At 37.6% G+C, this 57,671-nt stretch carries 45 protein-coding genes (1 of these 45 running past the window's edge); 22 read left to right on the top strand and 23 right to left on the bottom strand.

The window, feature by feature from the left end:
* Positions 1–80 carry the end of a site-specific tyrosine recombinase XerD gene (xerD, locus tag ABDJ41_RS22465; RefSeq protein ID WP_349788401.1) on the top strand. It extends 820 nt beyond the left edge of the window, so the window shows 80 of its 900 coding nt (coding positions 821–900); the start codon falls outside the window, past its left edge; the stop codon is at positions 78–80.
* Here xerD and prmC read toward each other — a convergent pair.
* Positions 77–940 (bottom strand): peptide chain release factor N(5)-glutamine methyltransferase, encoded by an 864-nt coding sequence (gene prmC / locus ABDJ41_RS22460; protein ID WP_349788400.1) that lies wholly within the window; start codon positions 938–940, stop codon positions 77–79. The genes xerD and prmC overlap by 4 nt on opposite strands.
* A gap of 90 nt (positions 941–1,030) precedes the next feature.
* On the opposite strand from prmC, the gene ribD reads away from it, so the two are divergent.
* From ribD to mnmA, 6 genes are all read left to right on the top strand, one after another.
* Positions 1,031–2,086 carry a bifunctional diaminohydroxyphosphoribosylaminopyrimidine deaminase/5-amino-6-(5-phosphoribosylamino)uracil reductase RibD gene (ribD, locus tag ABDJ41_RS22455; RefSeq protein WP_349788399.1) on the top strand — a complete coding sequence of 352 codons (1,056 nt, stop codon included), beginning with the start codon at positions 1,031–1,033 and terminating at the stop codon, positions 2,084–2,086.
* Positions 2,083–2,940, top strand: coding sequence for a DMT family transporter (locus ABDJ41_RS22450; RefSeq protein WP_349788398.1), 858 nt, complete (start codon positions 2,083–2,085; stop codon positions 2,938–2,940). The genes ribD and ABDJ41_RS22450 overlap by 4 nt, the downstream gene beginning before the upstream one ends.
* Complete coding sequence (locus ABDJ41_RS22445; protein WP_349788397.1) at positions 2,940–3,554, top strand: IMPACT family protein; 615 nt, start codon at positions 2,940–2,942, stop codon at positions 3,552–3,554. Before ABDJ41_RS22450 ends, ABDJ41_RS22445 begins: the two co-directional genes overlap by 1 nt.
* 35 nt (positions 3,555–3,589) lie before the next feature.
* The gene (locus tag ABDJ41_RS22440) at positions 3,590–4,456 is read left to right on the top strand and encodes a nucleoside phosphorylase (RefSeq protein ID WP_349788396.1); all 867 of its coding nucleotides are present in this window, start codon (positions 3,590–3,592) and stop codon (positions 4,454–4,456) included.
* Between the two features lie 50 nt (positions 4,457–4,506).
* Entirely contained in the window at positions 4,507–4,848 is a 342-nt protein-coding gene (locus ABDJ41_RS22435; protein ID WP_349788395.1) for a hypothetical protein, read from the top strand.
* A 112-nt stretch (positions 4,849–4,960) separates the two neighbouring features.
* On the top strand, positions 4,961–6,052 hold the full coding sequence (mnmA, locus tag ABDJ41_RS22430) for a tRNA 2-thiouridine(34) synthase MnmA (RefSeq protein ID WP_349788394.1): 1,092 nt from the start codon (positions 4,961–4,963) through the stop codon (positions 6,050–6,052).
* 5 nt (positions 6,053–6,057) lie between these two features.
* On the opposite strand, the gene ABDJ41_RS22425 is transcribed toward mnmA, so the two are convergent.
* From ABDJ41_RS22425 to ABDJ41_RS22405, 5 genes are all read right to left on the bottom strand, one after another.
* On the bottom strand, positions 6,058–7,005 hold the full coding sequence (locus ABDJ41_RS22425) for a metallophosphoesterase (RefSeq protein WP_349788393.1): 948 nt from the start codon (positions 7,003–7,005) through the stop codon (positions 6,058–6,060).
* Positions 6,983–7,747 (bottom strand): 5'-nucleotidase C-terminal domain-containing protein, encoded by a 765-nt coding sequence (locus ABDJ41_RS22420; protein ID WP_349788392.1) that lies wholly within the window; start codon positions 7,745–7,747, stop codon positions 6,983–6,985. Before ABDJ41_RS22420 ends, ABDJ41_RS22425 begins: the two co-directional genes overlap by 23 nt.
* Positions 7,748–7,829: 82 nt before the next feature.
* Positions 7,830–8,516: a hypothetical protein gene (locus ABDJ41_RS22415; RefSeq protein WP_349788391.1), complete on the bottom strand. Its 687-nt coding sequence runs from the start codon at positions 8,514–8,516 to the stop codon at positions 7,830–7,832.
* 67 nt (positions 8,517–8,583) lie between these two features.
* Entirely contained in the window at positions 8,584–9,096 is a 513-nt protein-coding gene (locus ABDJ41_RS22410) for a glutathione peroxidase (RefSeq protein ID WP_349788390.1), read from the bottom strand.
* A gap of 86 nt (positions 9,097–9,182) precedes the next feature.
* Positions 9,183–10,613 (bottom strand): Gfo/Idh/MocA family protein, encoded by a 1,431-nt coding sequence (locus ABDJ41_RS22405; RefSeq protein ID WP_349788389.1) that lies wholly within the window; start codon positions 10,611–10,613, stop codon positions 9,183–9,185.
* A 547-nt stretch (positions 10,614–11,160) separates the two neighbouring features.
* On the opposite strand from ABDJ41_RS22405, the gene topA reads away from it, so the two are divergent.
* The 4 genes from topA (at position 11,161) to pbpC (ending at position 22,232) form a co-directional block, all read left to right on the top strand.
* Positions 11,161–13,743, top strand: coding sequence for a type I DNA topoisomerase (topA, locus tag ABDJ41_RS22400; protein WP_349788388.1), 2,583 nt, complete (start codon positions 11,161–11,163; stop codon positions 13,741–13,743).
* A 5-nt stretch (positions 13,744–13,748) separates the two neighbouring features.
* Positions 13,749–14,153 carry a hypothetical protein gene (locus ABDJ41_RS22395; RefSeq protein WP_349788387.1) on the top strand — a complete coding sequence of 135 codons (405 nt, stop codon included), beginning with the start codon at positions 13,749–13,751 and terminating at the stop codon, positions 14,151–14,153.
* Between the two features lie 87 nt (positions 14,154–14,240).
* Positions 14,241–19,829 (top strand): alpha-2-macroglobulin family protein, encoded by a 5,589-nt coding sequence (locus ABDJ41_RS22390; protein WP_349788386.1) that lies wholly within the window; start codon positions 14,241–14,243, stop codon positions 19,827–19,829.
* 3 nt (positions 19,830–19,832) lie between these two features.
* A complete protein-coding gene (gene pbpC, locus ABDJ41_RS22385) occupies positions 19,833–22,232 on the top strand; it encodes a penicillin-binding protein 1C (protein WP_349788385.1) in 2,400 nt (799 codons plus the stop codon).
* A 17-nt stretch (positions 22,233–22,249) separates the two neighbouring features.
* On the opposite strand, the gene ABDJ41_RS22380 is transcribed toward pbpC, so the two are convergent.
* The 3 genes from ABDJ41_RS22380 to ABDJ41_RS22370 form a co-directional block, all read right to left on the bottom strand.
* Positions 22,250–22,939 carry a lysoplasmalogenase gene (locus ABDJ41_RS22380; RefSeq protein WP_349788384.1) on the bottom strand — a complete coding sequence of 230 codons (690 nt, stop codon included), beginning with the start codon at positions 22,937–22,939 and terminating at the stop codon, positions 22,250–22,252.
* Positions 22,940–23,043: 104 nt separating this feature from the next.
* Positions 23,044–23,346, bottom strand: a complete 303-nt coding sequence (locus tag ABDJ41_RS22375) for an RNA recognition motif domain-containing protein (protein WP_349788383.1) — start codon at positions 23,344–23,346, stop codon at positions 23,044–23,046.
* Between the two features lie 153 nt (positions 23,347–23,499).
* Positions 23,500–24,351 (bottom strand): dienelactone hydrolase family protein, encoded by an 852-nt coding sequence (locus tag ABDJ41_RS22370; protein ID WP_349788382.1) that lies wholly within the window; start codon positions 24,349–24,351, stop codon positions 23,500–23,502.
* Positions 24,352–24,771: 420 nt separating this feature from the next.
* On the opposite strand from ABDJ41_RS22370, the gene spt reads away from it, so the two are divergent.
* The 3 genes from spt to ABDJ41_RS22355 all read left to right on the top strand — a co-directional run bounded on the left by spt (position 24,772) and on the right by ABDJ41_RS22355 (position 28,166).
* Positions 24,772–25,977: a serine palmitoyltransferase gene (gene spt, locus ABDJ41_RS22365; RefSeq protein WP_349788381.1), complete on the top strand. Its 1,206-nt coding sequence runs from the start codon at positions 24,772–24,774 to the stop codon at positions 25,975–25,977.
* 73 nt (positions 25,978–26,050) lie between these two features.
* The gene (locus ABDJ41_RS22360) at positions 26,051–27,169 is read left to right on the top strand and encodes a GNAT family N-acetyltransferase (protein ID WP_349788380.1); all 1,119 of its coding nucleotides are present in this window, start codon (positions 26,051–26,053) and stop codon (positions 27,167–27,169) included.
* 4 nt (positions 27,170–27,173) lie between these two features.
* Entirely contained in the window at positions 27,174–28,166 is a 993-nt protein-coding gene (locus ABDJ41_RS22355) for an NAD-dependent epimerase/dehydratase family protein (protein WP_349788379.1), read from the top strand.
* Here the strand turns inward: ABDJ41_RS22355 and xseB are convergent, their stop codons facing one another.
* The 3 genes from xseB to ABDJ41_RS22340 are packed head-to-tail and all read right to left on the bottom strand — an operon-like array spanning position 28,167 to position 30,739.
* Positions 28,167–28,370 (bottom strand): exodeoxyribonuclease VII small subunit, encoded by a 204-nt coding sequence (xseB, locus tag ABDJ41_RS22350; protein WP_349788378.1) that lies wholly within the window; start codon positions 28,368–28,370, stop codon positions 28,167–28,169. It lies immediately after the preceding gene.
* Positions 28,351–29,745: an exodeoxyribonuclease VII large subunit gene (gene xseA, locus ABDJ41_RS22345; protein WP_349788377.1), complete on the bottom strand. Its 1,395-nt coding sequence runs from the start codon at positions 29,743–29,745 to the stop codon at positions 28,351–28,353. The genes xseB and xseA overlap by 20 nt, the downstream gene beginning before the upstream one ends.
* Positions 29,720–30,739: a S66 peptidase family protein gene (locus ABDJ41_RS22340; protein WP_349788376.1), complete on the bottom strand. Its 1,020-nt coding sequence runs from the start codon at positions 30,737–30,739 to the stop codon at positions 29,720–29,722. The genes xseA and ABDJ41_RS22340 overlap by 26 nt, the downstream gene beginning before the upstream one ends.
* Positions 30,740–30,918: 179 nt before the next feature.
* Between ABDJ41_RS22340 and ABDJ41_RS22335 the strand changes: the two genes are divergently transcribed.
* Genes ABDJ41_RS22335 through ABDJ41_RS22325 form a run of 3 tightly spaced genes read left to right on the top strand, consistent with a single transcriptional unit; the run spans position 30,919 to position 34,720 of the window.
* Positions 30,919–31,950 (top strand): DUF6807 domain-containing protein, encoded by a 1,032-nt coding sequence (locus ABDJ41_RS22335; RefSeq protein WP_349788375.1) that lies wholly within the window; start codon positions 30,919–30,921, stop codon positions 31,948–31,950.
* A 36-nt stretch (positions 31,951–31,986) separates the two neighbouring features.
* On the top strand, positions 31,987–33,348 hold the full coding sequence (locus ABDJ41_RS22330) for a 3-keto-disaccharide hydrolase (protein ID WP_349788374.1): 1,362 nt from the start codon (positions 31,987–31,989) through the stop codon (positions 33,346–33,348).
* 13 nt (positions 33,349–33,361) lie between these two features.
* Complete coding sequence (locus ABDJ41_RS22325) at positions 33,362–34,720, top strand: Gfo/Idh/MocA family protein (RefSeq protein WP_349788373.1); 1,359 nt, start codon at positions 33,362–33,364, stop codon at positions 34,718–34,720.
* Between the two features lie 48 nt (positions 34,721–34,768).
* Here ABDJ41_RS22325 and ABDJ41_RS22320 read toward each other — a convergent pair whose 3' ends face one another.
* Both ABDJ41_RS22320 and ABDJ41_RS22315 read right to left on the bottom strand, forming a co-directional pair.
* Positions 34,769–35,950, bottom strand: a complete 1,182-nt coding sequence (locus ABDJ41_RS22320) for an MFS transporter (protein ID WP_349788372.1) — start codon at positions 35,948–35,950, stop codon at positions 34,769–34,771.
* A 45-nt stretch (positions 35,951–35,995) separates the two neighbouring features.
* Positions 35,996–36,748, bottom strand: a complete 753-nt coding sequence (locus ABDJ41_RS22315; protein WP_349788371.1) for a hypothetical protein — start codon at positions 36,746–36,748, stop codon at positions 35,996–35,998.
* Positions 36,749–36,958: 210 nt separating this feature from the next.
* Between ABDJ41_RS22315 and ABDJ41_RS22310 the strand changes: the two genes are divergently transcribed.
* Positions 36,959–39,139, top strand: a complete 2,181-nt coding sequence (locus ABDJ41_RS22310; RefSeq protein WP_349788370.1) for a bifunctional alpha,alpha-trehalose-phosphate synthase (UDP-forming)/trehalose-phosphatase — start codon at positions 36,959–36,961, stop codon at positions 39,137–39,139.
* Positions 39,140–39,145: 6 nt separating this feature from the next.
* Here ABDJ41_RS22310 and ABDJ41_RS22305 read toward each other — a convergent pair whose 3' ends face one another.
* The 5 genes from ABDJ41_RS22305 to ABDJ41_RS22285 all read right to left on the bottom strand — a co-directional run bounded on the left by ABDJ41_RS22305 (position 39,146) and on the right by ABDJ41_RS22285 (position 47,061).
* A complete protein-coding gene (locus ABDJ41_RS22305; RefSeq protein WP_349788369.1) occupies positions 39,146–40,930 on the bottom strand; it encodes a glycoside hydrolase family 15 protein in 1,785 nt (594 codons plus the stop codon).
* A 73-nt stretch (positions 40,931–41,003) separates the two neighbouring features.
* Complete coding sequence (locus ABDJ41_RS22300) at positions 41,004–42,128, bottom strand: serine hydrolase domain-containing protein (protein ID WP_349788368.1); 1,125 nt, start codon at positions 42,126–42,128, stop codon at positions 41,004–41,006.
* A 415-nt stretch (positions 42,129–42,543) separates the two neighbouring features.
* On the bottom strand, positions 42,544–44,304 hold the full coding sequence (locus tag ABDJ41_RS22295; RefSeq protein WP_349788367.1) for an ABC transporter ATP-binding protein: 1,761 nt from the start codon (positions 44,302–44,304) through the stop codon (positions 42,544–42,546).
* Entirely contained in the window at positions 44,288–46,027 is a 1,740-nt protein-coding gene (locus ABDJ41_RS22290) for an ABC transporter ATP-binding protein (protein WP_349788366.1), read from the bottom strand. Before ABDJ41_RS22290 ends, ABDJ41_RS22295 begins: the two co-directional genes overlap by 17 nt.
* Positions 46,024–47,061 carry a Gfo/Idh/MocA family protein gene (locus tag ABDJ41_RS22285; protein ID WP_349788365.1) on the bottom strand — a complete coding sequence of 346 codons (1,038 nt, stop codon included), beginning with the start codon at positions 47,059–47,061 and terminating at the stop codon, positions 46,024–46,026. The genes ABDJ41_RS22290 and ABDJ41_RS22285 overlap by 4 nt, the downstream gene beginning before the upstream one ends.
* A 212-nt stretch (positions 47,062–47,273) precedes the next feature.
* Between ABDJ41_RS22285 and ABDJ41_RS22280 the strand changes: the two genes are divergently transcribed.
* A complete protein-coding gene (locus ABDJ41_RS22280) occupies positions 47,274–47,852 on the top strand; it encodes a hypothetical protein (protein WP_349788364.1) in 579 nt (192 codons plus the stop codon).
* A 102-nt stretch (positions 47,853–47,954) separates the two neighbouring features.
* On the opposite strand, the gene ABDJ41_RS22275 is transcribed toward ABDJ41_RS22280, so the two are convergent.
* Complete coding sequence (locus tag ABDJ41_RS22275) at positions 47,955–48,587, bottom strand: gluconate 2-dehydrogenase subunit 3 family protein (protein ID WP_349788363.1); 633 nt, start codon at positions 48,585–48,587, stop codon at positions 47,955–47,957.
* 4 nt (positions 48,588–48,591) lie between these two features.
* Positions 48,592–50,328 carry a GMC family oxidoreductase gene (locus ABDJ41_RS22270; RefSeq protein WP_349788362.1) on the bottom strand — a complete coding sequence of 579 codons (1,737 nt, stop codon included), beginning with the start codon at positions 50,326–50,328 and terminating at the stop codon, positions 48,592–48,594.
* Between the two features lie 196 nt (positions 50,329–50,524).
* On the opposite strand from ABDJ41_RS22270, the gene ABDJ41_RS22265 reads away from it, so the two are divergent.
* The 3 genes from ABDJ41_RS22265 to ABDJ41_RS22255 all read left to right on the top strand — a co-directional run bounded on the left by ABDJ41_RS22265 (position 50,525) and on the right by ABDJ41_RS22255 (position 53,533).
* Positions 50,525–51,145 carry a phosphatase PAP2-related protein gene (locus ABDJ41_RS22265; RefSeq protein ID WP_349788361.1) on the top strand — a complete coding sequence of 207 codons (621 nt, stop codon included), beginning with the start codon at positions 50,525–50,527 and terminating at the stop codon, positions 51,143–51,145.
* A 394-nt stretch (positions 51,146–51,539) separates the two neighbouring features.
* Complete coding sequence (locus ABDJ41_RS22260; RefSeq protein ID WP_349788360.1) at positions 51,540–52,292, top strand: LytR/AlgR family response regulator transcription factor; 753 nt, start codon at positions 51,540–51,542, stop codon at positions 52,290–52,292.
* 122 nt (positions 52,293–52,414) lie between these two features.
* Positions 52,415–53,533, top strand: a complete 1,119-nt coding sequence (locus ABDJ41_RS22255) for a sensor histidine kinase (RefSeq protein WP_349788359.1) — start codon at positions 52,415–52,417, stop codon at positions 53,531–53,533.
* Between the two features lie 71 nt (positions 53,534–53,604).
* Here the strand turns inward: ABDJ41_RS22255 and ABDJ41_RS22250 are convergent, their stop codons facing one another.
* Positions 53,605–56,163: a zinc-dependent metalloprotease gene (locus ABDJ41_RS22250; RefSeq protein ID WP_349788358.1), complete on the bottom strand. Its 2,559-nt coding sequence runs from the start codon at positions 56,161–56,163 to the stop codon at positions 53,605–53,607.
* Between the two features lie 104 nt (positions 56,164–56,267).
* Positions 56,268–57,671: protein-disulfide reductase DsbD family protein (locus ABDJ41_RS22245; RefSeq protein ID WP_349788357.1), on the bottom strand; the 1,404-nt coding region annotated here is incomplete at its 5' end.

The raw sequence follows: 57,671 nt of genomic DNA, 5'->3' as shown, positions 1-57,671 counted from the left end.
TTACTACGACCGAGATTTATACACATCTTGACAGAGGTTATTTAAAAGGTGTTGTGACTGATTTTCATTCCAGAAGTTAAACGTTCGCTTTTTCACATTTAATCATCCTGTCTTTCCCTTGCATATCTTTTCTTAATTCTATGTTTATAAATGATTTAGAAGATAGCATATCAACAGTTTCCTGACCTAAATGTTCATTGATTTCGAAGAACAATAAGCCCATATCACTTAAACTTAGCCAGGCGAAATCAGCTATAGCCTCATAAAATTCTAATGGTTTTTCATCTCCAACGAATAAAGCCAAATGAGGCTCATGCCCCAACACATTGTCGTGCATTTCCTCTTTTTCACGTTGTGTAATGTAAGGCGGATTACTCACTATTAAATCAAACTTTTTTTCGGTTGCAAAAGTCCTGATGTCTGCATGTATGAACTTTATATCTACCTCATTTAATGATGCATTAATTGAAGCAGTCTCAATTGCCTCTTTAGATATATCCAGTGCAGATACTTTACAGTTTGGCAGACTTTTCTGTAAAGAAACAGCAATGCAACCACTACCTGTTCCAACATCCAGAATGCGCAAACCAGTTCCAGTAACATCAGCGAGTTCAGCACTTTCAATTATCCATTCTACCAGTTCCTCAGTTTCAGGTCTAGGTATCAGTACAGCAGCATTTACCTTAAATGGAAAACCATAAAATACAGTTTCACCAAGTATGTATTGCAAAGGTTTGCCTGTTTTCAGTTCAGATAGGATGTTTTGCAATTTAGTCAGGTGTTCAGCAGAAAGGGACTCCTCTTTTTTAAGTAGGTAATCAGCTCTTTTGTACTGTAAGACAGACTGAATGGCGATTAAAAATATAGATTCCGTTTCATCATGTCCATAAATATCATATAGCCCATCTTTAAACTCCCTTGCTAAATCCTGTAATTTCATACTACAAAAATAATGATAATACCTAAGGTATTGTTACACTGTTATTAGAAGTTCATCATCCATAAATCGTAATTTAACCTTACTTTTGCTATGATGACAGACGAATTATACATGCAGCGATGCCTGGAATTAGCAAACCTTGGTATGGGAAATGTGAGCCCAAACCCGCTGGTTGGTTGTGTTATTGTAAGTGACCAGAAAATTATTGGTGAAGGCTATCATGCTAAGTACGGTGAGGCACATGCAGAAGTAAATGCAATTCATTCAGTTATTGAAAAATACGCTGACCAAGCGGCTGGCTTACTGGCAAGGGCGACTGTTTATGTGAGTTTGGAGCCATGTGCACATTTTGGTAAAACTCCACCCTGTGCGGATCTGCTTGTCAGACATCGTGTTAAGAAAGTTGTAATTGGCAATAGAGACCCTTTTGCAGATGTAGATGGAAAAGGGATTGAGAAACTTAAAAATGCTGGTATAGCAGTTGTTACAGGAGTATTGGAACAGGAATGTTCTCAGCTTAACCGTCGTTTTTTTACCAGGATCCGTAAACAAAGACCTTATATCATCTTAAAATGGGCAAGTACTGCTGATGGATATTTTGCGCCTAAGGATGTTGCTCAGCGTTGGATAACCGGTACTATGGCAAAACAACTGGTTCATAAATGGCGAACTGAAGAAGATGCAGTTCTTGTTGGAAAGCTTACTGCTTTGGCAGACAACCCACAATTAAATGTCAGGGAGTGGCAAGGTAAAAACCCTATTCGTATTGTTATAGACCGCAATCTGGAGATTCCACTGAGCAACAATCTTTTTAATGATGTAGCTAAAACAGTTGTATTTAATGAACAGAAGACGGAAGTCCAGAATAATATCCATTATATCCAAATGGAGGATATGCAATATTACCTGCCTCAGAAAATAGCATTCCAATTGTATCTAATGGATATACAATCCGTTATTATAGAAGGTGGAGCAAATATTCTACATCAGTTTATCAAAGGGAACCTCTGGGATGAAGCCAGGGTGTTTAACTCTAATAAAATCTGGAAAGAAGGTATTCCTTCTCCGCAAATAAACGGAGTAATTACAGATCAATTTAATATAGAAACCGATACACTTACCATATATCAAAATAACCATTCATGATATTCCTACTTATCAGTATTTGCTGTAGTGTTACAGTCGCCATCCTCCTCAAACTTGCTAAAAGATATAAAATAAACGTTACCCAGGCAGTTACCTGGAACTATTTGTTCGCTATTGTTCTTGCATTCATTTTTTACAAACCCAGTTTCAGTAGTTTCTTTTCAGCTTCAATTGATCCGGTTTATATTGCTTTAGGTATATTGTTGCCCCTTGTTTTCTGGTTTTTGGCAGGATCTGTACGTCATATTGGAATTGTTAAAACTGATATTGCACAGCGTTTATCCTTGTTTATCCCTTTGCTGGCCTCTTATTTCCTTTTCAAAGAAAGCTTCAGTACGCTTAAAATCGTGGGCTTATCAGTTGGTTTTATCGCTATATTTTTTACACTTCATAAAAAGACAGTACAGAAAAATGAGGGCTTAAACTGGTTGTATCCAATGTTTGTTTTTGTTGGTTTTGGAGTTATTGATACCCTTTTTAAAAAAGTGGCCCAAATTAAGGATATCCCCTATACCAGTTCATTAATCATTATCTTTTTTCTGGCTTTCATAGTGTCACTCCTCTCCATTTTCTATCTTTCCATAGTTAAAAAACAGAAAGTTGAATTGGTAAATTTCCTTTGTGGATGTATTTTAGGCTTTTTCAATTTCTTCAATATCCTGTTCTATCTGAAAGCACATCGTGCAATGGCAGATAACCCTTCTGTTGTATTCGCAGCAATGAACATGGGGGTTATTATTCTGGGTAGTTTAGTAGGTATACTTATATTCAAAGAGAAGTTAAATAAATTGAATTACTGGGGGTTAGCACTTTCACTTGTAGCCATACTTCTTATTACCAATCCATTCTTTTAATGCTGTTCGACGATACTTATAAAACTATATCAGCTCCTTCAGAAGGTATATTCAGAGACCGTGGGAGTAAGTTTATTGGTTATGCCTACCCCATTTTATCCGAAGATGCTGTAAAAGATATTTTAGCAGTATTGAGGGCAGAACATCCTAAAGCCAGGCACTTTTGCTGGGCATTTCGTTTAAGTCCGGACAGGAGTATATTTCGTGTTCAGGATGATGGTGAGCCCTCTGGTACAGCAGGCAGGCCAATACTAAACTCAATGCTTTCTGCCGATATTACCAATGTACTAATTGTAGTAGTTCGTTATTTTGGTGGCACATTGCTAGGGGTGCCGGGACTTATAAATGCGTATAAAACAGCTGCTGTAGAGGCAATTCAAGCTGCTGAGGTAATTGAGAAAACAGTAAACGATATATATGAGTTACAGTTCGATTACCTGTTGATGAATGATGTGATGAAGCTGATTAAAGAGGAAAGGTTAAATATTCTGTCGCAGGAATTCGATAACTCCTGCAGTATTAAGATTGAAATCAGAAAATCCAGCCTCAACAGTATCTTGGGAAAGATTGAAAAAATAGAAGGAGTTCAATTAAAATACCTTTTTACTGCCTGATAATTTATAGCTTTATCCTATACTTAAGCTTAATTATGGGACACGCTTTATCTCCATCAGACCTGATTATTAATCCAGACGGAAGCATTTACCACTTAAATCTCCTTCCAGAAGACCTGGCTGAAACTGTTATTACCGTTGGCGATCCGGATCGGGTAACAGAGGTTTCTAAGCATTTCGATAAAATAGAACTCAAAAAAGGGAAGCGTGAGTTTATTACCCATACAGGATTTCTTGGCAAGAGACGTATAACTGTACTTTCTACTGGTATTGGCACAGATAATATTGATATAGTATTCAATGAGTTAGATGCTTTGGTGAATGTTGATTTTCAGAGCAGGATGGTTAAAGAAAAATTAACATCCTTAAATATCATTCGGATCGGTACTTCAGGAGCCATTCAGCCAGATGTACCGATGGGTACTATATTAGCTTCTTCATTTGGTTTAGGGCTGGATGCTTTAATGAATTATTATATCCATGAGTTATCCGGCGATGAACATAGTTTTTTAGATGCATTTAAGACGTATTTTGCACATTTTAGGGGGATTGTACCTTACGTTACCGCTGCTGATGCCGGACTTTTACAGTCGATAGGTAGTCAGATGGAACAAGGTGTAACTGTTACCGCCCCAGGATTTTATGCACCTCAAGGTCGACAGGTCAGAGCTAAGAATGCCGTCCCCGATCTCATTACACAACTCAATACCTTTCGTCATCAGCAAGTAAGAATTACAAATTTAGAAATGGAAACGGCTGGAATTTATGCGCTTGCTAAGGTATTGGGACATAAAGCATTGTCTGTAAATGCCATATTAGCCAGCAGGGTGAACTTTGAATTCAGTAAGAATCCTCAACAGGTGGTCGACAAAGCAATAGGCATGGTTTTAGATAAGCTTTAAAACAAAAAAGCCCATTAAACGTTAATTAAGTACTATTTAACTGAAATACTATGTTACAAAATATAAAAGAGAAATTTACTATAACCATATTAAGTTCATTATTAGATAAATATGATAACGCTATTTCCAGGTATGCGACAGAGGAATTAGAAGCAGGCAAGCGATTGATATCTGTAATTGCCGGGGTTTATTTTTTTCAAAAAGGAGTTCGAAATATCCAGAAACACCCTATTCTAGCTGTTGAAGAGGTGGCTCTTGGTGGTTTTTTATTGTATACTGCTGCCGCAGGTTTAGGTAAAAAGATCATCAAAAAGCCAGTTGATCTGGAAGATATACGTAGGAACCAAATCCAAGGTAATGATCCCAATAGCATTGTACCTGCCTTTGTTTAAATCTTATTAGAGTCCTGCTATAGATCATCAATTTGTAAATAGGCTAAAAAGCCTTACTTTTGCCTTTTATTATTTATTTACCGGGCCTTGAACCCGAGTCAGTATCAGAATTATGAGCAAACGCGGTAGAATATTAGTCGCCATGAGTGGTGGCGTTGACAGTTCAGTAGCAGCAGTGATGTTGCACGAACAAGGATATGAAGTTATTGGTCTGACCATGAAAACATGGGATTATGCCACTTCAGGCAGCAGCAGTAAAGAAACTGGCTGTTGTAGTTTAGATAGCATCAATGATGCCCGCACACTTGCTGTAAACTACGGATTTCCACATTATATCCTTGATATTAGAGACGAATTTGGTGATTTTGTAATCGACAACTTTGTTGATGAATACCTGGCAGGGCGTACCCCTAACCCATGTGTTTTATGCAATACGCATATCAAATGGGAAGCTTTATTAAAACGTGCCAACAAGCTGGATTGTGAATTTATTGCAACCGGTCACTATGCAAACATCCGTAAATTAGATACGGGCAGACATGTGATTTCTAAAGGTAAAGATGAAAATAAAGATCAATCTTACGTGTTATGGGGAGTTTCACAAGAAAATCTTGCACGTACACAGTTTCCTTTAGGTTCTTTTGCTAAAGCTGACATCCGACAAATGGCCCTTGATATGGGACAGGAAGAACTGGCTAAGAAAAGTGAAAGTTATGAAATCTGTTTCGTACCGGATAATGACTACCGTTCCTTCTTAAGGCATAAAGTAGAAGATCTGGAACAACGTGTTGCAGGTGGAAACTTTATCACCAGTAACGGTATGGTAGTTGGACAGCATAAAGGATATCCTTTCTATACCATCGGACAAAGAAAAGGTCTGGGCATAGCCTTTGGTGAGCCTATGTTTGTTACTCAGATTCTTCCGGAAAGCAATACTGTAGTGTTAGGCAGAGCTGAAGAACTGGAACGCAGAGAAGCGCTGGTTAGAAACGTGAACATGGTGAAATATGAAAGTATTTTAGAGCCAATGGATAACGTGGTGACCAAAATAAGATATAAAGACGCAGGTATGCTCAGTACTATTGTACAGGAGAAAGATAAAATGCGTGTGGTGTTTGACCACAATGTATCTGCAATAGCACCAGGTCAGTCCGCTGTATTTTACGAGGGGAATGACCTTTTAGGTGGTGGTTTCCTTTGCTAAAAGGATTAACTATCTAATTCATTAGTTATTAAATAAGGTGAGGCGGTTTTAATCCGCTTCCCTTTATAACGTTCAAAATAATAATCAATCCGACCGAGGTTTATTCCTGCAAAACCAACCTGGTTTATGGTTGTTATCTTACCGCTTAAATTGGTTACATCTTCTGGTTCCTTCATAAAAGTATGAGTATGTCCGCCTATAATCAGGTCTATATTCTTGTTGTTTTTTGCCAGTACCTGATCTGAAACCTTATTGTTCTTGTATTTATAACCTAAATGAGATAAGCATATTACAAGATCACACTTTAACTCTAGCTTTAACAGATCGGCAATTTCATTTGCCTTTACAACGGGATCAATGAAAACGGTATCTCCATAATTTTTTTCCTCTACTAAGCCTTTCAGTTCAATCCCAATACCAAAAACGCCAATCTTTAAACCTTGTTTTTTAAATATCTTATAAGGTTGAGTGTCCCCTTTGAGCAAGGTATTCGAAAAGTTATAATTACTGCAAAGTATAGGAAAGCTGGCATGCGGCAGTTGCTTTTTAAAGCCCTCCAGTCCATTATCAAAATCGTGGTTCCCCATTGTTGCCGCGTCATAGCCCATTGCCGTCATGAGCTTAATTTCGAGCTCTCCTCCGAATTTATTAAAGTATGGTGTACCCTGAAATATATCACCTGCATCCAAAAGCAATACATTCTGGTTTTTTGCTCTGATGTTGTTGATCAGTGCAGCACGTCTGGCTGTACCTCCTAAGCCCTGGTTTCTTGATCCGTCCATCGGGAAAGGCTCAATACGACTATGCACATCATTGGTATGCAGAATGGTTAGTTTTATCACATCTCCTGCTGCCATAGAACCAAAGGAATTTAAACTCAAAGCTGTTGCAGCAGCTGTTATCCCCCCTGTTCTTATAAAGTCTCTGCGGTTAATCATTAACAATTCTTCCATCTAATTTAGGGTTAAGGGTTTTACCAGCAGCCTGGTTGGCTTTAACATAATTGATTATAGCTTGTCGTACTTTTAATCCAAGCACCTTTTTTTCAATAGGATTTTTAAATCCAAGGGCATTATCGCCACCTCCAGCAATATAATCTGAGGTGAGTACTCTGTATGTTTTTTGTGGATCAAAGGGTTTACCTTTAATAAATACATCTACAGGCTTTTTGTTTTTTATTTTGAGTCTGATTCCTGCAACAGGCTGACCGTTGGTTGCTGCAATAAAATTAATCAGCTCTTGTACATCTGTTCCTTTTAGCGTAAAAGCAATCAACTCATTTTCAAATGGCATCAGTTCAAAAATGTTAGATAGTTTTATTGCTCCTTTAGGTACATCTACCCTGATCCCTCCTTTTGTTGATGGCATAGAGAAATCAATCGTTGGATCCGTTTTTAAAGCCTCAGCTAAAACAGCGTCGGAAAAGAAATTGCCAAGTACAGTTTCTGGTAAATCATTGCTTTTAACCATTTCAACCTCCGAATAACCCAGAATCTGGTTCATTTCTGCATCCAGTTGTGTTTTATAAGGTAGGTAAGATTTTATGATCGAACTATCAACAGTTAGATTCTTATTGATATTGTATTCTGCCCTATTGGCCTTGACCAATTGGTATCCTGTAGAGCAGGATAATAAAAATGAAGCAGCCGAGAGGGCTAAACTTCCTTTGAAAAGATACTTCAGATTCTTTACCATATGCGTTTTTTCATTCTGAACGCAGCAAAGTTACTAGAAACAGAGAAAAGTTGAATTGAACTTCATGTTAAATTTACCGTTGCTATTTAATTTTACTTAAAATGGAATAAATGTTAGAGAGGTATCTGTATTCAGGTATATCCTGAGCAGCATCTCCAAAGGATCCAGAAAATTTCATATTTCTAAAATTATTACCTACTTTAATTTGTATGTATAATGCGGATTCACCTATGATTTCAATATTGCTATGAGCTGTTTTAACTTTTTTTTGAATTTCAGTTTGGGGAACCAGATCAAAAAAATAATTATCTATTAATTTACTAAAGAAATCTTGCCAGGTGTAGTCTTCAAGTTTTAATTGATTCTCATAAAAAACCAATACATCCATACCTGGATTTTCTGGTAAAGGTCCCAGGTTTTTAGAATTTTTATATATTCTTGTTCGATCTAAAGTTGGTTGGAAGCCTAATCCATAATGATTTATTTCAATCTTATTCCCATTACACTTTATAACTATGGTTTTCCCAGGGCTAAAGTATGGGTAGCTATATAATCTTATCTCAAAGTTCGATTTAGACTGTTGAATGGGAATTAAGACCTTTTTTCTAATTAATATCTGTTCGCTGTCAGAAAAAACTGAATCTTTTTTGAAAGTAGGAATGGTTAAATTAATACCACAGGAATTTAAAGGTATTTGAGAAAAAGACCTGGGTAAAGAAAAAATAATCAACAAACTAACAAGAATTGTTTTTAAAGCGTTAACTCTCATGTCTATAATTGATTAATGTTGTTACAGGATAATACCTGTGATAAACCTGTAACAACAATCTCTGTTCTTACAGGTTTTTTGTGATAGCTTCATCCAAAGGTTTTACTTTAGACCGGAAACGGTGTACCAGTTGTCCTTTTTCATTGATCAGAAATTTCTCGAAGTTCCAGTTGATGTCGCCAGTAAAATCAGGGTTTTCTGCTGTAGTAAGATATTTGAACAAAGGATTGATGTCGGGTCCTTTAACACTGCTTTTTTCAGCTAACAGAAAAGTAACATTAAATTTTCCAGTACAAAATTCTTTGATTTCACTATTGGTTGCCAATTCTTGTCCGCCAAAATTTCCTGCCGGGAAGCCGATCAACACCAATTTATTACCATACTGTTTATGTAATTTTTCCAGATCGTCATATTGCGGTGTATAGCCACATTTTGAAGCTGTATTTACAATCAGAATTTTTTTACCTTTAAATTTAGACAGCTTCACTTCTTTACCATCAATAGTTTTAAAAGAAAAGTCATAAACGCTTTTTGTTGGAGGATTAAAAAGCAAGGTCATTAATATTAATAATGTATTCATCGTTTTAAGGTTTTAAAGGATATATACGAATCTAAGGACAAATAGTTTAGAAAACTATAATGGAATAGTAAAAATACCCTACTTTTTTAAAATGCCCTATATTCGCCGGTCAAATAAGTATTAGCTTTTTCCTCTTTAAACTTGGCGGTTTTAGCATCCCAATGCAAGGTTTCTCCGGGGAAACGCCCTGCTATGGTCCCCAAAAGAATCGTCTCTGTTAATCTTGAGGCATAATCAAAAGGTGCCGAACATTTCGCTTTTCCCAAACAGGCATCTACAAATTGGTGGTAGTGCTTAGCACCTTCGGTTTCGTAATCGCGGATGGGCTCGCCTAGGTTGTGCTCTTTGGTAAGTTTGGCAATTTCTTCTGAAATATCAACATACTTTCCATTGACAATTTTCTTGGGCAATTGCATAAAGTGAGGTAACAACAAACGTCCCTTTTTACCCACAAACATCGCTCCTTGTTCTGGTAACTCATGCTCGCCTGCTATCATGGGATCAAGGGACACTTTTCCTGCACTATCCGCAGCCTTACTCTGTTGCTTTCTATCTGCTTGGGTATCCATACCCGGTAACATAAGATCTTCGTTCATTGCCGGGGCACCTTGTCCGTCATACCATATCCATTTTAAGGCCTTGGTGGTGTATTCGGTCCCTGGAAACTCATAGGTTACCTTATTCTGTTCTGGAAAGCCGAAGCCGTTGGCTGCTCGGCACTCATTGATGATGGTCCGCGGAACATCCAATTGCAAGGCATTGTAGGGTGTATCAAAAATATGCACGCCCATATCACCTAAGGTACCGCAGCCATAGTCCATCAATTTCCTCCAGACTCCAGGGTGATACACCCCTTCTTTATAGGGTCTCTTACGTGAAGTTCCTGCCCACAGATTCCAGTCCAAATATGCTGGAACCGGATCCTCGCCTTGAGGGGGAAGGCCGTCGTAACCATGGTTTTTCGGCGACCAAGCATGTACGGTATGAACCTTCCCGATAATACCGGATTGGATTAAAAGTGAGGCCAGCTTATAATCATAAAAAGAGTGCACCTGAATGCCCATCTGAGTAACCAATGCTTTTTCGCTCGCAAGTTTTTTCATCGCCCGAGATTCAGATACATAGTGGGTGAGCGGCTTCTGGCAATAGACGGATTTGTTCATCTGCATGGCCAGCATAGAAGCTGGGGCGTGGGTATGATCCGGTGTGGATACGATGACCGCGTCAATTTCATGGCCGAGTTCCTTCAACATAATGCGATAATCAGAAAATACACGAGCCTTAGGGTGGAGTTTGTGTGCGGCGGATAAATTCCGGGAATCTACATCGCAAAGAGCCACCACATCAACATTTGCATGGGATGAGACGGCCTTCAGATCAGCCTCTCCCATGCCCCCGACACCGATATGGGCGGTTCGCAAACGCTCCCCCTTTAAGGAAGCTTTCAACAGAGACGGGGCTAGCATGATCCCCAAGGCACCTATAGCACTTTTTTTTAAGAATTCGCGTTTGTTCATGATTGATTTAATTATTGATCGATTATAGTTTTTAATCTTAATGTTAAGGGACGAAAGATACAATTAGTTTCGCATTCAGCCAGAGTTCCACTCTTTCTGGGGTAAAAGCAATTTTGGGACTGTTTCATTCCCCTGCAGGATATAAGGTCTTGTTGAGATCGCGAGAATGCATAGCATAATTGGTATAAAGTAAATATGCATATTACAGCTATTTAAAGCAAATAGATTAGAAAAAGAAAAATAGACGATTTTTGCAGTAGCCCTGCACAATCTCTGCATCAACCTTATGGTCACCTTAATGACAACTACTAACCTCATACTACTCTCATACTGTTCTGATACTAACATCGTACTACCCTACCAGAATGAGATTAGTAATATACCAATATAAAATCAGTTGATTGTATTAAGGTAGAATAAAGTTGAATTAATAAATACTGCATATAAGAGATTAAATCAGCGGTTTATGGATAAATTTATTATAAAATGTCTGTCGAATTTTGAAATTAGCCTTATTTATAGCTTTATTTGCAGAAAAACGGTCTGAATGGCGAAGAATTTATTAATAGTTGAGTCACCTGCGAAAGCAAAAACGATAGAAGGATATTTAGGTAAGGATTTTCTTGTTAAATCAAGTTACGGGCACATCCGTGATTTGGTTAAGGGAGATATGGGGATAGATATATCCAATAACTTTGCGCAAACTTATGAAGTTCCATCTGATAAGAAGCAGGTGGTGGCAGAACTAAAGAAACTAGCTAAGGACGCAGAAATGGTATGGCTTGCATCCGATGAGGACCGCGAGGGAGAAGCCATCTCATGGCATTTATATGAAACGCTAGGACTAAAATCGGATAAAACAAAGCGTATTGTTTTCCATGAGATTACTAAACCAGCTATATTAAAAGCGATTGAAACACCGAGATCTATTGATTACAACCTGGTAAATGCTCAGCAAGCCAGACGTGTATTAGATAGATTAGTAGGTTTTGAGCTTTCTCCTGTATTATGGAAAAAAATTAAACCTTCATTATCTGCAGGACGTGTACAATCTGTTGCTGTTCGTTTAATTGTAGATAGAGAACGTGAAGTCAATAAATTTAATGCTGCTGCAGCTTATAAAATAACTGCCGAGTTTAGCACTGGCAATGCCAGAGAACTGGTTAAAGCAGAGTTGCCACAACGTTTTGAAAAAGAAGCTGATGCTGAGAAATTTCTGAACGACTGTGTTGGCGCAGGCTTTTCAGTAGATAGCCTGGAAACTAAACCTGCAAAACGCAATCCTGCCGCCCCTTTTACAACTTCTACTTTACAACAGGAAGCATCACGTAAATTGGGTTATTCGGTAAGTAGAACAATGCAAATTGCACAAAGGTTATATGAAAGCGGACGTATCACTTATATGAGAACGGATTCTGTAAACCTTTCTGAAACTGCTTTACAGGCAGCTGCGGCAGAAATCAAATCTGCTTATGGCGATAAATATCATCAACCAAGAACTTATAAAACGAAATCAGCAGGTGCACAAGAAGCTCACGAAGCCATCCGCCCTACTTATTTCAATCATCATACTGTAACGGGTGATAGCTCAGAGCAACGTTTATATGAACTGATATGGAAACGTGCAATTGCTTCGCAGATGAGTGAAGCATTGTTTGAAAAAACAACTGCTCAAATTGCAGCAAGCACACGTAAAGAACAATTAATCGCTGAAGGCGAAGTATTGAAGTTCGACGGATTTTTAAAGGTTTACCTGGAATCTTCTGATGAAGACGATAGTGATGATTCAGAAAATCATGGCATGCTGCCTCCGTTGTCACGCGGACAAGAGCTTACTTTAAAAGTAATGAATGCTACTGAGCGTTTTTCAAGACCTCCGGCTCGTTATACTGAGGCTTCGCTGGTTAAGAAATTGGAAGAACTGGGTATTGGTAGGCCTTCTACTTATGCACCGACTATCTCTACCATTCAAAATCGTGGTTACGTTATTAAAGAAGATCGTGATGGACGCCAACGTAGTTTTGGTGCTATTGAATTAATCAATGGAGCGGTAACTAAAAGAACTAAATCTGAAATTACAGGAGCTGAAAAGGGTAAACTCTTTCCTACTGATATTGGTGAGGTTGTAAATGATTTTCTGGTAGAACACTTTAAAGGAATAGTTGATTTTAACTTTACAGCGAATGTAGAGAAGGAATTTGATGAGATTGCTCAGGGCTTACAGGAATGGACTAAAATGCTTCACTCCTTCTACACTCCCTTCCATATAGAAGTAGAAACAACATTAGAGACCGCTGACCGTGCAAATGGTGAGCGCTTATTAGGTATAGATCCTGCTTCTGGTAAAAACGTATACACTAAAGTTGGTCGTTTTGGACCACTGGTACAGATTGGTGAAAATGACGACGAGGAAAAACCACGTTACGCTAGCCTGGCTAAATCGCAGTCTGTAGGTACGGTGACTTTAGAAGAAGCATTGGAACAGTTTAAACTGCCTTTCCAATTGGAAGACTATCAGGATAAGGAAGTTTCTGTAGGTGTTGGTCGTTTTGGCCCTTATGTGAAATGGGGTGAAACTTATATTTCAATTCCAAAAAACGAAGATCCATTGTCTGTAGATCAGGCGCGTGCTATAGAAATTATAGACGAAAAGATTACGGCGGATGCACCAATTGCTCATTTCCAGGGTATGCCAGTTACTAAAGGTACCGGTCGTTTTGGGCCATTTATCAAGTGGAATGATCTGTTTATCAATGTGCCTAAAGCATATCATTTTGAGAAATTATCACAAAATGATATTGATGAGCTTATCAATAAGAAAATTGAAAAAGAGGCCAACAGATTTATTCAACAATGGACAGCGGAAAAAATTGCTATTGAGAACGGTCGCTGGGGACCATTTATTCGTTTCGGCAAAGAAATGCTGAAACTACGTAAAAACCCAGCTACAAATGATAAATATACAGCCGAAGAATTGGCTTCAATTTCATTAGATGAAGTTAAAAAACTAATTGTTGAACAAGTACCTAACGCTTTTGAACCTAAAAAAACTGGTGCAAAAAAAGCAGCCGGAACTAAGACTGCGGCTAAAAAGAAAGCCCCTGCAAAGAAAACTGTAGCGAAGAAGTAATATTTATGAAGAAAGATCTTCCTGAAAATATAGTTGAAGATATTGCAATGGCGGTGGTGCTTATAGGTGAAACTCCTGAAGTAAAAAACTGGACGGTTTATATTATAAACTTGAAAGATACTCCAATTGAAAATGTTTTGATTAGCTCTAAAGGCTATGGAGAGAAAGACGGTAAAATGGTCAAAACTTCAGTTTTACGCCATTTTATCGGAGATATTAAAGCCAGGTCCTTTTCTGGTGTAGAAGCAATAGATCCTGAAGTTTTTGGCTTGACAAACGAATATTGGTTGAGCTATTATATTGATGGTGTTATTTATGATAAGAAATTCATTTTTCTACCAGAGAGTATTGTAGATGAACACCTCATTCACATACCTTTAGTGAATAAGCCTGGGGTAATGATCAGGTAGGAATTGTTATTGTTGATAAAAAAGACTTTCGTTTCCAATCATTTTTAATAATATTCGTACACATCTTATATCCACAATTAGATTTGTATGAAAAACAACTCTCCCTCATTTGTTCAGCGGAACAAAGCTGCTCTAATTGCTATCATTACGTTTGCAGTGTTTGCTATAGGTGCTTTCTTTTACTTTAAAAAAGATAGGCCAAAAGATTATAATCAGCAATATTCCAAATACATAGAAGCCTATACCTCTGGTACAATTTCTAAGAAAAGTTTTATACGTGTACATCTTGCTAATCAGGTTAAAACAATGACTGACGTTGGTGTACCTGATAGCAGGGATTTGTTCAGCTTCTCTCCTTCTATAAAAGGAAAATCCTATTGGATAGATGCACAAACCGTAGAATTCAGACCAGAGGAAAATCTAAAACCAGGAGAAATTTACGAAGCTACCTTTAACTTAGATAAGGTTACGGAAACTGAAAAAGGATTGGAATCATTTGAATTTGATTTCAAAATCATCAGGCCTGGTATTCATTTAACACAAAACGGACTCGTTTCTCAAAATAATACTTCATTAGATTACATGAAGTTAAGTGGCGAGGTCTTGACATCAGATCAAGAAGATACAAAATTGATAGAGAAGGTATTAACGCTTGATTTTGGACAATCACTTAAGGTGAAATGGCAACACAATCCAGCGGCAAACACTTCATCATTTACCATCGACAGCATTAAAAAGACAGGACAGGAAGTTCCTTTAAAATTGATCTGGTCTGGTAAACCTATTGATGCAGACGGAGATCAGAGTAAGGGCGTAGAAACTGTTTTAGTACCGGCAAATGGTGTATTCAAAGTTTTAAATATTCGTGCAGTACAGGATTTAGAAGATTTTGCATTGGTGCAACTTTCAGAACCAATAAATGTGGGACAAGATTTAAACGGGTTAATCTCTTTAGCAGGACTCAGCGATCTACGCTTTACGATTGATGCCAGTCAGGTTAAAATATACTCTCCAAATACATTAGAAGGTAATTATGTGCTGACTGTAAATGAAGGCATAGAAAATATTAATGGTAAGAAGTTACAGGCAGGTAAAACAGCCAATATTGTGTTCGAGAACAAGTTGCCATCTGTTACAATTGCTGGTACAGGAGCTATAATTCCTATTTCTGGAAAATTGGTGTTGCCTTTTGAAGCGGTTAACCTTAAAGCAGTTGATGTAACGATTGTTAAAATCTACGAGAATAATATTCCTCAATTCTTCCAGACTAACAATTATAAAGATGGAAATGAATTACGACGTGTAGGTAAGCCTATTATACAAAAAACGATCAGATTGGATGAGGATAAAGCTTTGGATTTGCATAAAAAACACCGCTTTACATTGGATCTTGATAAAATTATCAGAACTGAACCTGGTGCCATGTATCGCGTTACAATAGGATTTAAACGGGAGTATAATGTATTCAAATGTGCACAGACTGAAGCTTCTGATGAAGAAGGTTATGAAGATTATGACCGTTATGGTGAGAAAATAGATGAAGATGATGAATTCTGGGAACGCTATAATAGTTATTATCCGAATAATTATAGATGGGAAGACAGAGATAACCCATGTACTCCATCCTATTATACTAATGAAAGATGGGCCAGCAGGAACTTAATTGCATCCAATATAGGCCTGATTGCAAAAAGAGGAAATGATAACAGTATGTTGGTTATTGCAACAGATCTGATTACAGCTAAAACATTAAGTGGGGTTAGCATTGAATTGCTTGATTATCAGCGTCAGGTTATCCATACTGTAAAAACAGATGGTGATGGTATGGCTTCATTCGAATTGAAAAGAAAACCCTTCCTCCTGGTTGCTAAAAATGGAGATGAACGTGGTTATTTGAAGCTTGATGATGGTAATTCCCTTCCGTTGAGTCGTTTTGATGTAGGTGGTGATGTAGTGCAGAATGGATTGAAAGGTTTTATTTATGGAGAACGCGGTGTGTGGCGCCCGGGAGATTCCGTGTTTCTATCTTTTGTGCTGGAAGATAAGCTGAAAAAATTACCTGGTGGATATCCTGTTACTTTTGAATTATATAATCCACAAGGGCAATTGGTTAAAAGGACTATCAATGGTAAACCTTTAAATGGTTTTTATGCATTCAGGACTGCAACAGAAAGTACCGCTCCTACAGGAAACTGGATGGCTAAGGTTAAAGCTGGAGGTGCTGTATTTACCAAGACTATCAAAATAGAAACCATTATGCCTAACAGGCTGAAAATAAACTTTGATATCGGTAACCGTGGCTATTTGGGTTCTGGAGCTGCTTCTACAGCTAACCTTTCGGCCGCCTGGTTGTTTGGTTCGCCTGGTAAGCATCTTAAGGCAAAGGTTGATGTAAACCTTAATACCATGAGAACCACCTTTAAAGGGTTTGAGAATTATAACTTTGATAATCCTACAGTATCATTCCAGTCGCAGGTAAAAACCATATTCGAAGGTACTTTAAATGAGAATGGAACAACTGTGGTAAATACCAATTTAAATGAGAATAACAGTGCTCCTGGTATGCTTAAGGCTAATTTCAGCACAAGGGTATTTGAGGCTGGTGGTAATTTCAGTATAGACAATTTCAGTATCCCTTATCATGTTTACCAGAATTATTATGGTATTAAAACACCAGAGGGTGATAAGATGAGCGGAATGTTGCTTACCGGACAGGACCATAAAGTTGATGTGGTAAATGTTGACCGTAATGGAAAACTTGCTGGAGGAAGTAAAACTGTAAGTGTAGAGCTGTATAAAGTACAATGGCGTTGGTGGTGGGAACAGGATAATGAGAACTCCTTTGCCAATTTCACACAGAACTCTTACAATAAGCTGATTAAACATGAGAATATGACGCTTTCGGGTGGTAAAGGCAGCTGGAAATTCAGAATTGATGAACCAGAATGGGGCCGTTATTTAATCCTGATCAGAGATTTAAACGGCGGACATGTTACTGGACAATCTGTATACATTGATTGGCCAGGCTGGGCACAACGTGAACAAGGCAGTAATCCTACTGAAGCGTCGATGCTTTCATTTACCGCCAATAAAACCAAATTTCAGGTTGGTGAGGAAGTGGTGCTGACTATACCTTCAGGTGAAGGTGGCAGGGCGCTGATCTCAATTGAGAATGGTAGTAAAGTACTTAAAACATTCTGGACTGATACTAAAAAGGGACAAACACAATTTAAGTTCAAAGCAGAAAAGGAAATGGCGCCAAATGTTTTTGCCAACGTGACTTTATTACAGCCTCATGCGCAAACGGTAAATGATTTACCTATCCGTATGTATGGTGCTATCCCTCTATTGGTTGAAGATCCGCAGACTATATTAAAGCCTGTGATTAAAATGGCTGAAAAACTTAGGCCGGAAACCGAAAGCACTATCACTGTATCAGAACAAAATGGTAAGGCGATGACTTATACCATTGCTATTGTGGATGAAGGTTTATTGGATCTTACACGTTATTTAACCCCTAATCCCCATGCTGTATTTTATGCCCGTGAAGGTTTAGGTGTTAAAACCTGGGATCTTTTTGATCAGGTATTAGGTGCCTGGGGCGGAAATCTGGAGCGTATCCTGAGTATTGGTGGTGATGGTAGTGTGAACAAGAACCTGAACCCGGCAAAAGCAAATCGTTTTGTTCCTGTAGTCAAATACTTAGGTCCTTTTGCTTTAAGTAAAGGAGGCTCACAAACTCATAAATTTAAACTGCCTCAATACATTGGCTCTGTAAGAGCAATGGTTGTTGCTGGTCAGGGCGGTGCATATGGCTCTGCTGAAAAAACTGTACAGGTTAAAAAGCCGCTGATGTTACTGGCTACTGTTCCAAGAGTAATTGGGCCGGGAGAAAGTTTTACCTTACCGGCTACAGTATTTGCGACTGAAAATCACCTTAAAAATGTTACTGTTCAGTTACAGCTGCAGAACTTGCAGGTAACAGGTAATAGAACCACTCAGTTAAGCTTTAAGCAACCGGGCGAGCAGATGGCTTATTTTGAAGTGAAAGCTCCGGAAATGGCAGGTATTGCTAAAATTAAGCTTATTGCTCAAAGTGGTGTAGAAAAAACAAGTTATGATGTAGAGCTGGATATACGTAATCCGAATCCTTTTGTAACCAATGTAGTTTCCTCTATTGTGGAGCCTGGTAAAAATATGGGTACCAATTATCTTCCTATTGGCATGGCGGGTACCAATACTGGAAGTGTAGAAGTTTCCTCTATTCCTGCTATCAACCTTAAAAGACGCTTAAATTATCTGGTTCAATATCCCCATGGTTGTGTGGAGCAGATTACTTCTGGTGTTTTTCCTCAGTTATACCTTAATAAATTAACGCCATTAACTGAGAAACAAAAGGCAGAAACAGAACGTAATTTAAAAGCTGGAATCAACAGATTGCGTGGTTATCAGACTACAGAGGGCGGTTTAGGTTACTGGCCTGGTGCACCAACTGCAGATGAATGGGGCAGTAATTACGCTGGCCACTTCCTTGTTGAAGCCCAGAATGCAGGATATACTCTGCCTGTGGGTATGGTTGATGAGTTATTGCGCTATTTAAAAGTAAAAGCTGCTAACTGGTCGCCGAATAGTACTAATTTTTATGGAGGCGATTTATCACAATCCTATCGTTTATATGTATTGGCATTGGCTAAAAGAGCAGATATGGCTGCTATGAACAGGTTAAGAGCCTTCCAGTATTTGTCTGTTAGTGCTAAATGGCGTTTGGCAGCTGCTTATATGCTTGCCGGACAACGTGATGCTGCAAGCAATATGATTAAAGGTTTAGCAACGGAAGTGCAGCCTTATAATCAGCTGGGCGGAACGTATGGCTCAAATCTGAGAGATGAAGCGATGATTCTTGAAACCATGACTTTAATGGGGCGCAAAGCAGATGCAGCAAAATTAATACAGTCGATCGCTGTAAAACTAGGTCAGGACAGCTGGTATAGCACCCAGACCACCGCATATAGCTTATTAGCTATAGCTAAATTCTGTGGAGCTAATTCTGCTTCTAACAATCTGCAGTTTAGTTATACTATAGATGGTAAAAATGGAAAAATCAATTCTAATCAGTTTATGAACAGTATCCCACTGAGTTTTAAAGGCGGTAATAATGTTGCCATCAGCAATACAGGTAACAGGGTATTATTTGTACGTGTGATTCTGGAAGGGCAACCTGCTGCGGGTCAGAACGATTTCTTGCCTAATAATCCTGATGTGCTGGATATGAATGTCAGTTATAAAATGATGAATGGTAAGTCATTAGATGTAACTACCTTAAAACAGGGTACGGATTTCTATGCAGAGGTTGTGTTGAGGAATCCTGGGAAAATGGGTTATTATGAGCAGATGGCTTTAACACAAATCTTTCCGTCAGGATGGGAAATCATAAATACCCGGATAAATGATAATGAAAGTATGATTGCTTCGTCGCCATTTACTTACCAGGACATCAGAGATGATCGTGTGTTTACCTATTTCAATCTGAGAGAAAACGAAACGGTGACCTATAAAATTTTGCTAAATGCTTCATATATCGGCAGGTATTACCTATCTGCAGTGCAATGTGAGGCAATGTATAACAATAACATAAGTGCAACAGAAGCAGGGAAATGGGTGCAGGTGATTAAATAAAACATGTTGAAAAACCAGAAAGCGATTTTTATTTCTGATGGTGTTTGCCTGCTCCTGCTATTGTGGTTTTGTTTTGCTTTGCCACAGAAGTTGTTTACCAGTCCTACTTCCTATGTGGTAGAGGCATCTAATGGTGAACTCCTCAGTGCAGCAATTGCGAAAGACGGACAATGGCGTTTTCCGGTAGCAGACACCATTCCAGAGAAGTTTGTACAGTGTATTGTAGCTTTTGAGGATAAGCGTTTTTTTGAGCATACTGGTGTAGATATTCTGGCCATGAGCCGGGCTATGCGACAAAACTGGAGGGCTAAAAGTGTAATTAGTGGTGGCAGTACATTAAGTATGCAGGTCATCCGTTTATCCCGTAAAGAAAGTCGTACGGTATCGCAGAAAACCATAGAAGTGCTGTTGGCTTTAAGGCTTGAACTGACTCATTCCAAATCAGAGATATTGCAATTGTATGCCGAAAATGCTCCATTTGGAAGTAATGTTGTTGGTCTGGAAGCAGCCTCCTGGCGTTACTTTGGCCGTAGTCCGGAAACCCTTTCATGGGGCGAAATGGCTACCCTTGCAGTATTGCCAAACAGCCCGTCGCTGGTACATCCGGGAAAAAATACAGTAAGATTAATTAAGAAGCGTAATGATCTGCTGGATAAGTTAGTTACTTTAAAGAAACTGGATCAGGCTACCGCTGATTTATCAAAGCTGGAGCAAATCCCTGGTAAGCCCCGGACTTTACCTCAGAATGCCCCCCATCTGCTGAACCGCTTTAAAAGTGAATTTAATACTTTAAGTAAAACTAAGGTTATAAAGAACAATGGTACAAGGATCGTATCTACAATTAATTATGATTTACAGTTAAATCTTAATGCACTGCTTAAGCGTTATAACAATCGTTACCGTGCAAATGACATCAATAATATATCTGCACTAGTACTTGATGTAAAGCAAGGTATAGTAATTAGTTATGTGGGGAATATCTATCAACCGGAAAACAAAGAATTGGAAAGTCATGTCGATATGATTAAAGCTTTACGTAGTCCGGGAAGTACCTTGAAACCTCTGCTATATGCCAGTATGCTAAATGATGGATTTATACTTCCAAGGACACTGATACCGGATGTTCCAACGCAGATTGGTGGCTACTCACCTCAAAATTATGATTTAGGTTATGATGGTGCAATTCCTGCTGATAAGGCACTGAGCCGTTCCTTAAATATTCCTGCAGTTAAAATGTTGCAAAATTATAAGTATCAGCGGTTTTATGATCAGTTGAAAAAACTAGGCTTTAGTAGTCTTAACAAGCCGGCAGATCATTATGGATTGTCCCTTATTTTGGGTGGTAGTGAGGTTACAATGTGGGATCTTGCCAAAACTTATATGGGGATGGCACGTACTTTAAATCATTTTAATGATTATAAAGGGAAATATAACCCGCATGATTACGATGCTCCGGCTTATATCAAGAGAAAGCGAGATACGCGCTATGATGAATATGAAACGCAGGTATCTTCTGTATTGAGTCATGGCGCAATATGGAATACTTTTAATGCCATGGAGGAATTAATGCGTCCTGGCGAAGAAGGTTTGTGGGAACAGTTCTCCTCTTCTCAAAGACTGGCCTGGAAAACAGGCACCAGCTTTGGCTTCCGCGATGCATGGGCCATTGGATTAAATCCTGATTATGTGGTTTGTGTATGGGTTGGCAATGCAGATGGTGAAGGCAGACCAGGTTTGACAGGTGTTGATGTTGCGGCTCCTGTTCTGTTTGATATTTTCAAACAATTGCCCGATGGGAAATGGTTTCAGACTCCACGGCATAAATTAAAGAAAATGAAGGTTTGTCGACAAAGTGGTTATAAAGCCGGAGATTACTGCAAGGATATTGTGGAGGAATTGGTGGCACCATCGGGTGAGAAAACAGCATTATGCCCCTATCATAAATTAATTCATTTAGATAGAACAGGTACATATCGGGTTACTGACGTTTGCGAGAACCCGACGGACATGGTACATCAATCATGGTTTATATTGCCGCCGGCAATGGAATATTACTATAAAATAAAACATAGTGATTATAAGCTGCTTCCTCCTTTTAAATCAGGTTGTGGTAATGAAGACGGACAGTTTGTTATGGAAATGATTTACCCTAAAAACAATGCAAGTATTTATGTGCCTGTAGAGTTTGATGGCCGACGAGGTAAGGTGGTTTTAAATGCTACGCACCGTAATACGGATGCTAAGATTTACTGGCATATTGATGGCGAATATGTCGCAACCACTCAAAACTACCATCAACTGGCCATCAGTCCTGCGTCCGGAAAGCATGCGCTGACCTTAGTAGATGATAAAGGTGAAAGGTTAGTTCAGATATTTACGATTCTGGATAAAGAGAAGCCTTAGGCAGGTTAAGAAAGATCTTAGTTATTATGCAATAATTTACGTTCAATAGCTCCAATAGTAATCAGGTATTGCGCGAGCATATAGGTTGCCATAATCCATAAACCGGCTTGGTTTATTGGTTGTACAAATTTATTGTAGGCAAGAATGGAGTCTGAAAGCATAAACAACATGGCACCAAATAAAATCAAGTTAAAGCTAATAGTATTTACACGTTGATTGCGGAAGCTGGCCATCATCATCATCATACTGATCACAAGGATGTAGATCATAACAGGAAGTTTCATAATGCCTAGATGTGATCTGATGAATAAATAATAGCCTATGGCAAGTATAGCACAAAGTAGAATGGCAATCCTTGCTCCTTTTTTATCAAGTTCAGGAGCAGATTTGAAATCCAGGTAAAATGCGCTGATGTAAAATACATGGCATAATAAAAATGCGATGAGCCCATACATAAAATAAGCCGGATCCTGAGCAGCATAAATCAACAGGACATCCCCTGCCAAAGCGAAAATCAACCCAATAAATATGCGTTTATGGAAGCGTCCTTTTAATTTAGTGGTTAAAAAGAACACGATGAGAAGCGAAAGGACTATGGATGGTTTTATCAGGTATTCAATATGCCCTATTCCATTATTTCCCAGCGTAAGCTGCAGGATAAAGATTAGCGCAAATACAGCACTAAACCATTTGTGTCTTTTCATCATAATATAAAGTCTATAATCAAAACAACAGTTATGATATAAGTCATAACTGTTGCCCTATATAGATTGAAACTATGAAATAGATTCTGTAAAAAAGAGAAAAAAGCTTAGTAGCTTTTTTCTGTACGGTTATTGCGTCTAAAGCCGCCAGCACCACCACCAGTATTTGGTTTTTCCTGTGCTTCAGCAACCTTAATACGGTTACCATTATAATCACCACCGTTCATACGTTTGATTGCTTCTTTTGCCTCTTCTTCAACAGGCATTTCAACGAAACCAAAACCACGACTTTGTCCAGTCTCACGATCTTTGATTATTCTAAGTGATTTTACTTGACCGAAATCACCAAATACGGCTGTTAGTTCATCTTCCCCTACTTCTAACGGAAGGCCTGTAATAAATATCTTCATTAATGTTTAAAAATTTCTACAAAAGTAAGCATTTTTTTGCTTAAAATCAAGGGTTAGTGTCAGTTATACGTATAATTGTCTGACAATCATATAAACACCAGGTCTTAATTTTTGTTTTAACGAAATCAAATTAAAATGAAGTTTTTCTAATTGTCAGCTTAGTTTATCTTTAAACAATGTAATAGAGCGTTTCCATGCTAAATCAGCAGCCAATTTATTATATCTTGTTGGAGCAGTGTCATTATTGAAAGCATGATTAACATCTTTGTATATAAATAGCTGATAATCAATTTTATTTTCTTTTAATGCAGATTCAAAAGCAGGTATTCCGGCATTGATACGTTCATCCAGTCCCGCATAATGCAGCATAATGCTTGCTTTTATTTTATAGACACCTGCTGAGTTCGGTTGTGCGCCATAATATGCAACTCCTGCCTGTAATTCCGGATCAGCAACAGCTAGTTTACCAACCATTCCTCCACCCCAACAGAAACCTATACAACCTGTTTTGCCGTTTCCATCTTTGCGATTTCGTAAATATGCTAATCCCAGCAGATAGTTGTTAAGATTTTTTTCAGGATCAAGTTTGCCAATCAGTTCTCTTCCCTTGTCTTCATCGCTCGGAGTTCCGCCAAAAGGAGAAAGAGCATCTACCCCAAGGGCAAGAAATCCTTCGTTTGCGACTCTCTTAGTTACCTCAATAATGTGCGGGTTTAATCCTCTATTCTCATGAATAACCAGCACACATCCTAAATGTTCCTTGTTTTTAGGTTTTGCCAGGAAGGCCTTTATGTCCCCATCTACACCCTTGTAACTAATGTTTTCCGTTTTCAGGTTATCAAAATTGACAGTCGTTGCTGCAGCATAATTATTTTCCAGCAATGGTAAAACTGATATTGCAAGTGCAGTACTGCCTGTTAAGATTGCAAGCTTTTTCATAAAGTCTTTTCTACTCATGCCACTATGGGTATAAGTATCGTACAGGTTGATTATTTTCTGGTCCATATACCATTGATTTTATTAAAATAACGAAATAAAAGAAGATACAATATACAGCTTAGTACGTTGATATTGAATAACTAATCTAATAACAATAAAATTATGATAGTTCTTTTGGACGATATATTGGAAAGAGTTCTTATTTTTAAGCGTTTATTGTTGATGAGATTTGAATTAATTATAAGAAAATTGTAAATTTTGTTTTAAAAAGTAATATATTCAAACTTGGTTGACTTCAAGTTTTGTTTTCTGTGTTTATGATCTTAGCTTTGGGGACTTTTACGAATTGACAAAAATGTCAATTTAGTCAGTAAATAAATAGTAACAATAATGAGACTTTGTTAAAGGCAGAACAAACAAATTCTCATATAAAAAATATATCAACTAAAAAAAAAGTTCTGTGATCTAAACATATCAAGTACCAGCATGCGCAAAAAATTATACGATAGGATAGCGGCTTTCAAAGACGCTAACGCAATTAAGGAAAAAGGTTTGTACCCTTACTTCCGTGCAATTGAATCAGGCCAGGACACAGAAGTTGTGATAGACGGGAAGAAGGTGCTGATGTTTGGCTCTAACTCCTATCTGGGCTTGACTAATCACCCTAAGATTAAAGAGGCTTCAAAGCAGGCGATTGACAAGTACGGAACCGGATGTGCAGGTTCAAGATTCCTTAATGGTACATTAGACATACATATTGAGCTGGAAAGAAGACTTGCTGCTTATGTAGGTAAAGAAGCTTCAGTGCTATTTAGTACAGGTTTCCAGGTTAATCTGGGTGTAATTTCATGTTTGTTAGACAGGAATGATTATTTGATTCTTGATGAATATGACCATGCTTCTATCATAGATGGAAGTCGTCTATCTTTTTCAAGATCGATCAAATATGCTCATAATGACATGGATGATTTACGTAAAAAACTGAGCAGATTACCTGAAGATGCAGCGAAACTTATTGTTGCAGATGGTATCTTCAGTATGGAAGGTGATTTAGTTAACCTCCCTGAAATCGTAAAAATTGCCAATGAATTTGGTGCTAACATCATGATGGATGATGCACACAGTCTGGGCGTAATCGGCTTAAATGGAGCTGGTACTGCTTCTCACTTTGGTTTAACTGATGAAGTTGACCTGATTATGGGAACTTTCAGTAAGTCTTTAGCCTCTTTAGGTGGATTTATTGCTGGTACAGAAGAAACTATTGAATTTGTAAAACACCGTGCACGTTCATTAATGTTCAGTGCGAGTATGCCTCCTGCTGCTGTTGCCAGCGTTATTGCTGCTTTGGATATCATTGAATCTGAGCCAGAGCGTATTGACAAACTTTGGGCAAATACTAATTATGCCAAGAAATTATTGGTTGAAGCTGGTTTTGATATTGGCCATACCGATAGCCCTATTATTCCTGTTTATATCAGAGATAATGATAAAACCTTTATGGTTACAAATATCTTAAGTAACAATGGAATTTTTGTAAACCCTGTGGTATCCCCTGCTGTACCTTCTGATTCATCATTAATCAGATTCTCGCTAATGGCTACACATACTTTCGAGCAAATTGAAGAAGCAGTAGAGAAGCTTTCTTTGGCTGCAAAAGAAGTGCAGGTAAAATCCTTCCAGGAAACAATATAGTACCTTACAAAAGGCTTAATGATTATCATTAAGCCTTTCTCTTTTTTCATCCTACATACCAAAGCATAAACTAATGAAGAGTATTGTTGCCGTTAGCTCCAAAAAACAGTTAGCAACATTTATTGACTTTCCGCACGAGCTTTACAAATCAGATCCGAACTATGTTCCTGAACTGTTCATCGCTCAAAAAGATCTTTTAACAACACATCCCTTTCATAAACACTCTTCATTGCAGTGTTTTTTGCTTTATGATGATAAACAAGTGATCGGCAGAATTGCGGCTATTTTAAATAACAGCCACAATGAAATGAATAAAGTCAATGATGGTTTTTTCGGTTTTTTTGATTGTATTAATGATCAAAGTGCTGCCAATCTTTTATTTGATACTGCTGACCAATGGTTAAAAGATAAAGGTGTAACTGGTAAAATTATAGGTCCTACAAACTTTTCGACAAACGAATCCTGTGGTTTGTTGGTCAAGGGGTTTAATATGCCACCAGTAGTGATGATGCCTTATAACGCGAGTTATTATCCTGAATTACTTGAAGGTTGGGGATTGAGAAAGCAGGTTGACTTGATTGCCTGGAGCTTTACTGGTGAAAACTATGATGATCGTTCTGTAAAGCTGATGGATCGGTTAGAAGAGCGTTTACAACGCAATGATATCACCATCCGTAAAGTTAACATGAAGAATTTTAAGCAGGAAGCAGAGAGCCTGCGTGAAGTTTACAATAAAGCATGGGATAAGAATCTGGGCTTCGTTCCTTTAAATGACGAGGAATTTGATTACCAGGCTAAAGATTTAAAACTAGTATTAGATCCCGACTTCTGCCTTGTTGCAGAAAAGGATGGTAAGCTAATTGGTTTCGGTGCTGCTATTCCGGATATGAACCAGATCCAGATCAAAATTAAAAAAGGTCGCTTATTCCCTACCGGTATTTTTAAATTGTTATTCGGTAAGAAAAAAGTTAAAGGAATCAGAATTCTATTGTTGGGGGTTGTTGATGGATATCGTAAAATGGGGATTGAAGCCTGTATCTATGGTAAAATCATCAAAGCATATCGTGCCAAAGGAATGGAATATGCTGAAGCATCCTGGACATTAGAACACAATGATCTGGTAAATAATGCAATTATAGCTATAAAGGGTGATCCTTATAAAAAGTACAGGATCTACGAGAGGGAGATATAAATTTATGAGTAAAAAGAAGGTATTAATTACCGGTGCAAGTGGTTTTGTTGGGTATCATTTAATAGAAGAGGCACTAAAAGCCAATCTGGAAGTATATGCTGCTGTCAGACCTGGCAGTGAAGTATCGCAACTTTCTGAATTCAAAATCAATTACGTTAATCTGAATTATGGCGATGTTCAGCAATTGAAAGATTCGCTTGAAGAGCAGCAATACAGTTACATTATTCACGCAGCTGGAACAACCAAAGCTAAAACTGAGGCTGATTATAATCGTGTGAATGCCGATTATACGAAGATTCTGGCCATTGCGGCATTAGAAAGTAATATCAATCTGGAGAAGTTTGTTTTTGTAAGTAGCTTAGCCGCTTTAGGACCATTAAAAGACCTATCTGCAAAAATTCAGGACAATACTCCTCCCCATCCGGTAACTAATTATGGTGCAAGTAAAATGCTGGCAGAGCAATATCTGGCTGAATTAACGGAACTACCTTTAGTCACTATACGTCCTACAGCTGTTTACGGACCAAGGGAAAAAGATTTGTTTATCTTATTCAATAGTATTAACAAAGGACTAGAACCTCATATCGGGCGTTTTAAACAGCAGTTGAGTTTTGTGTATGTGAAAGATCTGGTAAAAGTAATTGTTAAGGCCTTGACAATTCCTGTTGTACATCAGGCTTACAACATTTCTGATGGTTTGGCTTATGATCGATATGCGCTTGCCTTATACACTAAAAAAGCATTAAACAGAAAAACCTTTAAGTTTCATTTACCTGTTTCTTTGGTGAGTTTACTGGCCTCAACAATGGATTTTATTTATGCGAATAGTAAGAATACGCCGACTTTAAATAAGGAAAAGATGGCAGAACTGACTGCTATAAATTGGGCATGCAGTATTCATAAAGCAAATACAGACCTGGACTACTCGCCAGAGTATAATCTGGAACAAGGGGTTATGCAAACCATCAAATGGTATAAGCTTAAAAACTGGTTATAATTAAGCAGATGGATTTTCCATTTGCTTAATGATCTTGTTTACCTCAGTTTCTGTGGCGCGAAGCTTTGTCTGGCAAAACTCAATCAGGTCTGATGCCCGTTTTACTTTTTCTGCTAAAACATCAACCGATACAGATTCAGTTTCTATCTCAAGAGCTATTTCAGTAAGCTCTTTATATGCTTTTTCATACGTTAAATTCGTCATTTCCATTTATTGTTGATTTAGAAGTCACTGTTGTTTTTATTTCTGCTGAAGCAAGTCGCACGGTCAGCTCTGTACCTTCCTCAATCGCATCTGCATTACTTGCAATACGGCCATTTACTTTTATAATGGCAAAACCTTTATTCAATATGTTCTGCGGACTCATTAGTCTGACTACCGATTGGAAGTGACCTATATATCCTCTTTTATTGGCAAAATACATCCTGTTATAAGAGGCAATATTACCAATTACATTAGTCAGGTCTTTTTGCTTGTTGGAAATGATGATTTTAGGATTGGTGAGTACCATTCTTGATAAATTCATAATATTCCGGTGCTGATCTTGTAAAAGATCTCTGGTTGTGCTTATGGTTACCTGATTAATATGTGTTAGTCTGTCTTTATGAAAATTAATGAGCTGATATGTCTTGATCAATACCATTTTTTGCAAACTCAGCATTGATTCTTCAAAAGCCCTGTTGTGTGCAATAATCAGTTCGGCAGCTTTAGTCGGTGTTTTTGTTGCCGTATGTGCCATTAAATCGGCAATTGTTTCATTTTTCTGGTGTCCAATCCCCGTAATCACCGGAATCGGAAATTTAGCAATTGCCCTGCTAAGTTCATAATTATCAAAAATCAGGAAATCTGTTTGTGCACCCCCACCTCTGATGACGAATAATGCATCATAAGGTTTATCAGATTGAAAGACATCCACAAGCTTAGAAAGAAATTGCTTTGCATTCGCTTCACCCTGTACCATGGTAAAGTAATCATCTATTTCAAAATGATAGCCAAAAGAATTGTTTTCCAGGGTATGTCTAAAATCCTGGTACCCCGCAGAAGTCGCAGATGAGATTATTGCGATACGCTGTACAACCCGATTAAGTGTTAAACTGTTGTTGCGGGTAATGAAATGCTCACCGGCCTTGCGTATGAAATCAGGGTTTTCCCTTAATAACCTTTCCAGTGTTTCTTTACGTTGTTGTTCAAATAACCCTAAAGTAAAGTTGGTATCAATATCTATCAGGTTTAACTGTAAGCCGAAAGCCGGATTATATTGTACCGAAACCTGCACCAATACATTAATATCATTTTTAAACTTTTGTCCGGTCGCACGTTCGAAATTAGAAATGTTAACGGCTGCATTTCCCCATGCGCGTCCTGCTATTTTAGTCAGTATTTTTGCGGATGCCTTATCTTTCTCTACCAGTTCAAAATAATGAAAGTTACTTTGTTCCTTATAAGTGTGACTGGTTACATCTGCAATTACCCAGAAAGTACGGTTGCCAAACAACCCATCAATAGCCTGCCGGATCTGATTGGTCAGTTCCGAAAGCCTGATGGCTGCAGGATTAGATTGATACGATTGAGCTTCCATTTGAGTCGACATTAAGTATGTGCTTTGCACCACATTTAAGTGCAAAGTTATTCTTTTGATGGCCTACAGGGAAATCAAAACATACCGGATAATCATATTCCTTTATTTTTTCTATAATTAGCTCATATACAGTACGTCCAAATTCCTCACCAGGATCATCAGGTTTGACTTTAAATCCTCCGATAATCAAACCTTTCAGATTAGCTAATTTTCCAGTCCTTTTTAAATTCCAGAACATTCGGTCTATGCTATACAGATATTCGCCCGTATCTTCAACAAATAAGATTTTACCATTAGTATCAATATCTGATGCAGTGCCCGCCAAAGTTTCAATGATACTCAGATTACCTCCTGTTAGTGATGCCTCTGCTCTGCCAGATCTGTTAAAGCTATTTGGCGCAGCCGTATATTTAATTGGCAGTCCAGTCAGTACCTGTCGGATAGAAAGTATGGTTTCAATCTGTATAGGATCTGCCAAAGACCAATCTGTAGGAAAACTATTGCACATTTTAGCATGTATAGAAGCAATATTCAATTGTCCACTTAAATGGCAATGTAGTACTGTTATATCGCTAAAACCAATAATCCATTTAGGTTTAGATTTGAATTGATCGAAATTTAAGAGATCTATAATGCGGATTGCTCCATAACCTCCTCTTGCAAACATAATGGCCTGGATCTTTGTATTATCTAGCATTTGTTGAAGATCAGCAGCACGTTCAGTATCAGTACCCCCCATACTAAAATCCCTTTTGCCAATTACATTCCCGATTTGTATTTTAAAGCCCCAGCTTTCCATTAGTTGCATGGCAGGCTGAATTTGTTCATGGGTAATATATCCTGCCGGACTTGTAATACCAATTGTATCACCGGGTTTTAGATAAGGTGGTATTCTTGAGTCTTTATCGGGTTCAGCTCTATTTGCCCAACTTTTAAAACTATTCCCGGTAATACCTGCAATTGCAAGTGCAGAAAGAAAGTGTTTGCGGTTCATTGTATTAGTTTTAGAGACAAACAATGATAACATTTATTACCCGGAATTGTCGAATTTCACTCAATCGTTTTCGTAAATAATTGGTTGTAAAGCTCGATTTTTGAATCGATTGTATCTTAAGAAGGGTATATTTAACTAAAACTAGTATCTGATTTAGGCGCTAATTTTAACCAAATATAATGAAGAGATACCTGATAATTGGTTGCTGCTTTTTTAGTTTGCAATTAAATGCACAAACACAAAAAGTAACTTTCCTTAAAAGTGATCAACAACAGAAAGTTGATGTTTTGATAGACGGTCAATCTTTTACAAGCTTCCTATATCCAGATGACCTGGAAAAACCGATTTTATATCCTTTAAAAACTGCCAGTGGGATTACACTGACACGAGGGTTTCCTTTGAACAAGGTTGGGAATGAGCGTACAGATCATCCGCATCATGTAGGACTATGGTTCAATTATGAAAGTGTAAACGGCCTGGATTTCTGGAACAACTCCTATAAAATACCCGCTGCTAAGAAAGCTAATTACGGCTGGATCAGGAATGTGAAAGTAACGACTATAAAAGATGGTAGTAAATCAGGTATACTAGCTTATACTGCAAACTGGGAAAAACAGGACAAAACAGTCTTACTAAAAGAACAGACCTCTTTTGTATTTAGTGGAACTGAACACACCAGGACGATTGATCGCAGCACTACCCTGACCGCAGAAAAGGATACAGTATATTTTAAAGATATAAAAGATGGTATGCTGGGTATCCGAGTAACCAATGAACTTGAATTACCTTCTGAAAAAGAAGTATCATACACTGATAACAATGGTATTGTAACCAAAGTATTATCAGCAAAAAATGGTGCCAATGGCAATTATCTGACCAGTGCTGGTAAACAAGGTAATGATGCATGGGGAACCAGGGCAAACTGGTGTTTACTATATGGTAAAAAAGATGGGCAATCTATATCCATAGCCATTATAGATCATCCAAAAAATCCAGGTTACCCTACATACTGGCATGCCCGTGATTATGGATTGTTTGCTGCGAATCCATTAGGACAAGCCATATTCAGTAATGGTAAAGAACATATGAATTTTACTTTAAAGCCAGGAGAATCAGTCACATTTAAATATCGAATTGTCATTAGTTCCGGCAAAGAAGTGAGTTCAGAGCTATTGAATAAAAATGCAAAGGACTTTAAGATGTCAAAATAGACCAAAATATTCTAACAAATAAATAACTAACAACAAATGAAGAGCAGTAGATTACTAATTTTAACAGGGTTAATCCTTGGAACATCTTTAAGTTCATTGCATGCACAAAGTGGGAAATGGCAAAACCTGTTTAACGGCAAGGATTTAAAAGGTTGGAAACAATTAAATGGACAGGCAAAATATGAAGTGATAAATGGAGAGATTGTAGGTACTACAGTTTCTAATACGCCCAATTCATTTCTAACAACAGAAAAAAACTATGGCGACTTCATTTTTGAGGTTGAATTGTTTGTGGACAATGCTATGAACTCGGGGATACAGTTTAGGAGTGAAAGTAAACCGGACTTTAAAGATGGCAGAGTACATGGATACCAAATGGAAGTAGATCCTTCAGATCGTGCTTATAGTGGTGGTATATACGATGAAAGTCGCCGGGGATGGCTTTATCCTTTAGATATAAATCCCAAAGGGCAGCTGGCTTTTAAAAAAGGTCAATGGAATAAATACCGTATTGAATGTATTGGTAATTCAATCAGAACCTGGGTAAATGGTGTACCTACCGCTAATTTGGTAGATGACATGACTCCTTCCGGTTTTATTGCTTTACAGGTGCATAGTATAGGTAAGAATGATGCACCGGGAAAACAAATCAAATGGAGAAATATCAGAATCCAGACAGAAGGTTTAAAACCATCAAAACCAGATCAGATCTATGTAGTGAATACAATTCCTAACGACTTATCCCCTGCTGAGAAAACAAATGGATATAGTTTGTTATGGGACGGAAAAACAACTAAAGGTTGGATTGGTGCTTATAAAAAGAGCTTTCCAGAAAAAGGTTGGGAAATTAAGAATGGAGAATTAAGTGTTGTTAAATCTAATGGTGGAGAAAGCACTAACGGAGGTGATATTGTAACTGAAAAACAATATGGAGCTTTTGCCTTAAAGTTTGATTTTAAACTTACTAAGGGTGCAAATAGCGGTGTTAAATACTTTGTAACCTTGTCAGAAGGAAATAAGGGCTCAGCAATTGGAATGGAATATCAGATTCTTGATGATGAGAACCATCCTGATGCTAAAATGGGCAAAAATGATAACCGTACACTTGGTTCCCTGTATGACCTGATTGCCAGTAAAAAAGTACCAAATGCAAAGCGAAAAATAGGAGAATGGAATAAAGGCGTCATCATGGTTTATCCTGATAATAAAATACAATACTTTCTGAATGGCTATAAGGTTGTAGAGTTTGTAAGAGGTTCTGCAGAATTTAATGCGCTTGTTGCTGAAAGTAAATATAAAAACTGGAAAGGTTTTGGAATGGCGCCAAAAGGACATATCCTGCTTCAGGATCATGGCGATAATGTATCCTTTAGAAGTATTAAAATCAAAGAACTTTAAAATGTAAGCAATCATGTTGGATTCAAGAAGAAAATTTATCAAACAATCTGCTATTGCGGCAGCGGGTACTTATTTGGGAACGATGGGTTTAAGTGCTAAAAGTTATGGGAATATTATTGGCGCCAACGATCGGGTACGTGTTGGTGTGGTTGGATTCTCCGACCGTTTTAAAGATGCTCTTCTACCCTCCTTTTTACACCATAATAAGGAGCTGAATTTTGATATTGTTGCGGTATCCGATTTATGGAACTATCGTCGCGGGTTGGGTGTAGATCATTTAAAATCAAAATTCGGACATGATATTACGGCTTGTCGTAATAATGATGAGTTGTACAATTTAAAGAATATTGATGCTGTAATTGTCAGTACAGCAGATTTCCAGCATGCCATTCATGCTGCTGAAGGTGTAAATAATAAATGTGATGTATATTGTGAAAAGCCATTTGCAGAAACCATGGAAGATGCCCGCATGGCATTAAAGGCAGTAAAGAATTCTAAACAAATTGTACAGATCGGCTCCCAACGCCGAAGCGGAGCTAATTATAAAGCCGCATCACAATTTATTAAGGATGGTAAATTTGGGGATATTACCATGGTTGAGTTGAGTTGGAATGTCAATCAGCCTGGCCGTTGGCGCAGACCTGATCTGGTTGCTAAACTAAAACAAGAAGATACCGACTGGAAGCGTTTCCTTTTGAACCGTCCTTTTGAAGAATGGGATCCGCGTAAATATTTAGAATATCGTTTGTTCTGGCCATATTCATCAGGTATGCCAGGACAATGGATGTCGCACCAGATTGATACCGTACATTGGTTTACCGACTTGAAACATCCTAGAAGTGTGGTTGCCAACGGAGGTATTTACCAATGGAAAGATGGCAGACGTAATTGGGATACTACTACCGCAGTATTTGATTATGGTAAACCGAATGATCCTAATAATGGTTTTCAGGTTGTATTTACCTCCAGGATGCACAATGGTGATGAACGTCCGGCAGAGATTTATTATTCTAATGGTGGCGAGCTGAACCTGAATACCAATATGGTTTCACCAATTGGTGGATTAAAAGAAAAACCTGCTGCGGCTATGGGTATGAAACCGAACTTGTTACCAGAATTGAAATTAACTGATCTGGTAGAAAAGGTAGCTGCTTCTGCTAATACAGGAGGTGATAAACTGACCTCTTCGCATATGCGTAACTGGATGGAATGTATCAGAAGTCGCAAGGAGACTAATGCGCCGGTAGAAGCCGGATATTACCATTCTATCGCTAATATTATGACAAACGCTGCGGTAAGGACCGGAAAGAAAGCTGTTTTTGATGAAGCGAAACAGGAAGTAATGGTGGACGGTAAAGTTTTTAAATACTAGGTATACATGATAAAGGGGCTTATTTGCCCCTTTATCATTTTAATAATTTTATACCGGATCAACTGCTGGTTTGGATTTGTAAATAAACTGCAGATAAACAAGTGAAAGAACAGTTATCCCGGCACAAACATAAAATGTTATAGGAATCATATTCAGGTCATCTATAAATAACCAACCTGCAAGTAATGCACCTAATCCAATACCAGCTTCCAATGCGATATACATAGTAGCCATTGCCTTACCCCTTTGTAGGGGATCACTTAAATCTGCCGTCCATGCTGATGTTGTTGGTGAAAGCATTCCTGTCGCTATACCATATAATGCAGATGCCAGCATTAAGCTAAGTGAAGAATTTGCCATTCCTATCCAGACCAATGAAATTGCTAAAAGTGAAATAGATATTTTCAAGATCAAAACCCGGCCATGTCTGTCGGATGCTTTACCTGCCACAAAACGAATGAGTAAGGAAGTCAGCGTGAATACCATGAAAAACATTCCCTTATTGCTGGTGCCCAAATGAGCACTCCAATCAGAAATGACAGTTAGAATAGCACCATAAGCAATATAAGTCATGAATATAATTGTTACAGCAGGAATAACGCGCCATTCAATAATGTCTTTTCTGTTTACTTTTAAGTGTTTAATTTTAAACTTTTCCTTTCCAGGCAAGGTCTCCTTCATGTTTGCCAAAATAGCGATCGACAACAAAGCAAATAATGAAGAACAGTAAAACAAGATATTGATGCTATAATGATCTGTGATCAAACTCCCTATTGCAGGACCAATGGCTAATCCTGTACTGAAACAAATTCCGTGAATGCCCATTGCTTCACCCCATTTTCCCTGTGGTACTAAATCTGCAACATAAGCTGCGGTGGCTGTTGGCTTAAAGCCTGTAGAAAAACCATGGATTAACCTCAGGAACAAAAAACCTGCAATGGTGGTCAGCATAGGATAAAGGAACCCACATACAAAACATACCAATGAACCTACTGCCATAACCGGTACCCTTCCAATGGTATCGGTTAATTTACCACTAAATGGCCTTGAAATACCTGCTGTAAGTGTAAATAAAGCAATAATCAATCCTTTGTACTCTGCTCCACCCATTGCTGTTAAATAGGCAGGAAGTTCGGGAATCAACATGTTAAAGCTTGCTGAGAATAAAAAGGAACTTAAACAAACAAGACCAAACTGTAAAGTATAAAATGTATCGGAAGGATGTCGCATTGAGGTAAATATTGTGGGATGCAGTGCGACAAAGGTAAGTTTTTTTTACTCCTGTTTCCGTTTTCCATTCAGGTTAATTACCGCCCCGATGGTAAAAATAGAGTTTCCGGCATTCATCTGCTTCCGACTATTTAAACCAAAAGTACCACTAGTAGTATACTGAAGCTGGAAAGTATCACTGATACGCATCCGGGTAAAAAATATAGGTTCAAGGAAAATATTACCTTCCCTAACCTGTCCGGTATTATTACGCATAAAAGTCTTCATATCTACACTACTGATGCGCAAAGCAGTACCATAATTTAAACCATAGTCATGGCCAAACAGGCGTAAGTTGTTGTTTTTCTTTGAACTATAGTTTACCTGTAAAAAGGTTTTATTGTAAGTAATTTCCTCGATATCTGTTTTTATCAGAACATCATTATCATCAAACTCTCTAAAAATACGATCTGTCCTACCTGAACCTACACCTATATACACTTCAAAAATGCGGTTATTATCTGGCCCGAAAGTATCAAACCACCCTCCCCCTATTTCCATTAACTTATGTCGGTAATCTTTACTCTCTTTTTCTCTGTTCATATAAGAACCACTAAAGAGAACACCAATATGGTTTGAAACTGCATAAGCGCCATTCAGACTGGTATTGAGTCTGGGAGAGATATGTAGTCCTCCACTAAATTCTCCCTTTTGACTAAGCATAGGGGTATTTGGCACATTAGGCATGTACACAGAAGAACATGAACTGATAAAAATGGCAGAGATTATAGAAAGAGGTAGCGTAAGTTTTTTGATCATAGATAGGTAATACTTTGCTTTGTTTCTACATTAACGTAGTTTATTTGGATTTTCTTGCAATGTATTATTTTTTTATGAATCCGCAGGTTTTTGCTATTCAATTCAAGAGGTACTATTACTGGCTTCTAATTGCTCTTAGAAAGAGGTAATTAACTATTAATTTAAATTAATTCAAACAAATGCAGAGCGTACCTGTTGTTTTAATAATATATGAATACAAGTAGTAAAACAATAATTATCTCGAATCGATTACCAGTAAAAATTACAGAAGAAAATGGCGAATACAAACTTAGTCCCAGTGAGGGTGGTTTAGCCACAGGCCTAGGTGCTGTCTACAAAAAAGGCAATAACATCTGGATTGGCTGGCCGGGAATTGAAGTTCCAAAGGAAAGACAGGTTGAAGTAACCTTAAAATTAGCAGCTTACAATCTTATCCCTGTATTTCTAACTGCCGATGAGATCAACTTCTATTACGAAGGATTTTCAAATGAAATATTGTGGCCGGTGTTTCATTACCTTGTTACCTATGCCAAATTTGACGAGCAATATTGGGAATATTACAAATCTGTAAATGAGAAATTCAGAGATGTAGCATTGAATAGTTTAAATAAAGGTGATACTGTTTGGATACATGATTATCAATTGCTATTGTTGCCTTGTTTGATCCGTACAGAAGAACCATATGTTACTATTGGTTTTTTCCAGCATATCCCCTTTCCGTCATTTGAAATCTTTCGGTTAATCCCCTGGCGGAAAGAGTTGATAGCCGGAATGTTAGGAGCTGATCTGCTTGGCTTCCATACTTTTAATGATGTCAGTTATTTTTTAAGTTCAGCATCCAGACTATCTTCCAGTAATTTGTCAGACAATGTGCTGAATTATAAAAACCGACAGATTGTTGTAGAAGCTTTCCCTATGGGGATTGATTCAGAAAATTTTGATTCGCTGACCAGGACTGAGAAAGTTACCAAGTATGTGAGTTCCTTTAAAAACAGTCTAAAAGATTTAAAAACTATTCTAACGATCGACAGGCTCGATTATAGTAAGGGCATATTACAACGCTTACAGACATTCGAACTGCTTTTAGATCAACATCCCGAATACATCGGAAAGTTAGCACTATATATGATTGTTGTCCCTTCCCGGGACACCGTTCCAAAATACAAAGAATTAAAAGATCAGATAGATCAGTTGGTTGGTAATATCAATGCTCGCTTCAGAACCATAAACTGGGTTCCTATCCATTATTTTTACCGTTCGTTTTCGGTCGAGTTCTTATCGGCTATTTACAGTACAGCCGATATTTGCCTGGTTACCCCCATGCGTGATGGAATGAACCTGGTGAGTAAGGAATATGTTGCTTCCAGAACTAATGACGATGGTGTTTTAATTCTGAGTGAAATGGCAGGAGCCTCCAAAGAGTTGAATGATGCTTTAATTGTGAATCCAAATAATATGGGTGATGTTATGGAAGCTATTATTAAAGCTATAAACATGCCTTTGGATGAGCAGGTTACAAGAATGAAGAGTATGCGGGCGATAGTCAGCAAGTTTAATGTGTACAGATGGGTAAAAAACTTTATGGATAAATTGACAGAAGTAAAAGCACTGCAAGCTTCCTTACTAACCAAACATGCCGTTGCGGCGGTAAGGGCTAAAATTGCAGATGATTATGTAAATGCAAAAGAACGATATATATTTTTAGATTACGATGGCACTTTGGTAGGCTTTGATTCAGATATAGACAAAGCCGCACCAGATGAAGAACTCTATTCTATTTTAGAACAATTGACACTTAATCCGCTGAACCGGGTGATCATAGTGAGTGGTCGCAAGTACCAGACCTTACAAAACTGGTTTGGCCATATGAAACTGGATATGATTGCAGAACATGGTGCCTGGCAGAAATATCAGGACAGTGATTGGAAACCCTTGCCTTTGCTTACCGATAAATGGAAACATGAAGTAAGAACAGTGTTAGATACCTATACCGATCGCACACCGGGTTCATTTATAGAAGAAAAGAGTTATTCATTAGTCTGGCATTATCGTAAAGTCGAAGAAGGACTTGGAGAATTAAGGGCAAATGAAATCATCAATCACCTTGGGGTATTTATTGCAGATAAAGGATTGCAGATGATGCCCGGGAATAAAGTAATAGAATTTAAAAATATAGAAGTCAATAAAGGTAAAGCAGTACAGAACTGGCTATATGATAATCATCCCGACTTTATATTGGCCTTAGGTGATGACCATACTGATGAAGATATTTTTAAAACATTATCTCCAGAAGCTTACACCATAAAAGTAGGCAGCAATATCTCTGCTGCCCGCTATTATTTAAAAGATTATCATGAAGTGAGGGACTTACTAAAAGAATTAATTCAATAGTTGTTATTAAAGAAATATAGGCCTGTCAAGCTTAATTGCTATTCTATGGGCGGCATTCATCAGGCCTACATGACTGTAGGCCTGGGGGAAATTGCCCCATTGACTGCCATCCACTTCATCCACATCCTCACTAAAGAGTAAAAGATGATTCGCGTATTTAATGATGGCCTCAAACTCTTTAATCGCATCATCAATTCTTCCTACACAAGCCAGCGCTTCAATATACCAAAAGGCGCAAATCAAAAATGTGGTTTTAGGCTTTCCAAAATCGTCAGTGTGTAAATACCTGTAAAACAATCCATTTTCTGTCTTTAGTTCATTTTCCAGTGCAATTAAATGATTCTTAGCTTTTTGAGAATCCGGATCCAGGTAATTCATTAATATAAGCTGCAAAGTACTGGCATCAAGATGAGGACTACCTACTGCATGTGTGTATACTTTTCGTACAGGATCATAACAATCTTCAATATGTTTTGCAGCCTTATCAATTAAGATCTGAGCTCTTTCTTCGTAAATGCTGTTTCCTATTGTTCTCGCCATTTTCAAGGCTGCATTTGCACCAGCCCACTGGAAAAGATTGGTATAACAATGTGTATTGGCAATATTTCTAAATTCCCAGATGCCTGCATCTTTCTCATCAATAGTACGTTCAATCTTTTTAAGCAGATAATCCAGCCATTTTTCCGAATCCTTTCTTTCGGAGTAAATAAAACGTGAGTCCGTATAAAGCGGTAACATAGAAACCAATACCTGACCATAAATATCATTCTGAATGTGCTCAAAAGCCTGATTTCCGACTCTTACAGGCTTATTACCCATATAGCCATCAATATTATCAAGGATACGCTCAGTCAGCACTCTTTCGCCTGCAATGCCAAACAAAGGCTGATAGCGTTGGTCGTCTCTAAAAGAAATATCAGTTACATAACCGAAGTATTTTTCCATTTCTTCAAAATGGCCAATATGGTTTAAAGCCGTAATCACGTAATAAGTATCCCGCATCCAGCAGTACCTATAGTCCCAGTTACGGGTACTTCCCTGCGATTCTGGTAAACTAGTCGTACTTGCCGCGATAATTGCTCCAGTGTCCTCATATTGATGTATTTTAAGTGTTAAAGCCGAACGTATTACCAGCGACTGATAGAAACCGGCTATTGTTGTATGTTTAATCCAGGTGCGCCAATATCTGATGGTTTCAGTTAAAAACCTATCAGCAGTACTGATGATGGGGGCTCCTAATTCGTGACCATAAGTAAGGATCAGGTACTTTGCCTCATTTAATGCAAAATACTTTCCGTCTTCAATATAGCTTAATGAGATATTGGTGCTTAGCTGCATGTCATCATCTGCACCCTCAAATTCAATATGGTTACTGCCGCGATGCCCTGTTTGCTTGATTTGACCATAATCATAGACGGGTTTACAAGTTACGTGTATCCTTGGCTCCCCTTCCAATGGTTCAATTTTTCTGATCAGCATCAAAGGTTTAAAATAACGTTCAAACTGATGAAATCGAGGAGCATAATCTACTATCCGGTATTTACCTTCAGGATTACTGATTTCAGTACATAAAACATTGGTATTTTCTAGATAATATTGTCTGGAAATATATTCACCTTTTGGAAGAATTGAAAACTCTCCCCCTTGTTTTTTGTCTAATAAACCACCAAAAACAAAACTACTATCAAACCGAGGCCAACATAGCCAATCTACATTTGTGTTTTTGTTGATATGAGCAAGGAATGCGCAATTTCCAATAATACCGGTCTGGTAAGTGTGTCTTTCTGTCATAAATAATAGCAATTGATCTATTATAACAACAGGAAGGCTGTGGTTTTGTTCAGTTTAAAGATAAAAACTGATGTTATTTGATAAAATTATTATATAAACTATTAATAGAGAGGCGTAGTATGTCTTGAATGCCATCTCTATATTTAGGATTGCAACCATTGTTAATTACGACTATCCCAAACTTCTCTTTTGGATCAAAGAACATGGCGCTGAACAGCCCATAAGCAGAACCCGTATGTCCTTTTAGACTTTTGCCTGGAATCAGATCATCAGCAGTTGTAATAGCCAGGCCATACTTACCAGATGCTAAAACCGGTGTTTGCATCAGCTTTGCACTATTTTTAGAAATAATCCTGACTCTATTAGATTTACCATAATTCATATGCATGATCATATCTTTGGCCAGATCTGTTGCCGAAATCTTAAGTCCACCTGTTGGTGAGAATATGGGTGTACTATAACCCATTTTGTACGTTTTCAAATCTTCAGCTCTAGAATCATAAGCTGCGGGTGAAGCTATTAAAGTTTTTTTCAGCGTATCATATTCATACAGTGTTACAAAACGTTTAGCATCTAAAGAATCAATACAGTAGCCTCCATAGATATCTAGAGGTCTCAGGATATTGCGAACAACATAATTGTCAAAACGTTCTCCTGAATATTTTTCTATAACTGCACCTGTCAGGTTATAATTCAGGTTACAATACCTGTAACCTTTGCCTGGTTCATAATCATTATAGCATTTTTCCCAATTGATGTTCTTTTCCGGATTAATCTTATCGAGGTTAAAATAGCCCTGACTATCATTAATACTGGAAGTGTGGGACATCAGCATTTTTAAGGTAATGACTGTTTCCGGATATTTAGGATTTCTTATTTTAAAGCCTATAAGTTTAGAAATATCATCATTTAAAGACAATTTACCAGCTTCTACCAATTGCATTATGGCGGTTGCAGAAAAGGATTTAGATATAGATGCAATTCTGAAAATGTCGCTATCAGACAATGGTATATTATTTTCCTTGTCTTTTAAGCCAAAGGAATGTGTATAAATGATCTTTCCCTTTTTCACCACCGCAACAGAAAGGCCGACAGCATCGAGATCTTTCATGATGCCTTGTATTTCAGTTTCAGCATTAGTAACGTTTAACTGTGCGTTTCCATAAGTTGAAAAAAGGATGATTAACGACAGTGACATAAGACACTTAAGAGAATTGATCATATTTTGGGTTTTATATAAATGGGTGTAACCATTTTGGATACACCCATTCCTATGTTGTGCCTGCCCTACGCGGATCACCCACTCACAGGACTTTTTTGTCGTTTTAATTTAGCTTCTTAATACTGATAACAATTTACGGAAAAAATTGATTTTAATTCACAACAATTTTATTCACAAATCCACATTTTGCCAATTATTGCTGTGTAGTTTAAAGAATGGATTGAGTTTTATCGATTTGTAAAGTTATATTTGTGCAGTCAAACACATTAAAACTCATATTATGGCATCATTAATCAGCTTATCAGCACTTTCACTAATTATCATGGTTACTGCTTTTTATTTAACATTCAGAAAAAAAGACAATCATAACAGCGGACATTAATTTCCGCTGCTAACTGCTTCTTTTTCCTTTGAGCAGCATTTTCATGGCATGCTCCATTGTACCAGCCTTAATTACTTCTCCAGAGTTTACAAAGTAAATCTCATCTGCATTTTCAATGGTGTTTAGTCTGTGGGCAATGATTACCAATGTAGTTTCCTTAGGTAACTTCTTAAGAATATCACTCAATAATTTTTCCGTAATGGTATCAATATTTGCCGTTGCTTCATCCAGTATCAGTAACTCAGGTTTACGCAGTACAGCTCTCATGAAGGCAATAAGCTGTTTCTGACCCAAACTGATATTATCAGAGTTTGATACTACCTCAGTTTCCAGCCCTTTGTCGAACAAGGCCAGTAAATCATCCAGATGTGCTTCTTTAATTACTTCTTCTAATTGCTCATTGCTGAAGTCTTTATACTCACTATTGCTATATAAGATGTTATCCTTAACCGTTCCGGTAAATAAAAAAGGTTCTTGTAAGATAAAACCGATCTTATTACTTCGTTCTTCGGCAGTAAAAGAACGTATATCTTTTCCAGCCAGTAACACCTCCCCTTTTGTTGTATCATACAGACGAGCCATGAGTGAAGCTGTAGTCGTTTTTCCACCACCAGTCGGACCAATTAAAGCATATGTTTTTCCTTTTTGAAGTTCAAAGCTGATATTGTGCAAAATCTCTTCGCCACCAGCGTAAGAGAAATGAACATTTTTAAATGCAATCAGCGCATCTGTCTGATGCGTATGTGTATCCGCGATAATCTTAAGGTCACTTTCTAAAGATAAAATCTGTGAGATCCTGTCCCAAGCCGCCATTGCCACCTGGAATGTGCTCCATAAAGCAGCCAGTTGTCGAAGGGGATTATAAAAGTTTATAGCATAAGAAAGATAACTGATTAATAAACCCACAGAAAACTCTCCAATTGAAATCAGATGGATACCATAAAGCAAGACAATCAGCTGAGCAGCACTAGAGAAGAATCCAAATACAGGGACAAACATCGTATTGGCAATACCCGCACCAATAGCAGTCTTGTAGTTCTCTGCATTAGTTTCATTAAACCTTTTTCTGAAATAATCACGACGATTAAAGGCAATGATCACTTTAAAGTTATTGAGGCTTTCCTGAATTCCGGCACTTAGGTTTCCTACACTTTTCAGGTTTAGTGCATTCTTTCTTTTTACCCAGGCAGAAACGAGTGTGGTAAACAATAAAATAAACAGTCCCGGAACAAGTGTGGCAGCACCAAGTTTAAAATTGATGACGAGTAAAAATACACCGGCACCAATCATGGTAAAAATGCTACTTAGAAACTGCATCAGCGATTGTGAAAAGAACTGATTAAGCTTATCCGTATCATTATTAACCCTTGAAATCAAATCACCCGCTTTATTCTGGCTAAAGAATGCCACTGGGAGCTCTTGTATCTTACTAAATATAGCATTACGCAAAGTATATAAAGTTCTCTGCCCCACGCCTCCCATCAGTTTAGTTTGCAGATAACCTGTAACTAAAGTAAGCAGGTACATACCAAAAAGAATGCCTGAGTAAAATAGTACGCCATTATATTGTTTGGTGCTGATATAATTGTCTATCGTATGACCAATAATGAGTGGTGATAATAAAAGCAATGTAGCATTGATGATCATGGCAAAAAAAGCGAGGAGCAGATTTTTGCGTTCATGTTCAATGAGTTTTAGCAGCTTTTTAAGTACTGCAAATGTTGACTTCTTTTCTTCCTTACCAGTAATTTGGTTAAGATTGTAGTTCATAATTGCTGGTACTTTGTTGTGAATTGTAAATTTGGACGTATTCGGGACTGCTACTCATGAGTTGTTGGTGTGTGCCTTGTCCTATGATTTCACCTTGCGTGATCAATATCACATGATCATAGTTTTGTACTGCTGCAATTTTTTGAGTTACAGAAAGTAAAGTAAGACCAGGGAAATTCCGCTGTACATTTGCCAGGATACGTTGTTCTGTATTGTTGTCTACCCTAGCTGTAAAATCATCTAATAATAATACCTTAGGATTTAAGGCCAATGCACGAGCTAACATAATCCTTTGTTTTTGTCCGCCCGATAAATTAGAGCCCCTTTCAGATACAATGGTATTCAGTTTTTCAGGAAGTGCATCAATAAAATCCCTTAGTTCAGCAGTTTCAATTGCCTTTTCTAAAGATTCATCGCTTACCTGGTCATTAAAAGCAATGTTCTCTCTGATGCTCATGTTGAAGATGATGCTATCCTGAAATACAAATCCAACCTGATTATGAAAAGTTTCCTGATTATAATCAGACACCGGTTTGCCATCAAATAAAATCTCACCACTATCCGGCTTAATCAGTCCGGTCAGTAAATATAATAACTGTGTTTTACCAGCGGCAGTTGGACCAATGATTGCAGTTTTTGAACCAGGTTTCAGGCTGAACGAAATATCTTTAAGTACTGGTTTCTGTCCATAAATAACGTTGATATCTTTCATTTCCACCAGCCCTTTCAATACATCTGTTATGGTGCCTGTGGCAGTGTCATTATCTTTGTTTAATACATGAGATATGCGTCCGTAAGATGCTGTAGCCTGGGCTATTACATTACTCATGAAACCAATTACTATAATTGGAAAAATAAGCATCGCGAGGTAACTGTTAAAGGCTGAAAAATCACCCAGAGTCATTTTATCAGATATCACATAATGTCCACCTAGCAACAATATGGTTAATCCGGCAAGGTTTGCTACGAATATAATAACTGGGATCAGGCCTGCAAAAAGATTTAATATAGAAAGACCAAGCTCTTTAGCCTTAGTATTGGCCGATAAGAATTTTACATTTTCCAGTTGCTGAGAATTAATTACACGGATTAGTGCAGCGCCAAGAATACTTTCATTAATCACCTTATTTAACCAGTCTATCACTTCCCTGCTTTGTTTAAAAAGCACACTTACTTTCCTGATGACTAAAAAAAATGTGACTCCGATAATTGGGATAATTGCAATGATGGCCAGGGCCAATTTCCAATTGATGGTCAATAAAAGAATGGTTGCCCCAAAAATAATGAATATGGAAGAAGTAATAGAGACTATTGCCTGGGCTATAAATACCTTTATGGAATCAACATCAGCCGTAAGATTAGTCAGTAATTTAGAAGGGTTTGACTGCTCAATGTAAGCATTGCTTTGTCTTGAAATCTGATCTGCAAGTTTCGTTCTCAGGTCTCTAGCAACTTTTTCTGAAGCGTAGGTTTGAATGATGCTTTGAAGAAAAGTAAATAGCAGAACAAAAAGTATTGCGATAGAGAACTTGAGAAGAATACTTTGTAAATCAAAAGTACCATTCGTATAAGCATCTATTCCATTCGCAATGATTTTAGGCAAGAGCAGATTTACCCCATTGCTGATCAGAGCAAACAGGAGTAATAAGATAATCAGTCCTTTGTAGGGCTTTAGAAGGTTAAAAATATTTGGTTTCCCAGCTGTACTGGTTTTTTTGTTCATAGTGTAAAGCTATCCATTATTTTCATGGATTGTATTGCCTGATCTGCAGAACATGGATTAATTGTTTGTCCCTGGAAGTATTTAACCACCTCTGCAATCATAGGTTGTTGTACATGTTCTAATGCGTCAAATATAAATTCTTCTTCATTTCCATCTTTACTCAGCGTTACTTTATGTCCAAACATGGGGAAGCTAATTCGTCCAAGTGTCCCAATAATTTCACATATATCCCTGTGTTCAGCTGCAGAAAAGCACCAGTTACCATTAAAGACAACTCCATTTTTAAACAAAATATGTCCAGTCACCATATCATCCACACCAAAAGAATTTCCTTGATTTAAAGAAAGTCCATGAGATTGTTCTACTGCTCCGAAGAAGTGAATCATTAAGTCGAGTTGATGAGGGGCCAGATCATGAAATAAGCCGCCGCCGGAAATTGCGGGATCCATACGCCAGTTGGTTTCAGAATTTGCAATTAAATCAGATTTAGGTGGCTGTAGCATTTGTAGTTGTACAAGTCTTACCGTTCCAATTTCATTATTCTCTAACAGCGACTTTACTTTCTGGAACATAGGTTGTTCACGTCTGTAATGAGCGACAGCCATTTTTGCGTTATATTTTAAAGCAGCATCCCTCATTCGTATGGCAGATTCCGCATTTAAAGTCATCGGCTTCTCTACATATACAAATTTACCTGCTGCCATAGCTTTAATCGCATACTCTTCGTGTTGTAAAGGAGGAGTAGCAATATAAATAGCATTGATTTCAGGATCATTAATAATCATGTTTACGTCGTCATACCATTTTGGCACCAGGTGGCGCATAGCATAATCTCTGGCTTTTTCACCATCACGACGCATTACTGCTAATAATTTAGAATTGGGTACTTTATTAAAAGCGGGACCGCTTTTAACTTCAGTAACATCGCCACAACCAATAATCCCCCATTTAATTTCTTCCACTTCTTTTCTCCCCAGCATATTTCTAACTTTCTCTATAAAATAGTTAGGTTTATTACTTAATGATGTCTCCATTCTATAAATTATCTATACAGGTAAAAAACGTTATAATTATACATAAGCATTTTTTAGGCCATAAACAGAATGTTTGTTTATGCAATTTACGGATTAAGCCTGTTGATCACAAATAAAATGTTTTTAAACAAAAAAGCTTTTCTGTTTGTTAAAATAGAAAGTTAAGGCTGATCAAAGCTTTAAACACTATTGAAAACATTTAAATGAATCTTATGAAAAAGCTAATTTTTACTATTTTTTTTGGAAGTGTTATGGCATTTGGAGCAAATGCGCAAATACAGAAAGGGAATGTCATGATCGGTGCAAATCTATCAGATATAAAATTTGGGTTGGACAAGCCTAATGTATTTACTTTTAATGTTAGCCCCAAGGCGGCATGGTTTGTACAAGATGGACTTGCAATTGGAGGCGAAGTAAATCTTGGTATCGCTACACAAAAAGGAAGTGGAACAGATTTCAACTATGGTGTGAGTGCTTTAGGAAGATATTATGGAGAAACCGGTGCCAATGAAATAGTTAAGAGCTCCAGGTTCTTTGGAGAAGCTACAGTAGGTGTTCAGGGTTATAATCCTTCTGGAGGTGGTAGTACCAATGGCTTAGGATTTTCATTTGGCCCAGGTTTTACCTATTTCGTTACGCAAACGATTGGCCTTGAAGCTTTATTGAAATATAATGGAGTTGTTGGTTTCGGTACTAGTGCTTATGCTCATAACCTTGGAATAGGTGTTGGATTCCAGATTTATTTACCAGGAAAAAGTACAGCCAGAAAAGTTGAACGGGATATGAGATAATATAAATTAAAAAATATTTGGTAAGTAAGAATAAATTAGTACTTTTGTGGTGAGAGCGTTAATTTAACGGGGGTAAGTCTTAGGACCTATCCCCGTTTCTTTTTACAGGTTATTACTTTTGAAGTTGTATTGTTTTACAACATCCTCTGGTACACCCTCCCATTTGTTCGGAGTATTTCCAGCATATCCTAAATCTTTAACTCCTATTTCAGTGGTGAAAAACCCCGAAGCTGTCAGATCTCTCATCAAGTTAAAAAAGGCTACGCCTTGTTCCATTCCTGGTTTTACTTTTTTCGGATAAGCGATCATATCCAGCATTTGTGTTTGCTGGGCTGCTGAAGCATCTTTAAAAGGCTTCTCAAATCTGTTTAAGCATTGTAGATCCAGCCATTTTAATCCTCCTCTCATAGGAAGCTGATGATAAGGTAAATCCTTTACAATAAATTCTATAAACTCAGGAACCTTGGCATCTGTTGCACTTCCTGATTTTTCGTCTTTCGGAATAATAATATCTGATAAAACAGCAATGGTAGCCATTTCATGTGCACTGAAAAACTTTTCTTCATGCAGTTTTTTATCTCTGGCAATCTCGAACTCCTGTCTGCCGGGTTGTTCCGACTCACTGGATTCATCTGATAGTTTAGGACTTTTTTCGCCAGGTTTACATGCATCAAGTAGCACTGACGCACTAATTGTAGTCAGCCCTAGGATTTTTAATGATTGACGTCTGTTCATGTTATTAAATATTTTGCTTCTTCTTCTGATCGAGGATATATTCAGCTGTTCTCATTGATAATGCCAAAATTGTCCAGGTGGCATTTTTATCTCCCTGTTGTACAAATGGTGCCGCATCAACTACAAATAGATTTTTACATTCATGAGCCTGGCACCATTTATTTAGTGCGGATTTTTTAGGGTCATTTCCCATCCTTATGGTTCCTACTTCATGGATAATTTTGCCTGGAGCAAGTAGTCCGTAATTGGTTTCTGGACCTTCAATATCCGAAGTTATGATTGCACCCATTGCATGCATCATAGCCTGGAAAGTCTCTTGCATGTGTTTGGCTTGCTTAATCTCTTCATCTGCCCATTTATAGTTGAAACGCAATACCGGAATACCATATTTATCCACCACTTTAGGATCTATTTCACAATAATTACTTTCTCTGGCAATTGCAGTTCCACGACCAGCCATTCCTACGCGAGTTCCATAAAAGCGTCTGTAGTCATCTTTTAAGGATACGCCATAGCCTCCAGCCTCTTTCATTTTTCCATTTCTATCTGGTACCAAGCCATTTAGATTATGCATGCCATCGGTAAAGCCATAGGCAGGCATCCCCATACCTCCCCAATATTCTATATGGTAACCTCGTGGGAAATCAAGTTTCTTGTTATCCAGCCACCATGGAGAATAGATATGGACACTACCAACACCGTCTTCATTATAACGTTTTCTATCCATTAATTGCGGTAAAAATCCGCTTAATCCGGCTCCGGTAGAGTCATGTAGATATTTACCAATAATACCACTACTATTGGCTAATCCATCAGGATGAGCTGCAGATTTGGAGTTTAATAATATCCTGGCTGATTCGCAAGCACTAGCTCCCAATACCACTACTTTCGCATTGACCTGGTATTCCTGCATATCTTTTTTATTGATATAGGATACACCTGTAGCCAAACCAGCTGAATCTGTTAATACTTCCCTTACCATTGCATTGGTAACGACAGTCAGATTCCCACTTTTCACAGCTGGAATAACAAGGCAGGAAGATGAGGAGAAATCTCCATATACTTTACAGCTTCTTCCGCATTGTCCACAATAAAAGCACGGAGCACGGTCTGTATTTCCTGGTAAGGCTTCTGTTAGCACTGAACCTCTTCCCGGAATAACAGTTACACCTGTTTTTTCTCCTGCTTTCTTAATAAATAATTCATTTAAGCGTGGCTTTGGCGGTGGTAAAAAGATACCATCCGGTTCGTTTGGTATACCTTCTACACTACCGTAAACTCCAATTAAGCGGTCTACTTTATCATAATATGGTTTTACTTCATCATAAGTGATTGGCCAATCATCTGTTAAGCCATCTTTACATTTAAAATCATCAGGTCCCATCCTTAAGGATATTCTACCCCAATGATTAGTTCTTCCCCCAAGCATTCTGGAACGGAACCAGGCGAATTCAGAGTTGTTTTTTTGTGTATAAGGTTCACCGTCCAACTCCCAGCCGCCATAAGAAGCATCAAAATCACCAAACGGCCGGGTGGTACTCGCACCTCTACGTGGTGATTCCCAAGGCCATTTAAGCTGTTGAGCATGAAGGCGTGGGTCAAAGTCTTCTCCGGCTTCTAACATCAAAACCTTTTGCCCAGCATTGGCAAGTACATATCCAGCCATTCCCCCTCCAGCACCTGAACCAACTATTATTACATCATAATCTTTAGTCGATTTTTTAATCTGAAATTCATCCATATTGTATCATTCGTATTGGTTATCGTAATTTATATCTTTTTGGATTATGATCTAAATATTTTTGATAAAATATGGTTTATTGCATTTTATTTTAGTATTCTAATCATTTGTTGCTATTTAACGAAAATGGGGTTGGACTTTAATTGAAAATCGCTTTATTTGTATAATTTTACCAACTAAATACTAACCAATTTTAATGCAGTCAAAACAATTTACCTGGCAAATAGCCTGGGACTATCAAGCATTTCGAGTAAAATTCATCATTGGAATGTTAATTCTGGTAGCCATTTTAATTTTCATTCCTCATTTCTTTTCGCATATAGAAAACAGAGAAGGTATTCAGCTAAATGATTGGTTATTGAATATTATACCGGCAAAAGATGTTTCGGCATTGATATTTGCTGTCTTGTATGGAATGATTTGTTTTTTGTTGGTCAGAATGTCGAAAAATACAATTATGTGCCTTACGGCTTTATGGTCTTTCATTTTTTTATGCATTGCCAGAATCATCACTATATCATTAGTGCCATTAGACCCTCCTGCTGATATTGTTCATTTGTCAGATCCTTGCTCCATTTTCTTTTATCATGCTAATGTGATTACGAAGGATTTATTTTTCTCCGGACATACTGCTACTGTTTTTTTAGTTGCACTTTGTTTAGAGCGTAAACGTGATAAGATGATTGCTTTTATTGCTTCGGGGATTATAGCTGTATTACTATTAATTCAACATGTGCATTATACAATAGATATTCTTGCAGCTCCAATCTTTATGTGGTTTTGTTGGTATCTTGGAAAAGCAATGGCTAAAATTTAGTTATTTTATTATCTAGTAACTAAAGGGAGGTTGTACTCCCTTTAGAACTAAATATATACGAGAACGTACCAAATGTATAATTCAATTGTGTTAAAACCTGACGCACTAGCATGCGTCAGGTTTTGGGTTTTTATAGGGGGATGACTAAAAGTAGAAAAGATCAAATTCCTACGCAATTATATTACGCAAACGCTATGTTTTACGTGGTAAATGATTACTTTAACGTGGTGAACGAAATACAGCAAGTTGATAAGGATGATAATTATGCTATTAGACACTTTTAGCTTAACTTTGAAAATGGATATGATATTGAAATAATAAAATATATTAAGCAATAGTGTGTTTGTACTCGTAAATATAGCTAAGTTTAGAGAAAAATTTAATTAACGTATAGATGACAGATAAATTAAACTGCGTTATTATTGATGATGAAAAACATGGCATTGAGCTATTGTCGGAATATATTGAAGAATTACCAAATTTAACACTCTTAAAATATTATACGGATCCATTAGCTGCCTACAGGAACATTACCTGGGAAGATAATATTGATATTATCTTTTTAGATATTGATATGCCGGGCATGACTGGCATAGAGCTGGCCAGAATGATAAGAAATAAATCTAAATTCCTTGTAATTACTACTGCACATACCAGATATGCAGTTGAAGCTTTCGGCATTTATGCAAATGATTATCTTTTAAAACCTATTTCTCTAAATAACTTTGCGATTGCAATTAATAAAATGATTGATTTTGACAAGCTTGGAAGAGACAGGATTCAACCTAAAAAACCTGACTTTTTCTTTATTAAAACAGATCAGAATCAAAAGTATATAAAAGTCAATCTGAAAGACCTTGTAGCTGTTGAGGGTTTGAATAATTATGTAAAAATACATACTGTTAATGCGATGTATGTAGTTTATTTAACAATCAAAGAGGTTGAGCATAAGTTAGAGGGTGACAAATCTTTTATCAGAGTTCAGAGATCCTTTATAATTTCGATGGACCATGTAAATAAAATTGAAGGCTCATCCATTACCTTAAATAATAATCTGGAAGTTCCATTGGGTGCCACTTATAAAAAGCAATTCTTATCCTTTTTGGAAGATAAAACACTTAGGTCCAACCGCGGAGTTCCGGAATAAATTATTTAGCCATCTATCTTTTGATTAAAATACAAATTCCCACTCTGTTTTAAACTTCACAGATATACTGATTACTATAGCATAGAATGAAAAGCCATTTCAAAAAAATACTCTTGTTTATAATGAATTATAGAATTCATTTTATAGCATGGTTTTTCTTTATTTTTTATGAAATTGTCTTAACGGGAATCTTGAGAGGTTATTTTGCAAGCTTCGGAAGTTACTTTGTATTTTATGTATTCAATATTTTCTTATTTTATTTTCACGCACATATCATATTACCCACTGCATATAAGCAACCCAAACAAGCATTCTGGCTGCTTCCCTTGCTGGTAATTATTGAGGTATTAATATATGTACCTTTAACTATTGGTGCGGTAGCACTTTTACAGCAATATGCTGACCTTACTATCTCAACAAAAGCAGCAATTAATAAAACTTCTATAGGTAACGGAGTTTGGAGAGCAATCTATTTTATTCTTTTCTCTTCTGGATATTATTATTTAACGAGTTATTTTAGAGAACGCAAGAATGCCCAGCAAGCTGAAAAGGATAGACTATGGATGATTATTGAAAATCAAACGATTCAATCTGAATTAATCAAAACCCAGTATGCGCATTTAAAAGCCCAGATTAACCCCCACTTTCTATTCAACACTTTGAGTTTCATTTACACCAATATTCGTAAGACTTCTCCAGAAGGTGCTGAAGCAGTATTGTCATTATCTGAAATGATGAGGTTTGCCTTACGTGATGAGACTGAAAACACGTTAATCCCGGTACAATTAGAGATTGAACAGATTGAAAATTTGATTAAGCTACATACGCTTAAATCGGGTTCTCCACTAAATCTTACCTTAAAGTATGATAAGACTTTGGATAACATTGAAATTATACCGTTGGTTATGCTTACTCTTGCTGAAAATATCTTTAAGCATGGTGACTTGACTAAACCAGATAAGCCTGCAGTAATGTCAGTGAGTTTTGATGGAAATACAATATTGATTGAAACCAGTAACTTCATCAATTCTAATTATGTTAGCCAGAGCCATAATATAGGTCTGGATAATACAGTAAAGAGATTGAAATTGATTTATGGTGACAATGCGGTTCTGAGTTTTAATCGGGACAGTACTGGATATTTTAACTTGTATGTAAGAATTAACTTGTTCAATCCAGAAGAATCTGTGAATCCAGAATTTAGGAAGGATGAATATGTCCCTGAATTTCTTTCTAAGTAATCAGAACAACTCTACATAGAAAAGCCTCCGGAAAATTTCCGGAGGCTTTTCTATTCAATTGTAATAAATCCTTATGATTTAGGATTTAATGCAGCATTGATTCTTACTAATAAATCTTGTAAGTGATATTTACTCATGCCAGTTGCAGTAGGTATTGCTGTCCGGATTTCTTTTGCAAGCGTTGTTAAATGCGCTCTACCTATACTTGATATATCTGAACTGGTAGGATCTGTTACTCTCATGCCTGGGAACATAGATCCACCTGTTGAAGCCGCAGGTGCTTTAATTAATTTAGTCAGGTTGTCTACATATGCCTTCTGTAAGTTTCTTCTATAAACATCAATTGTCTTATGTGAAGACAATTCTGTCCATACTCCAGCCTTTAAATCAGTAAATAAGTTACCAATTGTATATGCTTTGGCACCATTTAAAGCTTCTGCATTGATTAGTTTATTAATGGTATTAGGGTTAAGTAATCTGCCTAAAACATTCTTTTGGGTATTCTGGAAGATGTCAACCGGGTTTATTCCTGTACGCTCAATCAGTTCTTTGTTAATTAACCATGTTGGTGTAGCGAATAATTGACCGTTTAGAAAAGTCATAGCTTCTTTTTGTTTTGCAAATGGTACATGTTCAAACGTAGGACCTTTTTCTTCAACACTTTTTGGTGAAGTATAGATACCACCTACGTTTTTAACTACGTGGCCCATATAGCGACCCCACTGTCCTACCACTTCAGTATAAAGAGTTTTAGCATTGCTATAGCCTTCGTTAGGCTCTTTACTCCAGGTTAAAATATTTGGCAATACACGTTTCAGGTTTTTAATACCGTACGTAGATGCAAGCATCGCATTGTCACCAATATCTTCGCTTTGATTACGTGGATCATCAGGATCGGATTCTGTACCGAAGGTTAAACGCTTGTTGGCGCGAACCCTTTTGATAATTGTTTGATTTGAATAAGTAGCTTCATCTGCCGGAGTATTGAATTCTGGCAGCCATTTGTATCCCCATTCAATTGCCCATAAATCATAATCTCCAATTCTTGGGAAAATACCTTTAGCAGTTACATTATCTTCTGGTTGCGCTACATAGTTGAAACGTGCATAGTCCATAATTGATGGAGTATGTCCATTTTTCTCTACCCATTGCTTATCTCGTAGTTTTTCTACCGGCACAGTTGCTGATGAACCAAAGTTATGACGCAGACCTAAAGTATGGCCAACTTCATGTGAAGATACAAAGCGAATCAACTCACCCATTAATTTATCATCAAACTTCATTTTGCGTGCCTGTGGGTCAATTGCTGAAGCCTGAATGAAATACCAGTTTCTTAATAACAACATAATGTTATGGTACCAGTTGATATGTGTTTCCAGAATTTCTCCAGTACGTGGGTCATGAACGTGTGGACCACTTGCATTTGGAATATCAGATGGTTTATAAACGATTACGCTATGTCTGGCGTCATCTATGTTCCATGAGGGATCATTTGGTGCTTCTTTAGCTATTATGGCATTTTTAAAACCTGCTTTTTCAAAGGCAACCTGCCAGTCATTCACACCTTGTATCAGGTAAGGAACCCATTTCTTAGGCGTTGCAGGATCGATGTAATAAACAATTTGTTTTTTAGGTTCAACCAATTCACCTCTTTTGTATTTTTCTACATCTTCAGCTTTTGGTTCTAAACGCCAGCGGGTAATTAATGATTGATTTTTAACACCATGTGGGTTTGCATCAAAATCTACATATCCGGTAGCAAAATATCCTACACGGGCATCAAAGAACCTCGGCTTCATTTGCTTAGATGGCAAAAGTACCATTGAACTGTTCAGTTCATAAGTGGCTGGTGTAGCACTTGGAGCACCTCCCCCCATCATACTGCCTGGCATTTGCGGTGCCGATTTCATATAGGTTTTAAGGGTTCTTATTTCTATATTCATAGGATAAGCCTTAATTTCCTTGATATAACTTCTATCTGATAGCTGATTAGCTAATGACAATCTTTTTTTTATCGATGCGTCAAAGAAGAAAATATCATTATCACTGTTCATATAATCTGTAACATCAATAACAACTCCTTTTGCACCTGAAGTAGAATCTTTAGCAAATGCTTTGATATCAAATGAAGCTACCAAAGGTTGAATATTTGAACTCATTACTGATTTGAACATTCCATGTTCTGTAGTATCATTTGAGCGCTCTCTGAAGGAAACACTTTTAAGATACACTTTGTTAGAAGGGCCTTTTTCGAAGCTGATAACATTATCACCAATATGATCGCCGCCGTAACCCATCATAGATGCTCGGTTTCCTGCTGCTGCTTTGCTGATTCTGTTTACTGTTAATATTTCTCTTCCTAATAATGAGTCTGCAATTTCAAAGAAATAACGGCCTTCAACGTTATGAACTTTAAACAAACCCTTGTCGGTTTTAGCTTTAGCAGTAATCACCTGGCTGTATGGTTTTGGGCCAGTTGATGGTCCACCCGGGCGATTCATGGCATTCGGATTACCTGCTGGTGCAGCCGTAGCCGGAATGGGTGTTGGGGTTTTCGGTTTTCTTTTTTGCGAAAAACCCTGATAGCTGGTACACAACAGTGCCAGTGCGATCAAACTTAATTTTTTCATTTAGATTATTAATTATAAGATTAGTTGGTTATATGATATAAACCTATAACTAGGGGCAACAGTATTTTAATGTCGATTGCCCCTAAATAAAGTTTATAAGATTATTACTTGGATTTATAAGCAGCGACACCGCTTCTTAAATAATCTGCGTATTCTTTTGCGTTAAAATTAGCACCCTGTGGGGCCACTAAAGGATTAAGATCTTGTCCGGCCAGTACGTATAAAGGTTGTGCATTGGAAGCATATCTTGTAGCCTGAAAGTCCAGGTTCCAATAACCCAGGTCATCGGTATTGCGTTTCAGGATCTTAGAATAATGAACTTTCTCTGCAGGCATCTTAATGTTACGGTCATCAACATATAATTGAATAAGTACATATTCCTCTTTAATCAGTCGTCCAACCTCCTGGTCAATCCATACCAGATCTTCCATTCTGCGACAATTTACACAGGTATGTCCGGTAAAGTCTAACAAAACAGGTTTGTTCACTTTCTTGGCATATTCAACTCCCTCATCCAGATCGAAGAATACATTGAAGCCTACAGGTGCTTTTAATGATTCGCTATGTTTCACCTTAGTTGGGAAATCTGCTGATCCAGCTGAAGCTGCAGATCCATGTGCATTTAAAATGAAGTCCTGAGTGTTCATTGGAGGTGCAAGTCCGCTTAGTACACTTACAGGAGCTCCCCATAATCCGGGAACCATGTATACAGCGAATGAGAACGACAGGATAGCGAAGAACAACCTCGGTACAGAAACATATTTCAGCTCGCTATCGTGTGCAAACTTGAGTTTGCCCAATAGGTAGATCCCCATCAGGATAAAGATCACAATCCACAGTACCAGGAAAATTTCTCTGTCGAACCATTCCCAATGCCAGGCCAGATCTGCCGATGAAAGGAATTTTAAAGCTAAAGCCAGTTCCAGGAAACCCAGACATACTTTTACACTGTTTAACCATCCACCTGATTTAGGCATGCTGCTTAAAAAGCCTGGAAAGATTGCAGATAAAGTAAATGGTAAAGCTAAAGCCAATGCAAATCCGAACATACCTATTGCCGGAGCTAACAACTCCCCTTTAGAGCTGGCCTGCACTAATAAAGTACCGATGATTGGACCTGTACAAGAGAAAGATACCAAAGCTAAAGAAGCGGCCATAAAGAAAATACCGCCTAAACCTTTACTGTTGTCGGCCTTACTATCTATCTTGTTAACAATAGAGCTTGGTAAAGTAATCTCAAAGGCACCAAAAAAGGAAACCGCAAATACCACCAGCAAGATAAAGAACAGGAAGTTAAATAATCCACTGGCACTTAAAGCGTTTAACCCTGCAGAACCAAAGATCACAGTGATCAGCAAGCCGAAAGCTACATAAATCACAATAATAGAAAGTCCATAAATTAAAGCCTGACCAACCCCCTTACTTTTGCTCCCGGCCCTGTTTGTAAAGTAACTAATGGTTAAAGGTACCATTGGGAATATACAAGGCATCAGGAAAGCCAGAAAGCC

The organism is Pedobacter sp. ASV1-7, from assembly GCF_040203335.1.
Classification (GTDB): domain Bacteria; phylum Bacteroidota; class Bacteroidia; order Sphingobacteriales; family Sphingobacteriaceae; genus Pedobacter.
This window is presented reverse-complemented; position numbering and strand designations above follow the sequence as displayed.

What these genes read in the sequence shown, in the direction of transcription:
- ABDJ41_RS22410 (WP_349788390.1), bottom strand. Translation starts at nt 9,096, where the DNA reads ATGAATACATTATTAATATTAATGACCTTGCTTTTTAATCCTCCAACA.
- ABDJ41_RS22260 (WP_349788360.1), top strand. Translation starts at nt 51,540, where the DNA reads ATGACAGATAAATTAAACTGCGTTATTATTGATGATGAAAAACATGGC.
- ABDJ41_RS22270 (WP_349788362.1), bottom strand. Translation starts at nt 50,328, where the DNA reads ATGGATGAATTTCAGATTAAAAAATCGACTAAAGATTATGATGTAATA.
- xseA (WP_349788377.1), bottom strand. Translation starts at nt 29,745, where the DNA reads ATGGAAGCTCAATCGTATCAATCTAATCCTGCAGCCATCAGGCTTTCG.
- ABDJ41_RS22320 (WP_349788372.1), bottom strand. Translation starts at nt 35,950, where the DNA reads ATGCGACATCCTTCCGATACATTTTATACTTTACAGTTTGGTCTTGTT.
- ribD (WP_349788399.1), top strand. Translation starts at nt 1,031, where the DNA reads ATGATGACAGACGAATTATACATGCAGCGATGCCTGGAATTAGCAAAC.
- ABDJ41_RS22450 (WP_349788398.1), top strand. Translation starts at nt 2,083, where the DNA reads ATGATATTCCTACTTATCAGTATTTGCTGTAGTGTTACAGTCGCCATC.
- ABDJ41_RS22315 (WP_349788371.1), bottom strand. Translation starts at nt 36,748, where the DNA reads ATGATCAAAAAACTTACGCTACCTCTTTCTATAATCTCTGCCATTTTT.
- ABDJ41_RS22355 (WP_349788379.1), top strand. Translation starts at nt 27,174, where the DNA reads ATGAGTAAAAAGAAGGTATTAATTACCGGTGCAAGTGGTTTTGTTGGG.
- ABDJ41_RS22255 (WP_349788359.1), top strand. Translation starts at nt 52,415, where the DNA reads ATGAATTATAGAATTCATTTTATAGCATGGTTTTTCTTTATTTTTTAT.
- ABDJ41_RS22445 (WP_349788397.1), top strand. Translation starts at nt 2,940, where the DNA reads ATGCTGTTCGACGATACTTATAAAACTATATCAGCTCCTTCAGAAGGT.
- xseB (WP_349788378.1), bottom strand. Translation starts at nt 28,370, where the DNA reads ATGACGAATTTAACGTATGAAAAAGCATATAAAGAGCTTACTGAAATA.
- ABDJ41_RS22305 (WP_349788369.1), bottom strand. Translation starts at nt 40,930, where the DNA reads ATGACAGAAAGACACACTTACCAGACCGGTATTATTGGAAATTGCGCA.
- ABDJ41_RS22340 (WP_349788376.1), bottom strand. Translation starts at nt 30,739, where the DNA reads ATGAACCGCAAACACTTTCTTTCTGCACTTGCAATTGCAGGTATTACC.
- ABDJ41_RS22300 (WP_349788368.1), bottom strand. Translation starts at nt 42,128, where the DNA reads ATGTCACTGTCGTTAATCATCCTTTTTTCAACTTATGGAAACGCACAG.
- pbpC (WP_349788385.1), top strand. Translation starts at nt 19,833, where the DNA reads ATGTTGAAAAACCAGAAAGCGATTTTTATTTCTGATGGTGTTTGCCTG.
- ABDJ41_RS22405 (WP_349788389.1), bottom strand. Translation starts at nt 10,613, where the DNA reads ATGAACAAACGCGAATTCTTAAAAAAAAGTGCTATAGGTGCCTTGGGG.
- ABDJ41_RS22435 (WP_349788395.1), top strand. Translation starts at nt 4,507, where the DNA reads ATGTTACAAAATATAAAAGAGAAATTTACTATAACCATATTAAGTTCA.
- ABDJ41_RS22250 (WP_349788358.1), bottom strand. Translation starts at nt 56,163, where the DNA reads ATGAAAAAATTAAGTTTGATCGCACTGGCACTGTTGTGTACCAGCTAT.
- prmC (WP_349788400.1), bottom strand. Translation starts at nt 940, where the DNA reads ATGAAATTACAGGATTTAGCAAGGGAGTTTAAAGATGGGCTATATGAT.
- ABDJ41_RS22375 (WP_349788383.1), bottom strand. Translation starts at nt 23,346, where the DNA reads ATGAAGATATTTATTACAGGCCTTCCGTTAGAAGTAGGGGAAGATGAA.
- ABDJ41_RS22310 (WP_349788370.1), top strand. Translation starts at nt 36,959, where the DNA reads ATGAATACAAGTAGTAAAACAATAATTATCTCGAATCGATTACCAGTA.
- ABDJ41_RS22425 (WP_349788393.1), bottom strand. Translation starts at nt 7,005, where the DNA reads ATGGAAGAATTGTTAATGATTAACCGCAGAGACTTTATAAGAACAGGG.
- ABDJ41_RS22280 (WP_349788364.1), top strand. Translation starts at nt 47,274, where the DNA reads ATGAAAAAGCTAATTTTTACTATTTTTTTTGGAAGTGTTATGGCATTT.
- ABDJ41_RS22295 (WP_349788367.1), bottom strand. Translation starts at nt 44,304, where the DNA reads ATGAACTACAATCTTAACCAAATTACTGGTAAGGAAGAAAAGAAGTCA.
- ABDJ41_RS22360 (WP_349788380.1), top strand. Translation starts at nt 26,051, where the DNA reads ATGAAGAGTATTGTTGCCGTTAGCTCCAAAAAACAGTTAGCAACATTT.
- ABDJ41_RS22420 (WP_349788392.1), bottom strand. Translation starts at nt 7,747, where the DNA reads ATGGTAAAGAATCTGAAGTATCTTTTCAAAGGAAGTTTAGCCCTCTCG.
- topA (WP_349788388.1), top strand. Translation starts at nt 11,161, where the DNA reads ATGGCGAAGAATTTATTAATAGTTGAGTCACCTGCGAAAGCAAAAACG.
- ABDJ41_RS22395 (WP_349788387.1), top strand. Translation starts at nt 13,749, where the DNA reads ATGAAGAAAGATCTTCCTGAAAATATAGTTGAAGATATTGCAATGGCG.
- ABDJ41_RS22370 (WP_349788382.1), bottom strand. Translation starts at nt 24,351, where the DNA reads ATGGACCAGAAAATAATCAACCTGTACGATACTTATACCCATAGTGGC.
- ABDJ41_RS22325 (WP_349788373.1), top strand. Translation starts at nt 33,362, where the DNA reads ATGTTGGATTCAAGAAGAAAATTTATCAAACAATCTGCTATTGCGGCA.
- ABDJ41_RS22275 (WP_349788363.1), bottom strand. Translation starts at nt 48,587, where the DNA reads ATGAACAGACGTCAATCATTAAAAATCCTAGGGCTGACTACAATTAGT.
- ABDJ41_RS22335 (WP_349788375.1), top strand. Translation starts at nt 30,919, where the DNA reads ATGAAGAGATACCTGATAATTGGTTGCTGCTTTTTTAGTTTGCAATTA.
- ABDJ41_RS22380 (WP_349788384.1), bottom strand. Translation starts at nt 22,939, where the DNA reads ATGATGAAAAGACACAAATGGTTTAGTGCTGTATTTGCGCTAATCTTT.
- ABDJ41_RS22285 (WP_349788365.1), bottom strand. Translation starts at nt 47,061, where the DNA reads ATGGAGACATCATTAAGTAATAAACCTAACTATTTTATAGAGAAAGTT.
- ABDJ41_RS22290 (WP_349788366.1), bottom strand. Translation starts at nt 46,027, where the DNA reads ATGAACAAAAAAACCAGTACAGCTGGGAAACCAAATATTTTTAACCTT.
- ABDJ41_RS22330 (WP_349788374.1), top strand. Translation starts at nt 31,987, where the DNA reads ATGAAGAGCAGTAGATTACTAATTTTAACAGGGTTAATCCTTGGAACA.
- spt (WP_349788381.1), top strand. Translation starts at nt 24,772, where the DNA reads ATGCGCAAAAAATTATACGATAGGATAGCGGCTTTCAAAGACGCTAAC.
- ABDJ41_RS22440 (WP_349788396.1), top strand. Translation starts at nt 3,590, where the DNA reads ATGGGACACGCTTTATCTCCATCAGACCTGATTATTAATCCAGACGGA.
- ABDJ41_RS22415 (WP_349788391.1), bottom strand. Translation starts at nt 8,516, where the DNA reads ATGAGAGTTAACGCTTTAAAAACAATTCTTGTTAGTTTGTTGATTATT.
- ABDJ41_RS22265 (WP_349788361.1), top strand. Translation starts at nt 50,525, where the DNA reads ATGCAGTCAAAACAATTTACCTGGCAAATAGCCTGGGACTATCAAGCA.
- ABDJ41_RS22390 (WP_349788386.1), top strand. Translation starts at nt 14,241, where the DNA reads ATGAAAAACAACTCTCCCTCATTTGTTCAGCGGAACAAAGCTGCTCTA.
- mnmA (WP_349788394.1), top strand. Translation starts at nt 4,961, where the DNA reads ATGAGCAAACGCGGTAGAATATTAGTCGCCATGAGTGGTGGCGTTGAC.